We start from the raw sequence: 57671 nt of genomic DNA, 5'->3' as shown, positions 1-57671 counted from the left end.
GCCACCGGCGAGAACTCCTTGCTGGAGGCGGTGGGTTGCGAGGTGTACGAGGTCAAGGGCTCCGGGGTGCAGATCACCGCCCGGGCCACGGCCCACCTCACGGACTGCGATGTGCACCGGACGACCGCGGACGGCGTCACCCTCGACACCGACGCCGTGCTCACCCTCGCCGACTGCCGCATCCACGACATCCCGGAGAACGCGGTCGACCTGCGCTCGCGCTCGGTGCTCACCCTGACCCGCACGAGCGTGCGGCAGTTCGGACGCAACGGCCTGTCGGTCTGGGACCCGGGCACGCGCGTCGACGCCAACCAGTGCGAGATCTTCGACAGCACGGGCGACTACCCCGCGGTGTGGGTGAGCGACGGAGCGACCGCCGTCCTGGACTCGTGCCGGGTGCACGACGTGCCGGACGCGCTGTTCGTCCTCGACCGGGGCTCGCGCGCGGACGTCGTCGACTGCGACATCTCCCAGGTGCGCAACACCGCGGTGTCGGTGAGCGACGGAGCGACCGCGCAACTCGACGACTGCCGCATCCGGGACGCGGCCACCGGAGCCTGGTTCCGCGACCACGGCAGCGGCGGCACGCTGTCCGGCTGCATCATCGACGGCACACAGACCGGCGTGATCGTCACCAAGGGCGCCGATCCGGCCTTCGAGCGCTGCACGGTCACCTCCCCCGCCGAGGCGGGCTTCTATGTCTCGGCGGACGGCCGGGGCAGCTTCACGCACTGCCGGGTGGCGGACAGCGGGGGCTACGGCTTCCACGTGATCGACGGCTGCCGGTCGACCCTGCGAAAGTGCCGTACGGAGCGATGCGCGCGCGGGGGCTACGAATTCGCCGACGCGGGCTCGGCCCCCGGCTCGGGTCCCGTCGTCGAGGACTGCGCGAGCGACGAGAGCGCGTCGCCGCGTACCCCGGCGCACGAGGCGGCGGTCGAGACCTCGGCTTCGTCCGTGAGTCTGCTGGGGACGGTCCCCGGCCAGCGCAGCACCGAGCGGGAACCGGTCGTCACCGGCACGGAGCCCGCTGCTCCGGCCCGCGGATCGACGATCGTCCTCGGTGAACTCGACACACTGGTGGGCCTGGACAACGTCAAACGCGAGGTGCGCGCCCTCACCGACATGATCGAGGTGGGCCGGCGCCGGCAGCAGGCGGGCCTCAAGGCGGCTTCCGCACGGCGCCATCTCGTCTTCACCGGTTCCCCCGGTACCGGCAAGACCACCGTCGCCCGGCTGTACGGCGAGATCCTGGCCTCGCTGGGCGTGCTGGAGCGGGGACATCTGGTCGAGGTGTCCCGGGTGGATCTGGTCGGTGAGCACATCGGATCGACCGCGATCCGCACCCAGGAGGCGTTCGACCGGGCGCGCGGCGGCGTGCTGTTCATCGACGAGGCGTACGCGCTGTCCCCGGAGGACTCGGGCCGCGACTTCGGGCGTGAGGCCATCGACACGCTGGTGAAACTGATGGAGGACCACCGGGAGGCGGTGGTGGTGATCGTCGCCGGGTACACCGCGGAGATGGAGCGGTTCCTGTCGGTCAACCCCGGGGTGGCGTCCCGCTTCTCACGGACGATCACCTTCAACGACTACATCCCCACCGAATTGCTGCGGATCGTCGAGCAACAGGCCGAGGAACACGAGTACCGGCTGGGTCCGGGCGCGCCCGAGGCGGTCCTGAAGTACTTCACCTCCGTCCCGAGAGGGCCCGCCTTCGGCAACGGCCGCACGGCACGGCAGACGTTCGAGGCGATGGTGGAGCGGCACGCGGGCCGGGTCGCCAAGCTGGACGAGCCGAGCACGGACGATCTGACGCTGCTCTACGCGGAGGATCTGCCGGACCTGCCCTGAGCGCATCGGGGCCGGTCCGGCACACCCGTCCGCCAGGCCCCCTAGAGGGGTCGCTGGCCCGGGACCTCGGGCAGCAGCCGCTCCAGCAGGAGTTCCCGCTCGGCGGCGAAGACCGGGTCCGCCTGGTAGTCGGAGTGACCGAGAACCGGCGCGGGCAGCGGCTGCCGGTCGGTGCGCCCGTAGGCGAGCGGGTCCTTCAGGGGCTCGTGGTCGACTTCGGGGCCGCAGTCGCCGGGCAGCCGGACGGGTCCGCCGATCGGGTCGGTGCGCCGGTACAGATTGCGCCAGCTGGCGACGTCACGGTGCAGCGAGGCCAGCGCGGCGGGGCCGAAATGGGCCGGGAACCAGCGTCCGTACAGGCGCTCCAGCGGTGAGCCATAGGTGAGCAGCGCGATCCGCCCCCGTACCGAGGGCTTGAGCTGCCAGGCCGCGGCGGCCGCCAGCACGCTGCCCTGGGAGTGTCCGGAGAGCACCAGGCGTCCGCCGGTCGCCCGGGTCCAGGTGGCCATCCGCCAGGTGAGGTCCGGCACCGCGCGCTCGGCGTAGCAGGGCGGCGCGAAGGGGTGGGCGGCGCGCGGCCAGAAGGTGCCGACGTCCCACAGGATGCCGATGGTGCGGCGGGCGGCCGGGTCCTTGTAGGCGCGCCGACCCCAGGTGACGAAGAGGATGAAACCGAGGCCGATGAGCCAGGAGCCGAGGGCCTGCGCGGTCTCGGCCGCGCCGTGGACGAAGCCGTTCGCCCCCCGGGCCGCCTCGCTCGGGGTGTCACCGGTGGCGAGGGCCCCGGCCAGGGCACAGGCCCCGAGCAGCAGGGTCACGGACGACAGGACCCCGATCATGAGCGGCGCCCGGTCGGTGAGAGCGGCCATCGCGCGGGTGCTCGCGATGCGGCGGGTACGGGCGGAGTCCCTGGGCTCGCCCGCGTACTCGCGCTCGACGGCGCTCATCTCGCGGCGGCGCAGCCGCCAGGTGCGCCGGGCGAGCAGGACGACGAGGCTCAGCAGGACGACGAGCAGCGGCGGGATCGCGGAAGCCTGCCAGGTCAGCAGGACGGGCGGCCCGGGGATCGAGTGGCGGGTTCCGTCGAGCCAGTCGGCGACCCGCTGGGACACGCCTCCGGACATCACACCGCCGAGCGCGCAGCCGAGCATGGCGACGGCGGGTCCGGCGAAGCCGCGCATCGCGGTGCGCGGGCCGGGGGCGCCGTCCGCTGTCCGGCCGGGATCCACGACCTGGGGAGCCGTGCGGTACAGAGCGCGAGCGACCACGCACAGTGCGATCACGAGCAGGCCCTGTACGAGAGTGAGGCCGCCGAACGTGGCGTCGCCCGCCAGCCGCCCCGACGACTGCCAGTGGGGCCGCGACCAGCCGGCGTACACCAGGGTGAGGACGAGCAGGGCGACCGCGCCCAGTGGCAGCCGGCGCACGAGCGCCAGGTCGCGTCCGTGGTCGATCCGGTTCTCGCTGCGGCCGCGACGGCAGACCACCCACAGCACAACGGCCCCGCCCGCCACGAGCGTTGCGTTCAGCAGTCCGCCCAGCGTCTCCAGTACGGCGGACCCGCCCGGGGCGCGGTCGTGGTGGGCGGCCGGGGAGCCGACGGCCGCGGCGACGGTCAGGAACCCCGCGGCGGTGTGCGCGGCACGCAGCCGGGCGACCAGGCGGCGCCCGTACCAGAAGCCGGGGCGGCCGAGTCCCGTGCCGTCGGTCTCATCGTCGGCCTCGGCCGCGCGGGCCAGCGGCCGCTGCGACTCGTACGCGCTCCACGTGCGGTGGGAGAGATACCACAGGAGCGTGGTGAGCGCCGCGGGCACGAGTGCGGCCAGGGCGAGGCGGCGGCCGGGACGGCTCCACCAGCCGGCGTCGGGCCGGTCCGGGGAGAGGAACCCGAGCCAGGAGTGGTTGCGCACACACAGCCGGGTTCCCGCGCACTGCCAGGCGGCCAGATCGAGGGCGACCTCGCAGGCGGCGGCGACCAGCAGCACCGTGAGGGTGAGTCCGGCCAGACGCACGAGCAGCCCGTACAGGCGCACCGTCCTCCCGTGACCGTGCGAGGCGGGACGCATCCAGTGCGCGAGGTTGACCACCATGAAGGGCAGGAGGAGGAGCCACAGGGCACGGGCTCCGTCGCCGGACGTGAGGTTGCACCACACGTACGCCTCACGCACCGGCCCGCCGCGGGGGTCGCCGGGGCGCTCCTCGGCGTCGGTGTCGTCGGCACGCCGGAAGACGGCAGCCGTCGCGTCACCGGTGATCCGCACCGTCCGCGGATCGTTCAGCATCTCCTCCGGCGTGGTGCCACCGACGCCGTGGACCAGGAGTTCCAGGGCTGTACCGGCTGCTTCGGGCCGCTGTGCGGGGCTGCCGGGCTCCCCGTCGACGGCTTGTTCCCGTGCACGTTCCACTGTTCCGCACTTCCCCGTGCCACGCGTGTCTCAGGTGTCATGTGCAGGCACAGGCTCTCGCGCTCCGGTCGTCGTGCGCACCCGAAGGCACCAAATCTCCCCGATACGTGTGAACGCCGCGGCACAGGAGGTGCACAGCGGGCGCCCGGGCAGTGGCGCGACCGAGGGTGCGCCGTGCAAGGATGGGGCGTCCTCCAGACCTCGGGCAAGGAGAATGTCCACGTGGGAGTGGGTTCGGGCGGAGTGTCGGGCAGGCAGCGACGAAAGGAGCGGTCGTGAGTGAGAATCAGAACCTCCTCGCGGAGCAGCGTCGCGCTCTGATCCTCGACGAGGTACGTCGCCGCGGTGGCGTCCGCGTGAACGAGCTGACGCGAAGACTCGGTGTCTCCGACATGACGGTCCGCCGTGACCTCGACGCGCTGGCCCGTCAGGGTGTCGTCGAGAAGGTGCACGGCGGCGCGGTGCCCGTGGTCGAGGCGAGCACGCACGAGCCGGGTTTCGAGGCCAAGTCGGGGCTGGAGCTGACCGCCAAGGAGGACATCGCGCGGACCGCGGCCGAGCTGGTCGCGGCGGGCTCGGCGATCGCGCTCTCCGGTGGTACGACGACGTACGCGCTGGCTCATCATCTGGTGGACGTCCCGGACCTGACCGTGGTCACCAACTCGGTACGTGTGGCTGACGTGTTCCACTCCGCGCAGCGCACCTCCGGCCAGCGTCAGGGGGCCGCGACCGTGGTCCTGACCGGCGGGGTGCGCACGCCGTCCGACTCGCTCGTCGGGCCGGTCGCCGATCAGGCCATCGCGGCCCTGCACTTCGACGTCCTCTTCCTCGGTGTGCACGGCATATCGGCGGAGGCGGGGCTGTCGACGCCGAACCTCGCGGAGGCGGAGACCAACCGGCGGCTCGTGCAGTCCGCGCGACGGGTCGTCGTGGTGGCGGACCACACCAAGTGGGGCACGGTGGGCCTCAGTTCGTTCGCCGCGCTGGACCAGGTCGACACGCTGGTGACCGACGGCGGCATGCCCGCCGAGGCGCGCGCGGAGATCTCGGAGCACCTGCGCCTGGTGGTGGCCGGTGAACCCGAGGACGATACAGACATCTGACGGTCCGCCAGCTAGGGTGACGCTGCCCGCGCCGCCGGTCGCGGCGTGGGTGCCGTCCGTGGCGCGGGCCGTCACGGGCGTTCCGTACCGGTGGGGGCCAAGTTCCGCTTGTTGCAAGGGGGTTCGCGCATGGCACGTCGACTGCGCCCGGTGGGATCCGACTTCGTCCGGACCGCTCCGCTGCGGCTGGTGTTCGCGCGGGAGGTCGCCGCTTCTCCCGTGGCCGTCTTCGCCGCGCTCGCCGAGGACGTGTCCGGCTGGAGCGAGTGGTTCTCGGCGGTGACCCTCGTCCGGCCCGCCGCCGACGGCACGGGGCGCGAGGTGCGGCTGCGCGGCGGAACCCGTTTCGAGGAGACCATACTGGTCAGCGAGGCTCCCGAGGTGTACACGTACCGGGCGGACGCCACGAACGCGCCGGGGCTCCGCGCCCTGGTCGAGGAGTGGCGGCTGACGCCCGCGGGCAAGGGGACGCGCGTGCAGTGGACCTTCGCCGCCGACGGAACCGGCTTGTTCCGGGCGGCACTGACCGTGGGGCGGAGTGGCCTGGGCCGTGCCTTCCGCGACGCGGTGACCACGCTGGACCGTCGGCTCTCGTCGACGCCCGCCTGAAACCGCCGGGGCCCGACTTCAAGGGGGCGTCGACCGCGCTCGGGCCGGCTCCCGTCGAGTGCCATTGTCTGGCCGGCTCCCGTCGAGTGCCTTGCCGGGCCGGGCCCGGTATGAGGGAGCTCGGCCGAAACAACGGAGCCCAACCGAGCCCCGGTCAGCCCCCGTCGAGTGCCTTGTCGAGGGTGAGGGTCGCGTCGATGAGGGCGAGATGTGTGAACGCCTGGGGGAAATTGCCGAGTTGACGGCCCGTCGGGTCGACCTCCTCCGAGTACAGGCCCAGATGGTTGGCGTACCCCATCATCTTCTCGTACACCAGTCGTGCCTGGTCTGTCCGCCCCGCCCGGACGAGGGCGTCGACGTACATGAACGTGCACAGCGAGAAGGTGCCCTCCGAGCCGCGCAGGCCGTCGGGCGACGCCTCGGGGTCGTAGCGGTAGACGAGGCTGTCGCTGACCAGTTTCCGCTCGATGGCGTCCAGGGTCGAGGCCCATATCGGGTCCTCGGGACTGAGGAAACCCACCGTGGACATGCGCAGCAGCGAGGAGTCCAGTACGCCACTGCCGTAGTGCTGGACGAAGGCCTGCTGTTCCCCGCTCCATCCCTTGGCCATGACCTGGTCGTAGACGGCGTCCCGCTCCGTCTGCCACCGTCCGTACGCCGACGGCCAGCCCTTCGACTCGGCGAGGCGCAGGGCGCGGTCGAACGCCACCCATGACATGACCCGGCCGTAGGTGAAGTCCTGGCGCCCTCCGCGGGTCTCCCAGATCCCCTCCTCCGGCTGGTCCCAGTGGTCGGCCAGCCAGTCCAGGTTCTCCCGCATGGAGGTCCATCCCGCGTGCCCGATCTGGAATCCGTGCTGGTGGGCGAAGTACATGCTGTCCAGCGCCTCGCCGTAGATGTCCAGTTGGAGCTGTGTCGCGGCGCCGTTGCCGATCCGTACCGGCGCGGAGCCCGAGTACCCCTCCCAGTGGTCGAGGATCTGCTCGTCCAGATCGGAGGAGCCGTCGACCTTGTACATCACGTTGAGCGGGCCCGTGGTCCCGCTCTCGCCGGCCCGCTCCTTGACCCGGTCGCTCAGCCACGCGATGAACGCCCGGGCCTCTTCGGTGAAACCCAGCCCCAGCAGGGCGTACACGGAGAACGAGGCGTCACGGATCCAGGTGAAGCGGTAGTCCCAGTTGCGTTCGCCGCCCAGTTGCTCCGGGAGAGCCGTCGTCGGGGCGGCCACCAGGGCGCCGCTGGGCGCGAAGGTCATGAGCTTGAGCGTGATCGCGGAACGCTCCACCATCTCGCGCCAGCGCCCGGTGTAGCGGGACTGCGCCAGCCAGGAGCGCCAGAACGCCACGGTCCGGTCGAAGAGCCGCTCGTACGCGTCCAGGCGGATCTCGGCCGGCGGTCCGTCGGCGTCCATCTCCAGGACCAGCCCACGCTGTTGGCCGGCCCGCAGTGTCACCGACAGGCGCAGGTCGCCGTCCTGGTCCGTGAGAACGTCGAGGAGACGCTCGTCCTCCGGTTCACGGATGGGGTGCATGGTGAGTTCGGTGCCGTCCTCCGCGGCGAAGACCGCTCCGTGCTCGGTGATGTGCGTCTCGTGCTTCGCGCGTCCGTAGTCGAACCGCGGGGCGATCTCCACCTGGAACGTCATGGTGCCGCGCACACAACGGACCAGACGCACGAGCCGGTGGCGGGAGGTGACCGTCGTACCGGTCACGGGCATGAAGTCGACCACCTCGCCGGCGCCCGCCTCGGTCATGAACCGTGTCACCAGGATCGCCGTGCCGGGCAGGTACAACTGCTTGGTCGCGTGGGTCGGATGCGCCGGCCGGACCGTGCAGTGCCCGCCCTTCTCCTTGTCCAGCAGCGCCCCGAAGACACTGGGCGAGTCGAACCGTGGGGAGCAGAACCAGTCGACCATGCCCTCGGTGGTCACCAGCGCCGCGGTCTGCAGATCGCCGATGAGACCGTGGTTCTCGATGAGTGGGTAGCCGTCCATCGGAGCGCGCCTTTCGGTTGTCAAAGCAGGTGTGCCAAGGAAGCCGTGTCACAGAAGGTGTTCGTCCTCGTCGGCGGTCTTGCGGTTCCGGTTGGCCATTTCCTCCCAGAAGGCATGCAGTTCCCTGACGGGGACGCTGACCCATGGCGCGGTGTGCCGGCTGACGGCCGGCAGGTGCCAGCGGAAGCGGCTGTGCAGGAGCGCCTGTTGCTGGCGGCAGAACAGCTCCGCCACCTCCGCCTGCGCGTTTCCGGCCTTGGGGGGATAGGGGCACAGGCGGAACTCGCACGGGGACGTACAGGTGGTGCGGGATTCGCCCTTGTCGGCCCGGCCGATACTGCGTTCGGGGTGGAGCAGGCTGCGGTCGTGGGTGAGGCAGTGCGGGAGGCCGGGCTTGTTCGAGAGCTTCAGCCGTTCCTCGATGTCGTCCGGGCTGCCGTCGCCCTGGGTGAGGTTGAGCAGGACCATGATGTCGGCGAGAAGGCGTTGCGCTCGAGGATGCAGGCTGCTCCAGCCGACGGACGGGGAGATCCACAGGTTGTGTTTGCGGTAGCGGTCCGGATCGGCGGGGGTGGAACCGACGCTGTCGCTGACTTCGTTCTCGTCGATCCAGATGAACCGCTCGGGGTGCCCCGTCTCCAGGGCCAGGGTCACCAGGTCGCCGGCTTCGGCGATGAACGGGTGGAGGACCTTCTCGCCGTGGCGTTGGTACGCGGCGCCGATGTGGGACGGGGTCTTCTCGTGCGCGCTGCCGGCCATCGCAAGCCATCGGGTGACCGACCGTATGGGCTCCGTGGGGCCACTGGATGCCGCGTCGTCGTCCTTGGTGAGGCTGGTGGCCGGTGACTCGGAACGGTTCCGCCGGTTCGCCGCGCCGGACCCGGGGGTGCCTCCGATGGTGTCGGGAAGTTCCCACAGGCACAGTGCCTGAAGCAGACTCAGTTGCGCGTACCAGTAGCGACTGCAGGTGAGCATCTTCTCCGCCTGCTTCACCAGGTACGCCCTGGTCTCTTCGTAGGCCTCCGGATGCCGTCTTCTGCGGTTCGCCGCGTTCTTGAAGCCCTGCGCCAGAGCGTTCTCCAAGGAGAGCGGCATGAGCGGGCTCTGTTCCCCGGTCTGGGCGGTCAGGTTGCGCAACCAGATGTTCAGCCGTTCCTTGGCCTCGTCACGGTACTTTTCGGAGACGGAGCCGACGGCCATGGGAACGAGCCAGGCCCGGAGGCTGAAGTGGCGCCACCATGTGGTCCGGGACTGCTCGTACTCCCTCACCATCCAGTCGTGCTCGCGTCGCCTCTTTTCCGCCGCCTCCGGGCCGGCGGCGGGGTCCGGATCCTCTTCGTTGAGCCACGCGGTGTAGTCCCGGTCGAGTTTCTGCTTGGCGTCACGAATCTTTCCCAGGTATTGGGATATGGGATCGGATCCGAGAGGGAATTCCGTGCGCAGTTCCTGGAAGGCCGCATCGCCACCGGCGGCGATCTGATGGGCGATCGCGATCCGGACGGCATGAGAGGGCTCGTGCGTGCCGATCCGGAAGAGGTGCTTGTACGGAAGTGTCGGGCGCGCGGGATCCTGTCCCGAACATTCCGATGGGGGACGACTCGCCTTGTTGCGACGGTCCCGTTCACGCAGAGCGGCTCCAAAGTTCCGTACCAGCCTCAGCTTCGCACCCTCGATGGTCCGCTGATCGCCTCTGATATCGAGGCCCGCCCATTGCTCATCGAGCTCATGGGCCAGCTTGTCCTGTATCGGCACCGGATCCACACAGTCTATTTCCAGGGCCGCGGCGTACAGGTCGAAGAACTTCGCGTCATGCCGGGCCGCGGCGGCACTGCTGAGCAGCTCGGCCAGTTTCGGCGCTGCCGCGTGACGGTTCTTGGCACGAGTGGCGCGCTGTCCGGCGGCCGACCGGGGAGTGAGAGGAGCTGCCCGGTGACGCGAGAGCAGTACCAGAGCGATGAGCAGTTCCCGCGACGGACCCGGGCTGTGGAGCGCCGGTTCGACGACCGCGGCGATCCTGTCGTCCGGCACTTCCCTCAGCAGGCGATAGCCCATGTACGCCTGGAGGATGCTGTGCGGGAAACGAACCTTGTTCTTGCGGCCGTACACCAGTCCCAGCAGTTGTCCGTTGGCGGTGTGTCTCGCCAACTCGGTCCGGCACTCATTGGGGTAGTCCAACGTGTTGAGCCAGTGTGCCGACCCTCCGATCTTTCGGCACATCACACTCCAGATCGCGTCGCGTTGCGCCGCGGAAATGGCGAGGCGGGTTCCATACTGCTGGGCGGCGCCCGGCGATTCCTGGTGATTTTCCTGAGATTGCGCGCGGCGCCGAAGGTCGTTCGCGTGTGCGCTCACGAAATCGTCGAACGTGACCTCGATACTGTCCTGCAGAAGTCCCAGACAGGCCATGGCCGACACGACCCACATGGTCTCCCGGCGTTCCTCCCGGCCCATCACCAGATCGTCGAATATGCGACCGTCTTCAATGGCCTGACGATAGGTGTTGAGGAATCCGAGCCGGAGAGTGGAGCAGTCGTTGCTCCGGGTGTCCAGGCGATCCTTTTCGTCGCGGAGGGTGAGGTGATCCAGCAGCCCGCACTGCTGCAGCAGGCGGGCGATCCGCAGATAGATCGGCGATTCCACGACCTTGGCGGTCTCCACCACCCAGTCGAGGCGGCGCTCGTCCAGCTCACCCGGTTCCCGTACCAGGTATTCCAGGGCCGCTTCCTCGCTCAGCGGTTCCATGTCGGCGATCGCCGCCCGGGTACCCTCCAGCGGTGTGTGCGGGCGCGAGGCGATGACCAGGGGCAGTTTCTTGCGGTCCGCTCGCTCGATCGCCCGCCGGATGATGTTGTCGCGGTCCTCCTGGTACTTCTCGTCGAGAAGAGCCTCTTCCAGGCCGTCGGCGATCACGACGACCTTGCCGTCGAGCCTGAGCTGCCGCCATGTCTTGTCGATGTTGCTGCCGGCGAGCACGCCCTGGTCCGCCTCTTCCGCGAAGCGGCGCCGTGCCATTTCCTCGAAGTCGAGTTCCCCGTCGCCTTTCATGTCGCGCAGACTGATGGGCACGGGAACGGCGGACTGCTGCGCGAGCATCCGAGTGAGTTCCACCAGAACGGCCGTTTTGCCGACGCCCACACCGCCGACGAGCAGATAGGGCTTTCGGGTCTTACGGTTACGAAGAGTCTGGGCAATTACCTGGGACAATTCACGGCGTCCGACGATCCGGTTGCCGAACGTTCCGGCCGTGGAGATCAGCTCATGCGGTCGCGTACGCGCCTTGTCGATGAGCGGCTTCTTGGTCTTGTGGTACCAGTAGAGAAGGAAGAACGTCAATATCAGCGAGCCCGTAAGAACGGGGCCGGCGATGTGGTTCACGGCGTCGAACCACGGGGAGTCCAGCACGTTGCGGAACTGTGATTCGTTATGCTCCTGGAAATCATAAACGGCCACTCCCACCCAAATGAGGAGCAGTATCGTCCCGACGAGAGCGTACGCACGCAGCAGGGGTCCGAGGGAAAACAGCCCCGGGCGCCAACTGCGCGCCGCGGCGATGCTCTTGTGAGCCTCCCGCTTCGTCCTGAACGTGCGCCATTCCTTGCGGGTCGCCCCTGAGAGCCGGGACCACCACCGCCTCGGGTACAGCGTGTACCAGGGGGCGTTGTGCGGCCGTTCCTTGCCGTCCGGACGGCGGATCACCTTGGTGGGCATGAGGGCGTTCCCTCCGCGCTGCACATCATTGACGGGACGTCATACGAGCGCCGGGTGTGGACACATACGGAAACAGGTCAGCTCTGCTCGTGGCACCGCGCATCACCTGCGCGTCCTCCGCCCCACACCGCCGCAGCGCAACATCGCCACCCCACGTCGAGGCCTTTCGCCTCGCGCATATTCCGCTGGCACGCATGCCTTCATTTCCATGAAAGCACTGGTGGGGAAGATCGCAACACGACCGCCGGTGGGCCGCGGGAGACCGCCCTCGCAACCGGGGAACAGGCGGGGACTGTCTCCGGAAAGGGGCACGAGGGACGTGCGAGCCGACAGCGCCCGGCTCGTACCGTCGTCCAGCGCGAGGAGGTCTTTTCCCAGGGCGGGACACGCAGTTGGGTGGCGAGAGCCGGCTGGGCACCGTTGATCGTCTGCCGGCCGGCGGGCGGGGGCGGACCGCCACCAGGCGGGCAGGGCAGGCGTGTTGGGCGTCCCGGACACACAGGCCGCAACCGCGGGCCGCCGCGGCAGTCCGGAAACTGTTTGCAGAAAAGGTTTCCTGAGGCTCCTTCAGGTTTCTCTCACCCGGAGCGCGGCGTGCGGCAGGCGCCCGCGGCACATTCAGCGATCTTGAGGGTTCGCGCGTATCGTTGCTGACGCGACAGTGGCTTGTGCGCCGCGTCAGCAGCAACGACACCAACGCGCAGCTTGACCATCGAAGTTGCCATGAACAATCTGCGCTCTCTTGCGCCGTTCATCGGCTCGCTCGCGCAGAGTCCCCACACCTACCCGTGGCGGCAGCCTATGGCGCACTCGGCTTCCACAGCGGTCCTCGGTCGCCGGGCGACTCTTTCCACGTGTCCGCCACGCACGTTTGGGCCGAGGCCGTGCGACCGCGGCCGACCGACTCGAACCCAGGCCGTCACGCCGGTCCCGGCTGTGCCTGGCCGTGGAGGAGTGACTGTCCCATGTACGCGAAGTTTCCCAAGGGGGCGGCGCATCGCACCGACCCCGGGGCGGCGGCCGAGGTTCTCTACGACGCCGTGATCGTCGGCGGCGGGATCTCCGGCGCTCTCGTCGCCCTTCGGCTGAGCCAAGCCGGCAGGAAGGTGCTGCTGCTCGAGGCGGGCCCGGCCGAGGACCTCACCCTCAGGGGCTACGAGCGCTATCTCGACCGGTTCTACTCAGCCATCAGCAAGGACAACCAGGCTCCCTACCCGGCCGTCGAGAATGCCCCGATGCCCCGCGGCACCGACGCACGGCGCATCACCCCGGGTGCGCCCGACGCCTCGTCCTACATCGTCCAGAGCGGGCCCTTCGCCACCGACACCACCTACACGCGGGTCCTCGGCGGCACCACCATGCACTGGGAGGGCAAGGCGTTGCGGATGCTGCCCGAGGACTTCCGGATGCGGACGCTCTACGGCGAAGGGGCGGACTGGCCGCTCACCTACGAGGACCTCGCCCCGTACTACAGCGAGGCCGAACGCGAGATCGGCGTCTCCGCCGACGTGGAGGACCAGGCCTACCTCGGGATCAGCTTCGACGAGGACTACGTCTTCCCCATGAAAGGACTGCCCCTGTCCTACCTGGACCGGACGGTCGCCAAGGACGTCGACGGGATGCCGGTCGAACTCGACGGGGAGCGGCGGGAGCTGCGCGTCCGGCCGTTCCCGCAGGGCCGGAACGGGATACCGAACCCGGCCTACGACGGCGGGAAGGGCTATGTGCCGCGAGGCGCGGTGAGCGCGTACCAGGTCGAGGTCGGCGAGCGGTGCCAGGGCAACAACAACTGCGTGCCCATCTGCCCGGTGCAGGCCAAGTACAACGCCGGCAAGACCCTGGCTCTGGCCCTCCAGAGCGGCCGGGTCGACCTGGTGGCCCAGGCGGTGGCCCACAAGGTGCACGTCGACGAGCGCACGAACCGGGTGACCGAGATCGAGTACCGCCGCTACGAACGGCCCGACAGCCCCGGCTACACCACGATGAGAGCCCGCGGCCGGCTGTTCGTCCTGGCCGCCAACGCGGTGGAGAACCCCCGGCTGATGCTGGCCTCCGGCCTGCGCGGTTCGAGCGGCCTGATGGGGCGGAACTTCATGGACCACGCCTACCTGCTCGCGTGGGCGCTGCTGCCGGAGGTGGCCGGCACCTTCCGCGGCACGATCTGCACGGGCGGCATCGCCGACCTGCGCGGGGGCCGCTTCCGGAGCCGTCAGGCGGCGTTCACCGTCGACATCCACAACGACGGCTGGGGCTGGGCCCGGGGTGCGCCGATGACCGACCTGATCGGCCTGGTGGACGCCGGCGGCCGCTACGGCGAGTCCCTCCGCCAGGGCCTGGTGGACCGGGTGTCCCGTCAGCTACAGCTCGCGTTCATGGTCGAGGTCCCCGCCGACCCCGGCAACCGGGTCACCGTGAGCCCCGACTTCACGGACAAGCTGGGCAACATGCGGCCCGTTCTCACGTACAACGTCCCGGAGTACACGATGCGGGGCGTGGCGTACGCCCGGCAGTTGTCGAGACGGATCTTCGCCCGACTGGGGGCCGAGGACCATACCGCGTACAACCCGAACTTCTGGGGCTACGCCGTCCACGACGGTGAGGGATACGAGATCCGCGGGGGCAACCATCTCGCCGGCACCCACGTGATGGGCCGTGAGCCGTCGACCTCGGTGGTCGACGCGGATCAGCGGTGCTGGGACCACGAGAACCTCTACATGGTCGGCGGGGGAAGCATGCCCACCGTGGGCACCTCGAACGTGACGCTCACCCTCGCCGCCCTGTGCCTGCGCAGCGTCCGGGCCATGCTGGCCCAACTCGACTCCGAGACCGCACCGATCACCGTGACCTCCGACCGGCCCCAAGCGGCGCCGACCTCAGGGGAGGCGGCCTCATGATCGCCTCGACCATCGAGAACCGTGACGACCTGCTCGCCTACCTGAACGCGGCGATGGCGCTGGAGCACGCAACCATCCCGCCGTACCTGACCGCGTACTACTCCATTCACTCCAGCACCAACTCCGACGCCGCCCACATCATCCGGGTGACCGCGGTGGAGGAGATGCTGCATCTGACCCTCGCCGCCAACGTCCTGAACGCCATCGGCGGGACGCCCGACCTGACCGGCCCCGGCTTCGTGCCGTCCTATCCGGCCCGTCTGCCGGACGGGGAGGAGGACTTCACCGTCGACCTGCGGCCCTTCTCCCCCGAGGCGGTGGAGACGTTCTGCAAGATCGAGCGGCCGGGCAGGGCCCCCAGTGCCGACTCGCGGCTCGTGAGGTCACCGGACCGCAAGACCCACTTCCTGGTCTCCAGCCCCACGGCCGAGCAGATGCGCTTCTACAGCATCGGCGAGTTCTACGAGGAGATCATCGAAGGGCTCGAAAAGGTGGCGGCCAACGATCCCGCGCTCTTCCACGGTGATCCGGCCCGTCAGGTGGGGCCCGAGTACTTCTACTCCGGCGGCGGTGAGGTGGTCGTCGTCTCCGACCTGGAATCGGCGCAGCGGGCGCTCCGCTTCATCGCCGGCCAGGGCGAGGGCCTCGACTCCGGCATCTACGACGCGGACGGGGAACTGGCCCACTACTACCGGTTCCGGCAGCTCCAGCTCGGGCGCTACTACCAGGTGGGCGACCACCCCGGCGCGCCTTCGGGGCCCCCGCTGAGCATCTCCTGGGAGGACGTGTACAAGGTGAAGGCGAGTGTCCGGCTGGCCGACTATCCGGCGGGATCGGAACTCGCCCGTGTCGCCCGGGACTTCAACGCCGACTACGGGGCGTTCCTCGCCCTGCTCACGAAGGCGTTCAACGGACAGCCGGAAGTCCTGCAGGAGAGCGTCTGCGAGATGTTCCGCCTGCGCGACGGCTTCAACCGGCTGGTGTGCACCCCCCTGCCGGGCGGCGGCGGCCTGCACGCCGGTCCCACCTTCGAGATTCCGGCAGCGGTCGGGCCCGATCCGGAGGCCTCACCCGGTACCGACGAGACCACCCGGACGGTGACGCGATGACCGCCCCGTCGTTCGAGAGGTTCCTCTTCCTGTCGGTCGACCTCACCGCCTTCGAGGAGACCGATCTGCTCGGCACCGGCATGGCCCACCAGTATCTGGCGAAGGTCAGGGCCGCCTGCGGCGACGAGATCGTCACCGCCCTCCTGGAGGCGCACAGGGCGGCCAGGGCCGACGCGGCCGGCGCGGCCGGAAGCCACACCCGAGCCCCGCTCGACCGGGATCTGTTCGACCGGGCCCTGCGCCACCGGATCTTCGGCGACGACCGGCTCGGTCCCGTGGCCCGCAACGTGATCAAGCTCTGGTACGCCGGAATGTGGTACGCGCTGCCTGCCGAGTGGACCGACCGCTACGGGGCCCGGACAGCGGCCGAAACCTCCACGGTCACCGCCGCGGCCTACCAGGAGGGACTCCTGTGGCGGGCCATCGGGGCCAATCCCCCAGGTGCCAAAGCACCCGGATACGGCTCCTGGGCCCGGCCGCCCCGCATCGCGGACCGCTACCTGAAAGGGACGACGAGATGACGGACACACTCGAACGTCTCAGCCCGGACAGGGTGAAGCTCGGCGTCTGCTGCACCCTGTGGTGGAACGACGACTTCCCCGCCATCGACGCCGGCATCTCCTTCGGCCAGGCCGTGAGCGACATGGCGCTCGCCGGCTTCCAGGGCTGCAGCATCGGGCACAAGTACCCCTCGGACGCCGCCGAGCTCAAGGCCGCACTCGATCTCCGCGGCCTGAGTGTGTCCGAGCCCTGGACGAGCACGTACTTCACGATCGGCAGGATGCGGGAGAAGACGGTCGCCGCATTCGAGGAGACGCTGACCCACATCAAGACCCTGGGCGGGACCGAGCTGGTCGTGGCCGAGTTCGGCGCCTCGTCGCATCTGCTTCCCGTGGACGTGTTCGCCAACCGCCCGGTCTTCACCGACTCCCAGTGGGACGCCCTGACTTCGGGCCTGAACGAACTCGGCGGGATCGCCGCCTCGGCCGGGCTGAAGCTCAGCTATCACCACCACATGGGCACGGGCGTCATGACGCGGGCCGACATCGACCGGCTGATGGCCTCGACCGACCCGGAGCTGGTCCACCTGCTGCTCGACACCGGGCACATGGCCTTCGCCGGTGACGATCCGCTGGACCTGGCCCGGGACTACGCCGACCGCATCGGCCACGTCCACCTGAAGAGCGTCCGGCCCGAGGTCGTGAGCCGGGTGCGGGAAGAGGGCCTGTCGTTCCAGGAGGCCATCCAGCTCGGCGTCTTCACCGTGCCCGGAGACGGCGGGATCGACTTCCGTCCCATCCTCGAAGCGCTGGCCGCCGCCCACTACCAGGGGTGGCTGGTCGTGGAGGCGGAACAGGATCCGAACAAGGCCGTACCGCTCGAGTACGCCAAGAAGGCCCGTGCCTACCTCGCCGACATCCTGGGCTGGTGACCATGAACGCGAACATCGGACGAGACGTCTTCTTCAGCTTCTTCATGTTCACGGCTGATCTGCGGCCACAGGACGCGCGGTACAGCCGGGTACTGATCGATCACCTGAAGGTCCTGACCGACATGGGCTACGACGGCTTCGACGTGCACATCGCCGCTCAGCCCGCGAGCGTCGATCACAAGGTCGAGGTCGACCGGTACGCCGGCCTCAAGAAGACATTCGAACGGGCGGGGCTGGGGGAGGTGAAGTTCACCACCAACGTCGGGACCACACGCACCTTCGACCCGACGTCGCCCTACGAGGAGCAGCGCGCGCAGGCACTGTCCTACCTCAAGTCACGCGTCGACATCACACACGTCCTGGGCGGCGACTCCATCATGTCCGGGCCGTTCATCTATCCCTACGGGGTCTTCCCGGTCACGGACACCGATGAGCCGATCTGGAGCGACGCCCTGCAGGACTGGATGAAACCGCGCTACGACGCGGCGCGTTCCGTCTTCGAGGAACTGCTGGAGTACGCCGCCGCGCGCGAGGTGAAGCTCGCCGTCGAGCCCGTCAAGAGCTGGGAGACGCCGCCGCCCAACATGGTCTCGGAGGTACTGGACTTCCTCGAAGGTCTGGAGCACCCGCAGGGTGGCGTCACGATCGACACGGCGCAGGTCGTGATGGAGAGCCAGGGTCCGTCGGTCCTCAGGGAGAACGTCGGGCGGGCGACACGGCAGGACCGGCTCTACTACGTCCACATCTCCGCACCCGACCGGGGGGCGGTGAAGGACAGCTGGATTCCGTGGGACGTCCTCTCGCGCGAGATCGAGCCGGTGTACCGCGGGCCGTACCTGATCGAGGTGTTCAACGCGATCCCGCCGTTCGACGGTTCCATGCGCATGGCGCGCCGGCGTTTCTGGCGACCCGGCGAGGACGAGCCGGTGCCCGGCAGGGACAGCGCCTACGACGTGGCCCAGGCCGCGTTGGAGGAGCTGCGAGAGAAGACCGCCTAATCCCGGAAAGGGGACTCCCGTGCTGGCTCAGGTGTCGGATCCCATCATCATGGTCGTGAAACAGACGGGCGACGTCCGTATTCACACGTTCGTCGCGTCCTTCGCGGGCAGCAACATCGCGAACGCCACGCATGTCATCGAAACCAGGAACCAGCTCGTTCTCGTCGACGCACAGTTCCTCGCCCCCTACGCGAGAGCCTTCCGAGACTACGCGGACAGCCTGGGCAAGCCGATCGAAAGGCTGTATCTCTCGCACCGTCACCCCGACCACTGGTTCGGTCTCGGGACCGCGTTCAGCGACATCACGGTCCACGCGCTGCCCGAGACCATGACGTTCATCCACGATCATGGTGAGGACTCGAGAAGCGACCACTGGAAACTCGGTGACCTCGCCCCGGAGCGCGTCGTCGTTCCGGAACAGGTCGCCGGTGCCGGCGAGGACAAGATCGACGGCGTCAGATACGTCTTCGACCGGGTGACGGACACCGAGATCGACTACCACCTCACCATCAGGCTCCCTGATCTGAGCGTGTACTTCACTCAGGACCTGATCTACAGCGGCACCCATCTGTATCTGACGAAACACATGGACCACTGGATCCGGGTGCTGCGCGACATGCTCGTGTCGGACTACGAGGTGTTCCTGCCGGGCCACGGTCTGCCGGCCGACAAGAACGAGGTCGCGCGCAACATCGAGTACCTTTCCGCCGCCCGGCAGGCGATCGGTGACGGGCTGACAGGCGACGCCTTCAAGAGCTTCATGCTGCAGCGCTATCCGGAGCGCAAGTGCCCGGGGATCTTCGACATCTACATGCCCCGACTGTTCGGCGGCGCGAGCGACTACTGACCACGGAGGTGCTTCACCATGAACGAGAGTTGCACTGTAGGGCGGTACCTGGTGGACCGGCTCCGCCAACTGGGTCTGGAGCACCTGTTCGCCATCGCGGGAGACTACTCGATCGAATGGCTGAACCGGTACGTCGCACCGAGCGGCACGAAGATCATCGAGGAAGTCAACGAAGTGAACGCCGGTTACGCGGCGGACGGATACGCGAGGCTGAGGGGAATCGGCGCACTCTGTGTCACCTACTCCGCGGGCGCGCTGTGCGCCGTGAACGCGGTCGCCGGCGCCTATGTCGAGAAGGTGCCACTCGTGCTGATCAACGGCACACCGAGTGTCAAGAAGACCATCACCTTCGAGCAGACCGGCTTCAGCGCGCATCACTTCATCAGCGGACGGGAAACGGATCTCCAGTCGTTCGAGCACCTGACGGTGGCGGCCGTCCGGATCGACAATCCGGACCTCGCACCGACGCTGATCGACTACGCACTGACCCGGTGCATCAGCGAGCGGCGCCCGATCTACATCGAACTGCTCCAGGACATGGTCGACTTGGAGTGCCGGCCGCCGGAGGGCGTTCTGAAGCCGGTCAGGGTCCTGTCGGACGAGACCAGCCTGGAACAGTCGGTCGCCCAGATCTGCGCGAAGCTCGAAAGCGCCGAGAATCCTCTCATCTGGCTCGGTGTGGAGATCGACCGTCTCGGCCTTCAGGACAAGGCCATGCGCCTGATCCAGCAACTGAACGTCCCGTTCGTCACGGAACTCCTCAGCAAGGCCGTCCTGTCCGAGGACGACGCCCTGTTCGCCGGCGTGCTGGACGGCCAGGCGTCGTCGAAGGTCGTGACGGATCTGGCCGACACGTCCGACTTCGTACTGGCCCTCGGCGTATGGCTGACGGACATCAACTCGCTGGGCTGGGACCCGGACTACGACAAGACCGCGTTCGCGTCGTTCGACGCGGTCAAGCTCGGAACCTATTTCGGCGGACAGGTCGCGTTGGAGCACCTGATCGACGGCATCCTGGCGGAGAAGATCGCGCCCAAGGAGCGGAAACTGCCGGAAATCCCGGCTCGCAGCGCTCCGACCATGGAGAAGGCCGACGTCATCACGTACCAGGGTTTCTACGACTGTATCCAGCAGTACGTCGACAGGAACACCATCGTCGGTGCCGACGCGAGCATGAACTACTTCGGAAGCCTGCTGCTCGATGTGCCCAGTCCCGGCGGGTTCGTCGTCCAGTCGTCCTACTCGTCGATCGGCTACAGCGCGCCGGCCGCGACGGGTATCTGCCTGGCGAAGCGTCCCGACCAGAGGGTCCTGGTCTTCTCGGGTGACGGCGGCTTCCAGATGACGGCCCAATGCCTCTCGACCCAGACCCGGTTGGGGCTCGATCCGATCGTCTTCGTCATCGACAACGGCGTTTACGCCGTGGAGCAGTGGCTCGCCGACGCGGCCGTGTTCCACTCCGACGAACCGTTCTACCAGCCCTGCGAGCTGCACCGGTGGAACTACAGCACGCTTGCCGAGGTCTTCGGCTGCCGGGGATGGGACGTCGGCACGTACGGCGAACTGGAGGACGCCGTGACGGGGGCGCTGGAGAACTCGAGCGGCCCTTCCATCATTCAGGTGCGCGTACCTGAGAAGACGATCCCGGACAACGCGAACTGGAAGGCCCGGTAGCGGAACTCCTCGCGCGGACGGCGAGGCGTGACGGGGACGTGTGATGCGGTGGTGGCGGCATGGCATTTGGCTGGGTGCGGTCGCGCTCACGGGGACCGTGCTCTGCGTGGCGTTCTCCAACGGGGATCTCGGCAAGACCTCGGTCCTGACCGCCGTTCTCGGTTTCGGGTTCTCCCTCTTCGGACTCTCGGTCAATCTGTGGAAGAGCGCTCCGCAGGGCGAGGAGGCGAACGAAGGCCCGGCCCCCTCCCGGCAGCGACTGGAGCAGTGGGCCGAGCGGCTGTCGGGGGCGGTGGAGGAGCAGTGGCGGGCCGAGTGGCGGCTGCGCCGGCTCCAGGACCCCTACCCCCTGGAGGTGCGCTGGTCGCCCGCCGAAGCGTGGCTGGTCGACGCTCCGGGCGAGGTCGGTCCCGTCGTGGCGGAAGGTGACCGGCTCGAGGACATCTCCAGCGTCCTGGAAGCCGTCCCCTCCCGACGGCTGGTGGTGCTCGGTGAACCGGGAAGCGGCAAGACCATGCTGGCCGTGGGGTTCATCCTGGACCGGCTCGCCCGATGGCAGCCCGGCGATCGCGTCCCGGTGCTCTTTCCCCTGTCGAGCTGGCAGCCCGAGCACAAGAGCCTGCGGGACTGGATGGCCGCCCATCTGGCCGCGACCCATCCGGGCGCCTCCTGGGCCGACAAGCTGCTGCGAGCCGGGCTGGTGCTGCCTGTTTTCGACGGGCTGGACGAGATGCCGCAGGCATCGTGGGCAACGGCGCTGCGGCGGCTCAACACGGAACTCGACTCGGGTGAGCCGGTCTTGGTGACGTGCCGTACGGAGGCGTACGCGAAGGCGGTGGAGATGAGCGATGTGTTCACCGCCGCGGCGGTCATCGAACTGCGGCCTCTGACGTTCGGGACCGTGGGCTCCTATCTCGCGCGCACCGGCCGGCCCGTACGCGGAGAGGGCGGAGAGCGCGCCACGCGCTGGGATCCGGTTCTGGCGGAGTTTCGCCGGCATCCGGACGATCCCGTCGCCCGTACGGTTCGCTCGGCGCTCAGCACACCGCTGATGGTGGCCATGGCACGGGCCGCCTACGGCGACACCGGCCGGGACCCCGCCGAACTGCTCGACGGCCGGTTCGCCGATCCGGAGGTCCTGGAACGGCATCTGCTGGACAGTTTCGTCCCTGCCGCGTTCGCGGACAGCCCACGCGCCGAGGAGGCCCGTGCCTGGCTGGGCGAACTCGCCGCTCAGCTGCAGCGGCAGACCACCCGGCAGCTCGCCTGGTGGCGGCTGCGCCGCGCGCTGCCGTGGCCGCTGCGCACGCTGGGCCCGATCCTGCTCCTGGGATGCGTGGCGCTCGTGCTCGGCGTGGCCTGGATCCCCGCCGCCGGACTCAAGGCGCCCGCGATGATGTGCGGGTTCATTCTCGGAGTGGGGCTGGGCTACACCGTGCTCGGGGCATGGACCTCGCCCCGTCGACGGGCGGCGGAATGGGCGGCGCGGGTGGTCGTCACAGCCGTGCTGGCGGGGGTTCTGGTCGGGGCGGTCGCCAGCACCAGCCTGGACTGGACCACCTCCCTGCCGAATGCGAACGTCGGCCCGGCGTGGCTCGGGGCGGCCGCGTTCGCCATGGCGTTCGGACTCACCACGGCCATCGCGCTGGGGGTACTGGGGATCATCGGGGAGCCGCTTCCCTCCTACGCGGCGTTCGGCGGGCGGGGGTCGGTCAGAGCCGTTGTAGTCGTGTTCATGTCAGCGATGATCGGCTTCTTCCTCCCGCAACTGTTCCTCGTTCCGCCGTGGGTGCCCCCCACGACGGCGCTAGCGGCCGGTGCCCTGGTGGCCGTGGGACTGCGCAACTGGCAGGGCGGCACAGCCCGCGGGGCGTCGTCCCCCCGTCCCCGGCGTGCTCGCGGACACTTCCGGACAGCTCTGGTCCGCGGGCTCAGAACCGGCCTCCTGACCGGTCTGACGCTGGGCGCGGCGTTCGGTGTCACGACCGCCACCGTGGCCGGCGCCCGGGCCGCCGTGTCGGCGGACTTCCCCGCCGGCGCGGTGCACCGCCTTGAGGACGGCACTCGCTACGTCGTCACGGCGGACGGCTGGGTCCACGGCGTGCGCCCCAACGACGACCGTTATCTGCGAACGCCCGCCCCGGTCGACGGCGTCGTCGAGGCGTACGCCGACGGCACGACGTACGCGTCCCCCGCCGCGACGGCACGCCTGGACTGCACCGGCTCCGTGCGCTGCAACCCCTTCCACGGTCGCATCGAGCTGGAGCTGCGCGCTTCCCGGACCAACCCGCAGGTCAAACTGCCGAGCGGGGCGTACGTGGAGAACTCCGGGTTCCAGACCGAGGTACCCAGCCGTTCGTACGACTGGCTGTTCGCGGCGCCGCCGAGCGTGCTCTTCGGCAGCTATCTGAGTCTGGGTCTGACCGCCGGCCTGGGCCTCGGTCTGGTCAGCGGACTGGCGGCCGGCTTCCACGCGTGGATGGTCTCGCCGATCGACACCGCGCGAGCCGCCGGGCCCCGGGCCACGCTGCGGTTCGACCGGGTCGCCGCCATCACGCGGGGCGTCACACTGCTGGCGTTCGGCGTCGTCGCCGCGGTGCTCGCGTCGGTGACCCTGGCCCGGACGTCCGGGCAATCCGATTCCTTCGGCCTCGTCCTCCTGACCTGGCTGCTCGTCGGCCCCTTCTCCGTGTTCATCAGCGCATGGGGCTGGCTCCTCGTGACCCGTCTGTGGCTGTGCGGCAACGGGCGGCTGCCGTGGCGTCTGATGGCGTTCCTGGAGGAGGCGCACCAGCGTGGTGTGCTGCGTCAGGCGGGCGCGGCCTACGAGTTCCGGCATGCCCGGCTCCAGGAACACCTGGCGTCGTCCGCGGCGCCACCCTCGCCCTCGCGCCCGCCCTCGCCCCCGCCCGCGCCCTCGTCCTCGCCGGACCCACTCCGGCCGAACGGCAGCCGGGCATAAGGGGGTTCGCCGCGCCCGACCCGGGTCAGGCCGGCCAGACGCCCGTCTCCAGCAGGGAGGTGATCGCCGTCATGTACGGCGCGATGTCCAGGCCCTGTTCGGCCAGCCACGAGTCCGAGTAGTACTTGTCGAGATAGCGGTCACCGGGGTCGCAGAGCAGCGTCACCACGCTTCCCGTGCGCCCCTCGGCCACCATCTCGGCGACGATCTTCAAGGAGCTCCACAGGCCGGTGCCGGTCGAGCCGCCCGCCTTGCGGCCGATGGCCTGCTCCAGGGCGCGTACGGCGGCGACGCTCGCGGCGTCCGGCACCTTCATCATGCGGTCGATGGCCCCGGGCACGAAGCTCGGCTCGACGCGCGGTCTGCCGATGCCCTCGATGCGCGACCCCCGGTCGCAGGTGACGTCCGGATCGCCGGTGGTCCAGCCCTCGAAGAAGCAGGAATTGTCCGGGTCGGCGACACAGATGCGGGTGTCCGCCTGCATGTAGTGGACGTAGCGGGCGAGGGTCGCCGAGGTGCCGCCGGTGCCGGCCGTGGCGACGATCCACGTGGGTTCCGGAAATCGCTCGAGTGCCAGTTGGCGGAAAATGGATTCGGCGATGTTGTTGTTCCCGCGCCAGTCCGTGGCCCTTTCGGCGTAGGTGAACTGATCCATGTAGTGGCCGCCGGTCTCGGCCGCGAGAGCGACGGACTCCTCGTAGATCTTGCGCGAGTCGTCCACGAAGTGGCACTGCCCGCCGTGGAATTCGATCAGCCGGCATTTCTCGGCGCTCGTCGTGCGCGGCATGACGGCGATGAAGGGCACCCCGACGAGCCCCGCGAAATAGGCCTCGGACACGGCCGTCGAGCCGCTGGACGCCTCGATCACCGGTCGGCCGGGCCGGATCCAGCCGTTGCACAGGCCGTACAGGAAGAGTGAACGGGCCAGGCGGTGCTTGAGGCTGCCCGTGGGGTGGGTCGACTCGTCCTTCAGGTACAGATCGACACCCCACTCCTCGGGGAGCGGGAAGCGGAGCAGATGGGTGTCCGCCGAGCGATTCGCGTCCGCCTGGACCTTGCGCACGGCTTCTTTGAGCCAGCTCCGGTACTCCGCGTCGCTCCGGTCGACGTCGAGGGTCTCACCGGTCCGGATCGGCTGGGCAGTGCTCACGGGAAGGCTCCTATCGCGTGGCGCCGACACCGCTTCGACTGGTCGGACGCCTCGATCATAAGCACCTTCCACACGCTTCTCACCTGCATAAACACACCTTTGGGCAGCCCAAAGCCGCCCCTGGGGGGAGGCGGGGAATCCGCATCCCGGGATCATCGGATCCCGGTTCCGGGTCCATCGGATCCCCTTCAGGGGGGCGCATCCCGGCCTTTGCTCCCGTCACCACGACCACCTCGCCATACGCACTGGTGCTCGTCGCCACCTGCGGGCAGACTGCACCGCGCGGGGCGGTCGCCCCCGACGCGGATGCACACTGGGTCACGACAGGGCACAGCCGGAGCGCACAAGGGGGCGGGGCATCATGGCGGAGCCGGAGTTCACGGCCACGGGCGTGCGGATCGGGAAGAGGCTGCGTTCGCTCACCCGGGCCGGACAGGTCCGGATCAGCGACGGCAGGCTGGAACTGCTCACCAGCTACGGCAGCGAGATCGACAGCGCGCCGGTGCAGGCGGTGCGCGCCTCGAAACCCTGGTTCGCTCACGAGGACCGGGCGTTGGCCGATGTCAACGGCACGCGGTACTCGCTCACGCTCGGCGAACACGATCCGGCGCCCGGCCGGCCGGGGCCCCCGTCGGCGCGCCGCTTCATCGAGGCGGTCCGCAAGGCGTCGGGACGCAGCGGCTGAGGTGCGCCGACGGCGCCCGCCCCCTACCCCTGGAGCACCGCGAGTTGCGGGACAGTGCCCCCTGGGTCACTCTGATGTCACATCACTCTGGGTTTACCGGCGATAACGCTGCGAACCAGCCGCCGGTCATCACAGCAGGCGGCCGTTCGACTCAGCCACTCTGCTGGATCCGATCTCCGCCTTCTTCCGGACCTCAATTCGGGGAGTCGCAGCCGTGATCAGCCAGCCAAGCAGGCATTGCACGGTGGAGCTCCAAGCCCTGCCGTCGCGGATCGGCCAGGTCCGCAGAATCGTCTCTGCGCAGTTGCGCTACTGGCATCTTGACCCCTTGATAGACCGGGCCGCGCTCGGGGTGACCGAGCTGCTGTCGAATGTCCACCGGCACGCCCAGCCGGACAAACTCTGCACCGTGGAGATCGAGCTGCTGCTCGACCGGCTCACGGTCTCCGTGCACGACCACGACCCCCGGCTTCCCGTGGTGCGCGAGGCCGACCCCGGTTCCACCTGCGGACGCGGCCTCGCCATGGTCGCGGCGGTGAGCGAGAGCTGGGGTGTGCGCCCGAACGGCGAGTCGGGCAAGGTCGTGTGGTTCACGCTTCCCGCGTCCACCCCCGTGGTGACGGCTTCGCTGCGTCCGCCGTACGAGGCCACCAGCGAGGTCCCGCTCCGGCACACCGTCGACGTGCTCAGGCCGGAACACGCTCCCGCCCGGTCGGCCGTTGCCGGCTGACCGGGCGGTGACCGCCCTCCCTTACCCCGCTCGCTCACGGGCGTCGTACGGCACCGGGTGGCTCACTCCGTGGCGATGGCCCGCAGCACGTCGAGGCGGGCCGCCCGCCGCGCCGGACGCAGTCCCGCGAGGGCACCGGCGGCGAGACCCACCAGCGCCACCACCGCGAGGCGCGACGGCGGGATCGCGAAGGCGAAGGAGCTGTCCGACGCCCCGTCGGACGCCTCGACCAGCACCCAGCCGAGGAAGGCACCGAGGGCGAGGCCGCCCGCCGTGCCGAACGCGGCGACGAGGACCGACTCCCAGCGGACCATGGCACGCAGCTGCGCCCGGGTCTGTCCGACGGCCCGCAGCAGACCGAGTTCCCGTGTGCGTTCGTGGATCGCCAGCGTGAGGGTGTTGGCGATGCCGAGCAGCGCGATGAGCACCGCGAGCGCGAGCAGCGCGTAGACCAGGGTCAGCATCATGTCGATGCCGGACGCCGAGGACTGCGCGTACTCCTCCCGGGTCTGCACCTCGGGACTGCCGTACCGCTCGGCCACCTTCCGCACCGCCGCCTTGCCGTCGGCCGTGCTCACACCGTCCTTGAACGAGACGGCGACGAGCGTGTCGGCGTCCTGGGTGCGGTGCGGGGCCCAGGCGGCGCGGCTGATGACGTAGTCACCCGCCAGCTCGGAACGGCCGTAGACGGCACGGACGGTGAAGTTCACCCGCTGCCCGTCGGTGAAGGTCAGGCGGGCGGTGTCGCCGGTCGTCAGGTGCTGTCTGCCGGCCTCCGCGCGGGTGATCGCGATGCCGTCGGTGCCGAGGCCGTTCAGCGAGCCCCGCACCTGTCCGAGGTCGAAGACCTTGCCGAGCGTGACCGGATCGGTGACCGTCAGCGCCCGGCCCTCACCGTTGACCTCGGCGACTCCCTTGCCCAGCCCCACGGCGTACTCGACCGCCGGCCGGCGCGCGAGTGCGGGGGCCAGTTTCGGGCTGAGTCCGCTGCCGCCCGCTCCGAACGACGGTGTGCTGACGGCGACATCACCGGCGAAGGACCGCGAGACCGTCTGGTCCATGGTGGCCTTGAGCGAGGCGCCGAAGACCGTGAACAGCGAGACGACGGCGACGCCGATCATCAGGGCGCCCGCGGTGGCGGCGGTTCGCCTGGGGCTGCGCAGCGCGTTGCGCCGGGCGAGTCCGCCCGTGACGCCGCGCAGCCTGCCGAGCGGCGCGCCGAGGACCCGTACGACCACGGAGGACGCGACCGGTCCGAGGACGACGAAGGCGGCGAGGGCCAGCACGGCGCCGAGCCCGGCGAGCCACAGCGACGGGGTGAGCAGGACACCGGTCAGGGTGACGGCCACCGTCAGGACGGCCAGTGCCCCGCCCGCCGTCGCCCGTGTACGCGAGGCACCCGACTCGTCGACCGCCGTCTCCCGCAGGGCGGCGAGCGGAGCGGTCCGTCCGGCACGGGCGGCGGGCAGCAGGGCGGAGCCGAGACAGACGACGACGCCGACGGCCAACGGCAGCAGCATGGACAGACCGCTGATCACCAGACTGCCGTCGGGGAAGGGAAAGCCGATGGCCGGGAAGAGGGCCTGGAGTCCGGCCGCGATCCCGATGCCGCCGGCGATCCCCGCGGCCGAGGCGGCCACGGCGACGGCGCTCGCCTCGGCCAGGGTCGAGACGGTGACCTGCCGGCGCGAGGCACCGAGGGCGCGCAGCAGCGCGTTCTCACGGGTGCGCTGGGCGACGACGATCGCGAAGGTGTTGTGGATGGAGAAGGTCGCCACCAGGAGCGCGATGCCGGAGAAGACGAGCAGGAGCGCGGTGAAGAGGGTGAGGAACTGGCTGGAGACCATGTCGGTGTTCTCCTGCGCGGACTCCTGTCCCGTGATGGCCTCGACTCCCTCGGGGAGTACGGGAGTCAGAGCGGAGACGAGTTCGTCCTGACCGACTCCGGGGCCGGCGCGCACGCGGATGCCCGCGGCCTCGCCGGGCTTCGCGGTCAGGTACTTCTCCGCGTCGGCCTGCGTCATGCCGGTGAACGTCACCTGGGCCATGCCGTCCTCGCCGCCGAAGGTCGCGAGGCCGACGATGGTCACCCGGACGGGATCGGGTGTGCGCAGGACCGTCGTGTCACCGATCCTCAGGTGGCCCTTCTTCGCGGCTCCGCGGTTGACGACGACCTCGCCGGACCTCGCGGGGGCGCGGCCTTCGGCGAGCCGGTACGCGTTGAGCTTCGGGTCGTCGATCCAGTTGCCCGCGAGGGTGGGCGGGCCCTGTCCGCCGATGGGCTCGCGGTCGGAGCCGATGAGCTGGCCCGCGCCCTGGATGTCGGGCGCCGCGGCCGCGACACCGGGAACGTGCTCGATCGTGCCGACCAGATCGGTGCCGACGGGCGCGCGGACGCCCTGGCTCTCCCCCGGCGTGGTGATGACGTCGGCGCTGCGGACGACGGCGTCGGTTGCCTTGGTCGCGTTGCCGAACATCGTGTCGAACCCGGCGCGCAGGGTGTCCCCCATGACGAGGGTGCCGGCCAGGAAGGCGACGCCGAGGAACACGGCGAAGAACGTCCCGGCGAAGCGGCGCTTGTGGCCGCGCAGTGACGACAGGCTGAGGCGCAGTGCGGCGTTCATACGGGCGCGCCCTTGCCGTCGAAGGCCTTCATGCGGTCGAGGACCCTGTCGGCCGTCGGGTTCTCCATCCGGTCCACGAGGCGTCCGTCGGCGAGGAAGACCACCTCGTCGGCGTGCGCGGCGGCGACCGGGTCGTGGGTGACCATGACGACCGTGCGGTCCATCCGGCGCACCGCCCGGCCGAGGAGGTCGAGGACGTCCCGGCCGGAGCGGGAGTCGAGGTTGCCGGTGGGTTCGTCGGCGAAGACGACGTCGGGCTGTGAGGCGAACGCCCGTGCCACGGCGACGCGTTGCTGCTGTCCGCCGGACAGTTCGCTCGGCCGGTGGTGCAGCCGGTCGCGCAGACCGACGACGTCGACGAGGGCGTCGGTCCACGCGCGGGAGCCCTTGGTCCCGGCGAGGTCCATGGGCAGGGCGATGTTCTCGGCGACGGTGAGCGTCGGGATCAGGTTGAACGCCTGGAAGACGAAGCCGATCCGGTCGCGGCGGAGCAGCGTCAGCCGGCGGTCGTCAAGGGCCCCGAGCTCGGTGTCGCCGATGTACGCGGCTCCCGAGGTGAGGGTGTCGAGCCCGGCCGCGCAGTGCATGAGGGTGGACTTGCCCGAGCCCGAGGGCCCCATGATCGCGGTGAAGCGGCCGGCCGGAAATCCGACGCTCACCCCGTCGAGGGCCCGGACGGCGGTGTCGCCGCCGCCGTAGACCTTCACGGCGTCGACGACGCGGGCCGCGTCCGGGCGGACGGTCTCGGCGGTCATGCCGCACCGCCCTTGCCCGTGCGTCCGAACTGCTCGTCGAGGACGGACAGCCGGCGCCAGTACTCGTCCTCGTCGATCTCTCCGGAGGCGAAGCGGCGGCCGAGCACGGCGATCGGCGCGTCACCGGCCGGCAGGGACCCGCCGGGACCGAAGCCGCCCGTCGCCCGCCAGGGGCCACGGCCAGATCGCCAGGCGGTGCGCCGCAGCACGGTCACGACGCCGATCACGACGGCCGCCCAGATCAGCGGGAAGAACAGGATCCACGGGCCGGGACCCCCGTCCCAGTGCGCCAGGGTCTGCATCTCGAGTCATCTCCTCGGTGGAACCACGCGTCTGCGCGGGATCTCTTGGTGATGTTTCGAGACTCGCTCCGCGAGGGGGTCCACGTCGTCGTACGGCCAGCGGCCGTGCGCGTACCTCCCCGGGAGTACGCCGGGCTCCCCGGGCTGCTTCGCGCGTCGGCTCCCCCGGCCGACCGGGCACGCTCACCGGCCCCCCGGCGCTCCCGAGGGTCAGACGGGCAGCGCCGTGAGCGGGTCGTCCAGCACCGGCTGCCAGGCCAACTCGGCCGCTCCGACCAGGCTGTTGTGGTCCAGCGTGCAGGCGAGGATCGGTACCCCGCCGCTCCGTCCCCACAGGCTGCGGTCGGCGACGACGGCGCGCAGCCGGTCGGGGTCGGCGTCCAGCAGGGCGCGGTGCAGTCCGCCGAGGATGATGCGGTCCGGATTGAGAATGTTGACGAGACCCGCGAGGCCGAGGCCCAGACGGTCGATCATTGCCTCGATCGCCGTACGGACCGCCGGATCGGCGCTCTCGTCGCGGATCAGTTCATTGGACTGCTGGAGCAGCGACACCTCCGGGCCCGGAGTCCGCCCGGCCGCGGTGAGGAAGGCCAGCGGGTCGGCCTCGACATCGAGACAGCCGCGGCTTCCGCAGTGGCAGGGCCGGCCCTCGGGGTTGACCGTGAGATGGCCGACTTCGAGGGCGAGTCCCGAACTGCCGGTGTGCAGACGCCCGTCGAGCACCAGGGCGCCGCCGACACCCCGGTGTCCGGTGGCCACGCACAGCAGATCGCGGGCGCCCCGGCCCGCTCCGTGCCGGTGCTCCGCGAGTGCGGCGAGGTTGACGTCGTTGGCGGCGAACGCCGGCCCCTCGATCCCGGCCGCGCGCACCCGCTCGGCGAAGATCTCCCGTACGGCGGCGCCCGCGGGCCAGGCCAGGTGCAGGGGATTGAGCGCGAGCCCTTCGGGTTCGGTGACGGCCGACGGCACGGCGAGCCCGGCGCCCACACAGCGGCGCCCGGTCTCACGCAGCAGTTCGGCGCCAGCGTCGACGACCGAGCCGAGCACCTTCGCCGGATCGGCGTCCACGGTCTCGCAGCCGGGGGCGGTCGCGACGATCCGGCCGCCGAGGCCGACCAGCGCGGCGCGGAACCCGTCGGCGTGCACCTGCGCGGCCAGCGCGACGGGCCCGTCGTCGGCGAGCTCCAGCCGGTGCGAGGGCCGCCCCTGCGAACCGGCGGCGGCACCGGGCCGCGCGTCGACCCGGATCAGTCCCAGCGCCTCCAGCTCCGCGGCCACCGCGCCCGCGGTCGCCCGGGTGACGCCCAGCTCGGCGGTGAGCACGGCACGCGTCGGCGCGCGCCCGGTGTGCACAAGTTCCAGCGCCGGTCCGAGTGCTCCGCGCCCCCGGTCGAGCCGTGTCCGTGTACTGCCATCCCCCGCCGTCCGGGGGGCCGCCTTGCCGTTCATGAGGGCGAGTCTCCCATGATCCGCTCCCGCGGGGCCCGCCCGGTCGCGGCGGCCGCCGCACGACCGCGACGGCGTCCGCGGCTATCGGGCGGGCTCCGGTGGGAAGCCGCTCGCCCGGAGCGTGAGGTTCAGCCGCCCGGTCAGACCCAGCTCGGGAGGAGCCGTGCCCGCGTACACCTTCGGCACTCCGTGGTACGCGAGCCGTGACGGGCCGCCGAACACGAAGAGGTCGCCGCTGCGCAGCTCGACGTCGGTGTACGGCCGTGTCCGGGCCTCCGTGTTGCCGAAACGGAAGACACAGGTGTCGCCCAGGCTCAGCGACACGACCGGGGCGTCGCACGATTCGTCGCTGTCGCGGTGCATGCCCATCCGGGCCTCGGCGTCATAGAAGTTGATCAGCGCGATGTCGTACTCGGCGGACGGATCCGCGCCGCAGGTGCCGGGGCCGAGGGTGTCCGTGACCGCCTCGCGGGCCAGCTCGCCGAGCGGGCCGGGGAAGGGCTTCACGGGCGAACCGTCGCCGTCGACCACCGTCCGCGCGTAGCCGTACGGGTACCAGTGCCAGCCCAGACAGACCTGCCGCGCGGTCATCGTGCCGCCGCCGGGGGTGCGGACGGTACGCAGGCCCGCCGGCGGACGGGCCCAGCCGCGGCAGGCCTCCAGGAGATGCCGCTGACGTGCGGCGTCCAGCCAGTCCGGGAGGTGCACGGCGCCGGGCCCGATTTCCGTCCTGCCACGCGGGAACAGCTCCGCGTCCATCGACATGCCCCCATCCTCGCGCACGTCACACGGTCCCGGTCCCTTAGCCTGGACCCACGATGAACGACCGGATGACGACACCCTGGGGCGAGTACGAACTCGCCCGCTTCCCCGAGGACCCGCGCGACCGGCTGCGTGCCTGGGACGCCGCCGACACCTATCTGCTGCGGCATCTCGCGGAGAGCGGCACCCCGCTGACGGGTTCGGTCGTCGTCCTCGGCGACCGGTGGGGCGCCCTGACCACGGCGTTGTCCGCGCGGCGGCCGACGCTGATCACCGACTCCCACCTGGCCCGGGAGTCGACCCGCGCCAACCTCGCGCGGGCCGGCGCCGAGGAGTCCGCGGTCCGTCTCCTCACGACCCAGGACCCGCCTCCCGAGCGGATCGACGTACTGCTCGTGCGGGTGCCGAAGAGCCTCGCCCTGCTGGAGGACCAGCTTCACCGGCTGGCGCCCGGGGTGCACGAGGAGACGGTCGTCATCGGCACCGGGATGGTCAAGGAGATCCACACCTCGACGCTGCACCTCTTCGAGCGGATCCTCGGTCCGACCCGGACGTCGCTGGCCGAGAAGAAGGCCCGCCTGATCTTCTGCACACCGCTCCAGGGGATCGCCCGGAAGGCCAACCCCTGGCCGTACCGCTACGAGCTGCCCGACGACGTCGGCCCGGTCTCCGGCCGCACGGTCGTCAACCACGCGGGTGTCTTCTGTGCCGACCGCCTCGACGTCGGCACCCGCTTCTTCCTCGGGCACCTGCCGCGCAGCCGGGGCGCCGAGCGGGTCGTGGACCTGGGCTGCGGCAACGGCGTGCTCGGTACGGCCGTGGCGCTCGCCAACCCCGAGGCCGAGGTGCTGTTCGCCGACGAGTCGTACCAGGCGGTGGCCTCGGCGGAGGAGACCTACCGGGCGAACGCCGGCGGGAAGGCCGCGTTCCGTGTCGCCGACGGGCTGGAGGGCGTGCCGTCCGGGAGTGTCGACCTCGTCCTGAACAATCCCCCGTTCCACTCCCACCAGGCGATGACGGACACGACCGCCTGGCGGATGTTCGCCGACGCCCGGCGCGCGCTGCGGCCGGGCGGCGAGCTGTGGGTGATCGGCAATCGCCATCTCGGCTACCACCTGAAGCTGCGCCGGCTCTTCGGCAACAGTGAACTGGTCGCGGGCGACGCCAAATTCGTGATTCTCCGGGCCGTGAAGAAGGATGCCGGGCAGTAGGCCGACCAGCGCCGACCGACCCCGGAGAGAGGCCCGCGCTCCTCACCAAGGGCACATTCCGCTCACTTTTTGATCACCCCTGGACAGCCGCGCGTACGACCGTAGAGTGATGCCGATCACCAAGGACAACTGGGGGAACCATGTCGCGCCGTGCTGTCGTCATCGGCGGGAGCCTGGCCGGCATGCTCGCCGCCGCTGCCCTGTTCCGCTCCATGGACGAGGTGATCGTCCTGGAGCGGGACGAGTTGCCCGACAGACCGTCCCCGCGCAAGCGGATCCCCCAGGCACGGCACGCCCACATCCTGCTGCCGAGCGGACGCGACGCGATCCGGGAACTCCTTCCGGTGGCGAACGTGCACGGCCGCCTGCTCGCTTCGGGAGCGCGCGAGCAGTCCATGACCGACATGCTGGGTTTCGGCCCGCAGGGCTGGTACGGGCGCTGGCCGACCGTGACCGAGGACCTGCTGCTCACCTGCTGCAGCCGTGACCTGCTCGACTGGACCCTGCGTGACGCGGTCCTCGGCACCACTCCCGTCCGGGTCCGCCGGGCCGAGGCGCTGTCCCTGCTGGGAACCGCGGAACGCGTCACCGGTGTACGCGTCCTCTCCGAAGGCCTCGAGGAGGACCTGCGCGCCGACCTCGTCGTCGACGCGAGCGGCCGGGGTTCCCGTGCCGAGCACTGGCTCGAAGCGCTCGGCGTGACGGACATACCGACCGACGAAGTCGACTCGGGGCTCGTCTGCGCCAGCCGGGTCTTCCGCGTCCCGAGGGGCGCCGAGGACTTCCCGCTGACCCAGATCGAGGCCGACCCGGCCACTTCCCGACCGGGGCGTTCCGGGACGCTGGTGCCGATCGAGGACGGCCGCTGGCTGGTCACGCTCGCGGGCACCCGCGGCGGCGAACCCGGCCCCCGTCCCGAGGCGTTCACCGACTTCGCCCTCGGCCTGCGCCACCCGCTGATCGGTCGGCTCATCTCGGCCGCCGAGCCGCTCGGCGAGGTGTTCCTCAGCCGCAGCACCCGCAACAGGCGCCGCGATTTCGAGAAGGCGGCGATGCCCGAGGGCCTGGTGGTGCTCGGTGACGCCGTCGCCACCTTCAATCCCGTCCACGGCCAGGGCATGTCGGTCGCGGCCCTGGGCGCCCAGGCGCTGAGCCGGCAGTTGCGGCAGACGGATGTCACCGCTCCGGGCTTCGCCCGCGACGTGCAGCGGGCGGCCGCCAGGTCCGTCTCGGCCGCCTACACGGTGAGCACGTCGCAGGACCAGTGGTTCCCGGAGGTCGTCGGCAGGGCCCCGACGCTCTCGGACCGGCTGATCAGCCAGTACATGGGCCGGATGGCCCGGGTGGCGACCACCTCGTACGCCGTGTCCGCGGCCCGGTGCAAGGTCCTCGCGCTCCAGGCCGACCCGAGCCGTCTCCTGCACAGCGAGCTGCTCATGGCCACCTTGAAGGGCCCCGTCATGGAGCCGTCGGCCGGGCCTCCGCTGACCTTCGAGGAGAGCGCCTTCGTCGACTCCGTGGGCCCGCTCGCCGTGTGACGGCGGCGGGCGCGGTACGGGCGTGGGTCCCGGGCGTGGGTCCCGGCCGTTCACGCTCCGGGCTTTCGTCCCGCCGTCGCACGAGCGCACGGGGGCGGCCTACGGGCGGGTCACCGCGCGGGGCGCGTTCAGGACGGCTGTCGCACCGCGGTTCTGCGGGACTGGATCGCGGCGTCGACGATCGGTGTGCGCACCGCCTTGGACAGGCTCAGCAGGGACGGCTGCCCCGTGTCCAACGACCGTGAACCGCCGGCCGGCCGTCGCACGCGCGCGCTGACCGAGACCACCACGTCGACGTCACCCACCGAGATGCCGATGGTGCCGGTCTCCGCCATGGGAGTCGGCGCCTCGGCGAGAGCGGCCACGGCGACCATCGCGGCCATCCCGATCATCTCGGCCTCCGCGGCCGAGGATCCGGCGGCCAGCGCGTCCCGGTAGGCATGGCTGCGCACCTGGTCGTCGAGCTGTCCGGCGAGCCGTTTGAGGCCGTCGCGAATGGCGGTTTCCCTTGTCGTGAGCCGCAGTTCGACGTCGCCGATCATCCGCCACGAGAGCGCGGTGACGCAGCGCCGGCGGCCGGTGGGCCCCGCCAGCAGCCGGAACAGCGGACGCAGCCGTATGAACGTGACGGCCGAATCGATGCGCGGGCCGATAAGGGGAAGGATGTAGCCGGCCGAGGCCAGACAGGAGCCGACTGCCACCAGCGGTGCGACGCTGGTGCTGAGGCTGTCCCAGCGGTGTCCGAGCCAATGAGCGGTCAGCGCGACGGACTTGACGACGCCGTAGGCGCTGGTGAACAGCCAGCCCAGTACGAGCAGGACCAACGAGCCCCGGGTCCAGCGTTTCACCTTCCGTATCCAGCTCCAGCACAACAGGGTCGTCGTCACCGCGGCCACCATGTGCGCCACCAGATACAGCACGATCATCTCCCGGATGAACGGCGTCGAGGCGTAGTAGGTGTCGAAGTCGGCCCGGCGCTCGACCGGAGCGTCGCCCAGCGAGAACAGCACGCCCTCGGCGGCGATCACCCCCAGGTAGCTGAACAGCCATGCCCGCGACGTGCGCCGCACCTGGACGGGGTCGTTGCCCCGCCAGTGCACGATGAGGATGAGCGAGGCCGCGCCGAAGGCGGTCACCGCGCCGTAGGTCAGCGGCGCCGCGATGTTCGGAACGCCCGTAAGGCTGTTGACGAGAATGACGGTGGGTGGCGCGCCGAGCACGAAGCAGAGTCCCGACAGCAGGATGACGGCGCAGAACGACCGCTTGAGCGGGTCCTTGCGGTGCCGTCGCAGATCGGGGAGCTGGGCGGCGAGTCCCATCCAGAGAACGGCGGCGGCCACGTAGTAGATCAGTCCGTTCACAGCGGGCCCAGAAGCACGCGCGGGCGGAGTCCCCGATGGGCGCCGCGGCGAGGGCGCACGCCCCGATGCGCGCCGCGGTGCGGGCCGGTTTCCGAGATCGCCCTGTTCACCGGGGCGTACACCCGGTTCTCACGCGCCAACCTACCGATACCGGCCAGAAGTTGACCGCTCAAGGCCTTCTCCGTCCTGCGCCCGGCCCGGTGCCGGCCCTGCCCCGAAAACACCGCAAACCCCTGCTCCCCGCGTTCATGGGGGCATCCGGACGCGTGCCCGAGCGGCCTCCGGGGCGAAGGTTCACCCGCGAGCCTGCCGTGCCCTTTCGGCCTCCTCATAGTCGTTCACCCTAGCCACCTTGTCACCCGCTCGAACTGCCGTCGGTGCAAAAGCACATGCGTGGAAAACGGCTTCCGCCCGCCTCGGTGCGCGGCGGGCAGTCGCTTTTGGGGCGCATATCCGGCCGTAGCGGTATCTGGAGGGCGCTCCCACCCGTGGCACAGCGGCGCTCACCCCCGCGGCGGCTCACCTCCTCCGCGGCACAAGGACACTCACCCCCGCAGTACGGCGATGAGCCCCGCCACCGTCCGCGCCATCGCCTCGCGCCCCACACCCAGGTACTTCCGTGAGTCCACGGCGTCGGGGCTGGCGGTGAGGAACTCCCGTATGGCGCCCGTCATCGCGATGTTCAGCGCGGTGCCGATGTTGACCTTGGCGATACCGCCTTCGACGGCCGCCCGGAGCTCTCCGTCGGGCACCCCGGAGGAACCGTGCAGGACGAGGGGGACATCGAGCGCGGCGGCGAGGCGCTTGAGGAGGCCGTGGTCGAGGGCCGCGGTCCGGCTGGTCATGGCGTGCGAGCTGCCGATCGCCACCGCCAGGGCGTCCACGCCGGAGTCGGCCACGAAGGCGCGGGCCTCCAGGGGGTCGGTACGGGCACCCGGCGCGTGCGCGTCCCGCGGGGGTTCGCCGTGCTTGCCGCCGATCTCCCCCAATTCCGCCTCGATCCACAGGCCTTGGGCGTGCACCCAGTCGGCGGCGGCACGGGTCGCCGCGAGGTTCTCCTCGTACGGCAGGCGCGAGGCGTCGTACATGACGGAGCTGAACCCGGCACCGGGCGCCTGGCGCAGCAGATCGTCGCTCTGAACGTGATCGAGGTGCAGGGCGACGGGCACGGAGGCCCGTTCGGCGGCGGCGGTCGCGGCACGGGCCAGCGGCAGCAGCCTCCCGTGGCGGAACTTGACCGCGTTCTCGCTGACTTGGAGGACGACGGGCGCGCCTGCCGACTCCGCCCCCGCTATGACGGCCTCGATGTGTTCCAGGGTGATGACGTTGAAGGCGGCGACGGCGGTCCGGTCCTCGGCGGTCCGGGCGACCAGTTCTCCGGTTGCTGCGAGGGGCACAACTCCTCCTGTTCCATGGGGGATCGAGCCGGGGCGGCGGCTTCGGCGGCCCGGCGGCCTCAAGGGCTCGGCGGCTACGGCGGCTCCGCGAGTCCGGCGGCTCAGCGGCTTGAGCGGCTTGAGCGGCTTGAGCGGCTTGAGCGGCTTGAGCGGCTTGAGAGAGTGCAGAGAACGCAGCCGGTTCAGCCGTCGAGAATCACCGAGCGGGTGAGGTGGCGGGGCCGGTCGGGATCGAGGCCGCGCGCCGCGGCGACGGCGACGGCGAGGCGCTGGGCGCGGACCAGTTCGGCGAGCGGGTCGAGGCCCCCGTCGACCCACAGCCCACCGGTCCCGCGGACCTGTTCGGCGAGCCCCTCGGGCGCTTCGCCGAGCATCCAGGTGGCGGTGCCCCGGGTCGTGATGCTGATGGGGCCGTGACGGTACTCCATCGCGGGGTAGGCCTCGGTCCAGGCGAGGGACGCCTCCCGCATCTTGAGTCCGGCCTCGTTGGCGAGCCCGACGGTCCATCCGCGGCCGAGGAAGGTGAACTGCGAGCAGTCGACGAGCCCTTCGGGCAGCGGGCTGTCGAGTGCGGTGCGCGCGTCCGCGACGACGGCCTCGCCGTGCAGGCCGAGGTGGGCGCGGAGCAGGGTGAGCGCGGTCGTCGCGAACCGGGTCTGCACGACGGACCGTTCGTCGGCGAAGCCGAGCACGACGACGTCGTCCGCGGACTTCATCACGGGCGTGTCCGGATCGGCGGTGACGGCGGTCGTACGGGTCTGTCCGCGCAGCCGGCCGAGCAGTTCGAGCACTTCGGTGGTCGTCCCGGAGCGCGTCAGGGCGACCACGCGATCGTACGAACGGCCCGCGGGGAACTCCGAGGCGGCGAAGGCGTCCGTCTCCCCCTGCCCGGACTGTTCACGGAGCACGGCCGCGGCCTGCGCCATGAAGAACGAGGTGCCGCATCCCACGATCGCGACACGCTCCCCCGGCGCCGGCAGCGCGGCCGTGTGCGCCGGCGCCTCGTCGGCCGCGCGGATCCAGCACTCGGGCTGGCTGTTCAGTTCGTCTTCGACATACGTCATGGCTTACCCCTCCCACTGATGCTCGTTTCTGCAAGATATAGCGAGGTTTCGAGCACAATCAAGCATCTGAGCGCGGATGGGGTGCGTTAAGGTCGCGGAGGAGCGAGGAATGGAGAGCCCTGATGTCGCGGGACGCCCGATGGAAGGCGCTGCTGGAACTGCTCGTGGAGCGGGGCCGTCTGGACGTCGAGGAGGCCGCGGCACGGCTGGAGGTCTCGGCGGCGACGATCCGGCGCGACTTCGACCAGCTCGCCGAGCAGCAGATGCTCGTACGCACCCGGGGCGGCGCGGTCGTGCACGGCGTCTCGTACGAACTGCCCCTGCGCTACAAGACCGCCCGTCACGCCTCGGAGAAGCAGCGCATCGCCAAGGCGGTCGCCGGCCTGATCACCCCCGGCGAGGCGGTGGGCCTCACCGGCGGCACCACGACGACCGAGGTGGCCCGCGCTCTCGCCGTACGCCCGGACCTGGCGTCGGGCTCCCCCGCGCTGACCGTGGTCACGAACGCGCTCAACATCGCGAACGAGCTCGCCGTACGCCCCCAGTTCAAGATCGTGACGACCGGCGGGGTCGCCCGGCCGCAGTCGTACGAGCTGATCGGACCGCTCGCGGATGCCGTCCTGAAGCAGATCACCCTGGACGTCGCGGTGCTCGGCGTGGTCGCGTTCGACGCCACGCACGGCGCCGCCGCCCACGACGAGGCGGAGGCGGCGATCAACCGCCTTCTGTGCGAGCGGGCCGAGCGCGTGATCGTCGCCGCCGACTCCAGCAAGCTGGGGCAGCGCGCGTTCGCCCGCATCTGCGCGGCCGAGTCGGTGAACACCCTCGTCACGGACGCGGCTGCGGAACCCGAGACGATCGGGCGGTTCGAGGAAGCCGGCATCGAGGTCATGGCCGTATAACCGTCCGGCGCTTCAATCGGACGACCGCCGCCGCCTGAAGGACCCGGCTCGCAGGGTGGGACCCGGTTTGCGGGGCGTGGCCCGGCTCGCGGGGTGGGACCTGGTTCGCGGGACGTGGCCCGGCTCGCAGGGTGGGACCTGGTTCGCGGGACGTGGCCCGGCTGGGCGGGGCGGGACCTGGTTCGCGGGGCGTGGCCCGGTTTGCGGGGCGTGGCCCGGCTGGGCGGGGCGGGGCGGGACCCGAGCGCCACCCGACCGCCCCCAATTCCCACGCCCCGGACGCCCCGGCGGACGTCGACCTTCCCATGAGTGGACACCGCATGAACGTCAGAAACAGGGGCCGGTTACCATATGAGCGCCACCTAGCTCGAAAGATGATTCCTGTGACTGTCAACGACGACGCGTTCACCAACTGGAAGACCCGCGAAGAGATCGCGGAGTCGATGATCCCCATCATCGGGAGGCTGCACCGGGAGCAGGACGTCACCGTTCTCCTGCACAGCCGCTCCCTGGTGAACAAGTCGGTGGTGAGCATCCTCAAGACCCACCGCTTCGCCCGGCAGATCGCCGGCGAGGAGCTCTCGGTCACCGACACGCTTCCGTTCCTCCAGACGCTCACCACGCTCGATCTCGGCCCGTCCCAGATCGACATCGGCATGCTCGCCGCGACGTACGCCGCCGACGACCGCGGGCTGTCCGTCGAGGAGTTCACCGCCGAGGCGGTCTCCGGGGCCACCGGCGAGAACAAGATCGAGCGCCGCGAGGGCCGTGACGTCGTCCTCTACGGCTTCGGCCGCATCGGCCGTCTGCTCGCCCGGCTGCTCATCGAGAAGACCGGCTCCGGCAACGGCCTTCGCCTGCGCGCCATCGTCGTGCGCCAGGGCGGCGACCAGGACATCGTCAAGCGCGCCTCGCTGCTGCGCCGCGACTCCATCCACGGCCAGTTCCAGGGCACGATCACCGTCGACGAGGCGAACAGCACGATCATCGCCAACGGCAACGAGATCAAGGTCATCTACGCCAACGACCCGTCCGAGATCGACTACACGACGTACGGCATCAAGGACGCCATCCTCGTCGACAACACCGGCAAGTGGCGTGACCGCGCGGGTCTCTCGAACCACCTGCGCCCCGGTATCGACAAGGTCGTCCTGACGGCTCCGGGCAAGGGCGACGTCCCGAACATCGTGCACGGCGTCAACCACGACACGATCAAGCCGGACGAGCAGATCCTGTCCTGCGCCTCCTGCACCACCAACGCGATCGTGCCGCCGCTCAAGGCGATGGCCGAGGAGTACGGCGTTCTGCGCGGCCACGTGGAGACCGTCCACTCGTTCACCAACGACCAGAACCTGCTGGACAATTACCACAGCTCCGACCGCCGCGGCCGCTCCGCGCCGCTCAACATGGTCATCACCGAGACGGGTGCCGCCTCCGCGGTCGCCAAGGCGCTGCCCGACCTCAAGGCGCCCATCACCGGCAGCTCGATCCGTGTTCCGGTGCCGGACGTCTCGATCGCGATCCTCAGCCTGCGCCTGGGCCGCGCGACCACCCGCGAGGAGGTCCTCGACTACCTCCGCAACGTCTCGCTGACCTCACCGCTCAAGCGCCAGATCGACTTCATCAGCGCCCCCGACGCGGTGTCCAGCGACTTCATCGGCTCGCGCCACGCCTCGATCGTCGACGCCGGCGCCACCAAGGTCGAGGACGACAACGCGATCCTCTACCTCTGGTACGACAACGAGTTCGGCTACTCCTGCCAGGTCATCCGCGTCGTCCAGCACGTCTCGGGCGTGGAGTACCCGACCTTCCCGGCTCCGGCGGTCTGAGCACGGATCCACCCCGGGCTCCTCTCTGGTCGGAGAGCGGACACCCGGACGGCCGCGGCAGGCGCCTGACCAGCGCAGTCGCCAGGACCGCGACCCACGGAAAGGGCCGCTACCCGAACTTCGGGTGGCGGCCCTCTGTGTTCTCTGTAGCAGCGAGGGGGTTCTCAGGGGGTTTTGCTCACATCCGCGGCGCCCAGCCACGCCTCCACCGCGGTCCTGCCACGCATCCCGTTGTCAGGCATGAAGTGTGCGTACGTCTCCAGCGTGATCGTCACCGACGCATGGCCGAGCCTGTGCGACACCGACACGACATCCTCGCCGACGCCGAGCTGCACGCCGACGTAGGTGTGCCTCCAGCAGTGGTGCGTCATCTCTCGCGATGGCTCCCACCCCCAGGACTCCCTCTCCTTGCGGGCCGGGATCAGACCGGCCGCCGCCAGCGCTGGCTTCATCGTCCTTTCGTTGAAGCGACCGGGGCGGTTTCGCCGCTGCGTTGTGACCAACAGCCGGACCGCGGCTGTCTCACGGCCGGCGTTCCCCGGCCCCCAGCCACGGAAGAGTCACCGTGACCGGAGGGAACTCCTCGGTGTATTCGTTGATGACCTTGAGGAAGAACGGCGACAAGGGCACTTGGCGCTCCTTGCGGTTCTTGGGCAGCTTGAAGTAAGCAGTCCGCCCGTCCTTACTCCACTGAAGCTGGCGACGGATGTTGACGACCATCTGATCTTCGTCACATCGTCCAGGCTGAAGGCGATCGCCTCCCCCTGGCGCAAGCCTGTGTGCATGCCCAGATCTCCCACCATCCGGTATCGCCGAGGCATCGCCTCCCGGACGGCATGGGCCTCCCGACTGATCCATGCCCGCGCCTTCGTCTCCCCCGAAGCCTGCGGACGCGCTCCCCGACTCGCCGCCCGGCAGGGATTCTTGCTGAGGCACTTCCCAACCGCCGACTTGAAGATGGTCGAGAGGTGGTTCCACAGCACCGAGCAGGCCCGCAGGCTCGCCTCCCGGTGGGCCGTCCTACGCACCTACGGCGGCGCTGCGACCGAACTCCGCGCTGCTCTTGACACCCCGTCAAAGAGCCAGCCGAGGCAACGGACGCCACAGCAGGGGAGTCCGACGAGCCGACCGGCCGGGGCCGCGTCGCTGCTCTCTTCGTCGTGGCCCTGGTGGCCGACTGGTGCATCGTCGCCGCGTTCCCGGAAGTGGCCTACGTGGTCGTAGGCAATGGTCGGCCGGCAGACGTTCATGGCCTGGCGCGAGAGACGGCACGGCGCCGAGGAAGCGGAGGCGGCCGGACGTCGGCGACGCGCTCCGGCGCCTGATCAACCCGGCTGCTGCCACGGGGAGATGAACGACGGATGATCCGACGCCCCCCGCCCTGTATGAGTACTGCCCCACCTGCGGGTGGTGGTCAAAAGCTGCGGCCACTGACCCCTCACCAGCGGAACCACCTCAACTCTTCCATGAGGCTCTGAGGGTTGAGCGAACCCCCCACCAGTTGACTACAGCCACACAAGACCTTTACAAATCAACCACGTTACATTCAACAAAGATCGTCCCAGGGGGGACCATGACCGACCCGACGCTGCCGCCCATGCCCAGCGATCCGCCGCCCCCACCGGCACCGAAGAAGTCCCCAGCCAACGCCGTCGTCATCGGCTCAGCCGCCGCCGTGATCGCCACCATCATCGCGACCGGATTTGTGGTCGTGCACTCTGTGTCCAACGCCAACAAGGCAGCAGCCGCCACTACCAAGTCGAGCGCTCCAAAGGCCGCACCCGCGGTCGACGCCACGGAGGACGCGGAGCCGACGTATGCCGCCCTCGACGCCGACAGCTTCACGATCGAGCTGAAGACCAAGTCGCGCCAGTGCTTCGGGTCGGCAGGCTGCAACGTCACGGTCGAGCCAAACCTGACCCTCATGGTCGACAGCGGAGATGTCGACCCGGAGGCCACGTACGAGATCACCTACGAAATCCGCGGCGACGAGTCCGGACCGGTCATCGAGACGGCTGAACTGACGGAACAGACAAGCCTGAATTACACCCCCTCCTCGATCAGCACCACTTCTGCCGGCACGAAGCTGTCTGTGAAGATCACCGACGTCCAGGAGCAGTGAGGTAGGGCGAACTGCCGCACTCGCCGATGCGAACGCTTGGGCCCTGCTGCGAACATCTCCCGCAGCGGGGCCCGCTGCGTCATCCTGAGCCCATGCCAACCTCGATCCGGGCCACCGGCGAAGACAAAGACATGACCTTCGACGAGCTCGCGCAGTTCGTCGAGGACGCGCGGAGGGCTGGCGTACCTGGTGACCAGAACGTCCGGGAGGAGCTGTCATACAGCGGGAAATCAAACAGGTTGAGATCTCCCTGACTGAGGGCCCTGACTGACACCATTGGTGGGCGCGATCACGCTCCCTGCGCGGCCGGACTCCCTTCCCCGGGCCTGGGAAATCGAGACGCTTCCATACCCGGAAGCTTGGCCGCCCTCGCGTTCCAGCCCACCTGGAAGAGATCAGCCCGCAAGGCGGCGATCTCCTCTACCAAGGCGTGCATCGCTGCGATCGTGATTGGGGTGGACTTGTAACCCAGGCTCCTCCGCAGCGGCTTCGAGGCCCTGGCCTGACTCGGCCTGCATAAACAACGAGTGGACCGGCGTGGAAACGCGCAGGCAGGCCATCCAGACCGCCGTCCAGCGGCTCACCGACCGCGGAATCACCAGCTTCGTGGACCGGTCCGGCCGGGCCTGGTCCATGCCGAGCTACGCGGAGATGGCGACCCGGACCGCAGTCGGCCGGGCGCAGGCCCTGCGCCGGCACCACTTCCTTGACCGCGCGGAACATGCTGTCGTCCGGCAGCGATGTTCCCCGGCCTCGACCGGGACTCGACGAGCGCCCGCCCGAGCTGTGCTCGACGAGCACCCCAGCCGGGTTCCACCCGGCCTCCACCAGCGCATTCGTACAATCGCGGCCCCTCCCATCCCGGCCCGCCGCTCCCCTTGCCCCGAGCGTGGCAGCCGTCTAACGTGAGTTTGTGCCGCTAATAAACAAAACCGTTCCGCACAGTGCCGTGCCGGATCGTTCCCTCACCCGACTCCGTGTCACCCTCACCGCCTTCTTCGCCCTGGACGGCTTCGTCTTCGCCGGGTGGGTCGTCCGTATCCCCGCCATCAAGCACCAGACCGGCGCCTCAGCCGGCGCTCTCGGCCTCGCCCTTCTCGGCGTCTCCGCCGGAGCCGTGATCACCATGATGCTGACGGGACGCCTGTGCCGGCGGTTCGGCAGTCACCCGGTGACCGTCGCCTGCGCGGTGCTGCTGTCCTTGAGCATCGTCCTGCCCCCGCTCGCCCACTCGGTACCGCTTCTCGGACTGTTCCTGCTGATCTTCGGCGTGGGCTACGGCGGCATCAACGTCGCCATGAACAGCGCGGCCGTCGATCTCGTGGCCGCGCTACGACGCCCCGTGATGCCCAGTTTCCACGCGGCCTACAGTCTGGGCGGCATGCTCGGAGCTGCTCTCGGCGGGCTGGTCGCCGGGTATCTGTCACCGACCCGCCATCTGCTCGGCATCGCCGTCATCGGCCTGCTCGTGACCGGCGTCGCGGGACGCGCGCTGCTCCGCGAGGACGTCCCGGTGTCACCGGACCGGCCACGGGGTGACGCGCCCGAGCGGCGACGCCGTCTCGACTCCCGCACCCGCGGCCTGGTGGTGGTCTTCGGGCTGATCGCCCTGTGCACCTCGTACGGTGAGGGCGCCCTCGCGGACTGGGGTGCCCTCCATCTCCAGCAGGACCTCGACACCCGCCCGGGGACCGCCGCCGTCGGTTACTCCTGCTTCGCCCTCGCCATGACGGTCGGCCGGCTGAGCGGGACGGCACTCCTCGAACGGCTGGGCCGGACCCGCACGTTGGTCATGGGCGGCACGACGGCCTCGCTCGGCATGCTGCTCGGCTCCCTCGCGCCTTCCGTCTGGGCCGCGTTCCTCGGCTTCGCCGTCACCGGGCTCGGCCTCGCCAACGTCTTCCCCGTGGCGGTCGACCGGGCCGGCGCGCTCGCCGGAGCCAACGGCGTCGCGGTCGCCTCCACACTCGGGTACGGGGGTCTGCTGATCGGGCCGCCCGTGATCGGGTTCATGGCCGACGGGTACTCCCTGCCGACGGCGCTCACCAGCGTGGCGGCACTGGCGGCCGTGGCCGCCCTGATCGGATTCGCGACACGCCGCGCCGCCGTGGGCTGACGGGGACGGCTGGAGGGCGCCGGGCCGACGGGGGCGGGGACGCGCCGCGCCCTCGTGGGCCGGCGGGGCGGGCAGGCACCGCATCGCCATAGGCCACACGGAGGCGGGCAGGCACCGCACCGCCATGGGCCCACGGAGGCAGGCAGGCACCGCATCGCCATAGGCCACACGGAGGCGGGCAGGCACCGCACCGCCATGGGCCCACGGAGGCGGGCAGGCACCGCATCGCCATAGGCCACACGGAGGCGGGCAGGCACCGCACCGCCATGGGCCCACGGAGGCGGGCAGGCACCGTCAGGGTCGAGATCCCGTTCCGGCACGCTGAAGTCGCCTCCCCTCCCCCGCACTTCGGCCCCGCCCTCCGCGCGAGGCGCCCACGTCCGGCACACTTCTCGGCATGGAGATTCGGGAGTTCGTGGAAACCCTGGACCGGGAGGGCCGGTCGCTGGCCACCGCCGCGGAGAAGGCGGGCGTCGACGCCGAGGTCGCGACCTGCCCCGGCTGGCAGGTCAGGGATCTGGTGCGGCACACGGGCATGGTCCACCGCTGGGCCACCGGGTTCGTCGCCGAGGGGCACACCTCGTACCACCCCGACGGCGGTCTGCCGGAGCTGGACCACGACGAGTTGCTGACCTGGTTCCGCGACGGGCACCGCCGGCTCGTTGACACCCTGGCCGACGCCTCGCCGGACGTGCGGTGCTGGAGCTTCCTGCCGGCACCCTCACCCCTGGCCTTCTGGGCACGCCGTCAGGCGCACGAGACCACCGTGCACCGGGTCGACGCCGAGTCGGCGCTCGGCGGAGAACCCACCGCCGTCCAGCCGGACTTCGCGCTCGACGGGATCGACGAGTTGCTGCGCGGATTCCACGGCCGGGACAGGAGCAGGGTCCGCACCGAGGAACCCCGTGTGCTGCGCGTGTGTGCCACGGACCGCACGGACGCCGTGTGGACCGTACGCCTTTCGCCCGAACCGCCGTTCGCCGAGCGTGGCGGTCACCCGCACCCCGGCACCGACCAGAACGCGGACGTGGACTGCGAGTTGGCGGGACCGGCCGCGGGTCTCTACCTGGCCCTGTGGAACCGCGCCCCGTTCCCGACCGTGACGGGCGACGCCTCACTCGCCACGCTGTGGCGGGAGAGGTCCGCCGTCAGCTGGAGCTGAGGGCCACTTCCGCCGACCCGGGCCTCCGGGTCCGGGCGGCGGACCGCGAACCGGGCAGCCCGGTCACTCCCCGCACACCGCCGGGTCGCCCGCCAGCATCCGGGCCAGGACCGCACGCTGCAACGGCAGTACCTCACCGTGCAGTTCGCGCCCCTTGGGAGTGACGCACACACGCACGCCCCGGCGGTCCTCGGCGCACATTCCCCGCGTCACGAGGCCGTCCTTCTCCAGGCGTCCGATCAGCCGGGACAGGGCGCTCTGACTGAGGTGGACGCGCTCGGAGATCTCCTGCACGCGGAAGCTGGGGCCGCCGTCCGCCGCGGTGCCCGTCGTCAGCAGGTCGAGGACCTCGAAGTCGCTGGCTCCCAGACCGTGCGGATGCAGCTCCCGGTCGAGTTCGCAAAGGGTGCGGGCGTGCACCGTCAGGATGCCGCGCCACTGGTCCACGAGCCCTTGCTCGGCATTCTCGGCAGCCATGCACGCACCGTAGCAAAAAATCAACTTTGTTGCGCCGTAATTAAATGCGCTTGCATTGAATGCATGTGCATGTACTGTCGGCGGTATGACCTCTCCGCTCACCCACCCCGTGCCGGGACGCTGGACTCCCCGGCTGTGGGGCACCCTGCTCGTGCTCTGCGCCGCGATGTTCCTGGACGCGCTGGACGTGTCGATGGTCGGCGTGGCGCTGCCGTCCATCGGCTCCGAACTCGACCTCTCCACCTCGACGCTCCAATGGGTCGTCAGCGGCTACATCCTGGGTTACGGCGGACTGCTGCTCCTCGGCGGACGCACCGCCGACCTGCTGGGCCGCCGCCAGGTCTTCCTCGTGGCCCTCGCCGTCTTCGCGCTCGCCTCGCTGCTCGGCGGTCTCGTCGACTCGGGCCCGCTGCTGATCGCCAGCCGTTTCATCAAGGGTCTGAGCGCCGCGTTCACCGCGCCCGCGGGCCTGTCGATCATCACCACGACGTTCGCCGAGGGTCCGCTGCGCAATCGCGCGCTCTCGATCTACACCACCTGCGCGGCCACCGGATTCTCCATGGGCCTGGTCCTGTCGGGGCTGCTCACCGAGGCGAGCTGGCGGCTGACCATGCTGCTTCCCGCCCCCATCGCCGTCGCCGCCCTGTTCGCGGGCCTGAAGCTCATCCCGCGCAGCGGACGCGAGAAGGGCCACGGGGGTTACGACATCCCGGGCGCCGTCATCGGCACCGCCTCGATGCTGCTGCTCGTCTTCTCCGTCGTCCAGGCGCCCGAAGCCGGCTGGGGATCGGCCCGGACCTTGCTGTCCTTCCTCGCCGTCGCCGTGCTGCTCACCGTCTTCGTCGGCGTCGAGCGGCGCAGCCCGAGCCCGCTGATCCGGCTCGGCGTGCTGCGCTCCGGCAGCCAAGTCCGTGCCCAGCTCGGCGCGATGGCGTTCTTCGGCTCGTACGTCGGCTTCCAGTTCCTCGTCACGCTGTACATGCAGTCGCTGCTCGGCTGGTCGGCCCTGCACACCGCGCTCGCCTTCCTGCCGGCCGGCGCGCTGGTCGCCCTGTCCTCCACGAAGGTGGGGGCCGTCGTCGACCGGTTCGGCACACCCCGGCTCATCGCGGCGGGCTTCGCCCTGATGGTCGCCGGGTACGCGCTCTTCCTTCGCGTCGACCTCGACCCCGTCTACGCGACGCTCATCCTGCCCACCATGCTGCTGATCGGCGCCGCCTGCGCCCTCGTCTTCCCGTCCCTCAACATCCAGGCGACCAACGGCGTCGACGACCACGAGCAGGGCATGGTCTCGGGCCTGCTCAACACCTCCGTGCAGGTAGGCGGCGCGATCTTCCTCGCGATCGTCACGGCCGTCGTCACCGCGAGCTCCTCCGCGGGGTCCTCGCCCCAGGACGTCCTCGACAGCTACCGCACCGGCCTGATGGTGGTGACCGGCATCGCCCTGGCAGGCCTGCTGATCACCCTGCCCGGCCTGCGCGCAAGGCGACAGCCCGAGTCCCTCGTCGTCACCCGGTCCGACCAGCCCGACCAGCCCGACCAGCCCGACCAGTCCGGCCGGACGGTGGCGGAGCCGGAGCCGGAACGGGTCACCGTCCACGACCGGTGAACACGCCCGACACGCGCGCCCGCCGGGGCTCTTGCTCCGCCGGGCGCGCGGCTGTTGACTCGGCCCATGAACAACAACGGGGACATCGCGGGCAGTTGCCGCAGCGATACGGACATGACGCGGGTGCCGCGCACCCATGCGCGGCATCAGGCACGGCGCGACGCCGTGACCGTCGAGATCGGATACGCCCTGGCCAGCGCGGCGTTCGTCGCGGCGGTCGCCTTCGGGGTCGTGACCGGTCCCGCTCTCTTCCTGGACCTGTCGTCCGCCACGGTGCACGCGCTCATCACCGTGGGCGGCACCCTGGCCGCCGCCCTCTTCGTGCTACGGGTGGCCACCGTGCTGTTCCGCTTCCACCGGGAAGCCGCCGTTCCTCAGCCCAGCCACCCCGGTCGTACCAGCCCCGACTCGTAGGCGAGTACGACCAGTTGGGCGCGGTCGCGGGCGCCGAGTTTCACCATCGTCCGGCTGACGTGGGTCTTGGCCGTGAGCGGGCTGACGACCAGACGGCGGGCGATCTCCTCGTTCGAGAGGCCGATGCCGACCAGCGCCATCACCTCCCGTTCCCGCTCGGTGAGTCCGGCCAGCGTCGCGACCGACTCGGGCTCCTTCGAGCGCGCCGCGAACTCGGAGATCAGCCGGCGCGTCACCCCGGGCGAGAGCAGGGCGTCGCCCTCGACCACCGCCCGTACCGCGCGCAGCAGTTCATCGGGTTCGGTGTCCTTGACCAGGAAGCCGGAAGCACCGGAGCGGATGGCCTCGAAGACGTACTCGTCCAGCTCGAACGTGGTGAGCATGACCACCTTCACGTCGCCGAGCGCCCCGTCGCCGGTGATACGGCGCGTGGCGGCGAGGCCGTCCAGCACCGGCATCCGGATGTCCATCAGGACGACGTCCGGAACCAGTTCACGGACCGCGCGCACCGCCTGCTCGCCGTCGGCGGCCTCCCCGGCCACCTCGATGTCCGGCTGGGCGTCGAGCAGCGCCTTGAAGCCGGCCCTGACCAATGACTGGTCGTCGGCGAGCAGTACGCGGATCACCGGTTCTCCTCCTTGACCTTCCACGGCAGTACGGCCAGCACCCGGAACCCTCCGTCGTCGCGCGGACCGGCCTCGATCGTGCCACCCAGCGCGGCCGCCCGCTCCCGCATGCCCGCGAGCCCGTTGCCGCTTCCCCCCGCGTCCGCACCGGTAGCCGGACCGTCGTCGTCGATCCGCAGCCGCAGCACGCCCCGCTCGTGATCGAACCGCACCCGGGCCCGGCGCGACCCCGAATGCCGTACGACATTGGTGAGCGCTTCCTGGACGATGCGGAACGCGGCGAGGTCGGTGCCGGGCGCGGGCGCCGGTACCTCACCCTCGACCTCGACGGTGAGACCGGCGCGCGCCGCCTGCTCGACCAGTTCGGGCAGCCGGTCGAGCCCGGGAGCGGGCGCGCGCGGCGCCTCCCCAGGCGCTCGCAGGGTGTCGAGCACCTGCCGGACCTCGCCGAGCGCCTCCTTGCTGGCCGCCTTGATGGTGGTGAGCGCCGTACGCGCCTGTTCGGGATCGGAGTCGAGGAGCGCGAGGCCCACGCCCGCCTGGACGTTGATCACCGAGATGCTGTGCGCCAGCACGTCGTGCAGTTCGCGGGCGATCCGCAGCCGTTCCTCGTCGGCGCGACGCCGGGCCGACTGCGAGCGCTCGGCCCGTTCGCGGCTCCACTGCTCGCGGCGCACCCGCACCAGCTCCGCCAGGGCCACCACCGCCACGACCCAGGTGGCGATGCCGATCTCCTGCATCCAGGACGGAGAGTGGTCGCCCGTCGGGGGCAGCCGGCGATACAGCCAGTGGGCGACCAGAAGATGCCCCGCCCAGAGCAGGCCGACCGCCGTCCAGGCCGCTCTGCGGTGCCCTGCGACCACGGCGCTGAAGCAGGCCACCGCCACGGGGAGGAAGACCGGCCCGTAGGGATATCCGGCGGCCACGTAGACCAGGGCCACCGCGGCCGTGCCGAACACGACGACAACGGGATGGCGCTGGCGCCAGAGCAACAAGCCCGAACCCACCAGAAGAAGCGCCCGGGAGAAGGGGTCCAGAGCGAGCCGGTCACCGTGCTGGGCATGGGCGGCGAAGTGGGAACCGATCAACACGAAAGCGGTCAGCAGCAGCGTGGAACGCCACGGCCATCGCGCGCGGCGCCCCTCGTCGTCCCGTCGGTCCCACCCGGGCGGCCCGTGCCACCAGCGTGACGAACCGCCCCACGTCGGCGCCGCGGGTGTGTGCTGCTCTTCCATGGCCGTCACGCTAGACGGCCGACCGCGACGCAGGCGTCCGCCGGGCGAGGTGATCACCCGTACTCCCCACGGAGTACGAGACGGTCGAGGCCCGGCCTGCGCCAAAGGAAGCCCGGCTACGCCGGTGGCGGCCCGGCGGCGGTCTCGCCCGCCTCCGGATACACCAGCCCCACGTCATGCGCGAGCCGCCCCACCGCATGCCGGAAGAACGGCTCCCGGTCCTCCACGACGCGGTTGAACTGGCCGAACAGCTCGAACCCGATCAGCCCGTAGAGCTGCGCCCACGAGGCGACCAGCGCCACCACCACCTCGGGCGGCAGATCGGGCGCGAGATCGGCGGCCATCCGCCGCGCCTCTGTCTTCAGTCCGTCGGACAGCGGCGTACGGGCCACGCCCTTGCCCCGGTACGCGTCCCTGACGACTCCGATCAGGAGCAGGCCGACGCGGGAGGCGGACGGAACGGTCTCCTGCGGCGCGACGTACCCGGGGACCGGCGAGCCGTAGATGAGCGCGTACTCGTGCGGATGCTCCTGCGCCCAGCGCCGCGCCGCCGTGCACACGGTGATCCAGCGTTCGCGGGGGCCGGCGGCGGCCACCTCGGCATGGGCCGACTCGGCCGCCTCGCCGAGGGAGTCGTAGGCGTCGATGATGAGCGCGGTCAACAGGTCGTCCCGGCTGGGGAAATACCGGTAGAGGGCGGAGGAGACCATCCCCAGTTCGCGGGCGACGGCCCGCAACGAGAGCTTCGAGGCGCCCTCGGCGGCGAGCTGTCTGCGCGCCTCGTCCTTGATGGCCGCCGTGACCTCGATCCTGGCTCGGGCACGTGCCCCTCGCGCGGTACTCATACGGTGCAGTGTCCCACGTTTTCAGAGCAGTGCACACAAACGAGAGCGGCGATCCGAAAATGGATCGATGCTCTGTCTAGCGATCACCTGTCACAAAAGAGATCGGCGCACAAAAACGAGAGCACCGCTCTTGCATTGGATCACCGATCCGATGCAGACTCTTCTCAAGCGAGAGCGGTGCTCACAAAACAGATCGGCGCTCTCATCAACCCGCCCCTCCCCGAGAGGTCACCGTGTCCACTCACGTCCAGAAGCCCGGCTGGTTCACCGTCAACGTCCTCAACCGTGCCGTGGCCTGGATCACCAAGCGCGGCCTCAGCCTCCGCGGCTCGCGCGTCCTGGCCGTCCGGGGCCGCAAGAGCGGTGAGTGGCGGACGACCCCGGTCAATCCGCTCACCCTGGGCGGTGAGCAGTACCTCGTCGCGCCCCGCGGTCATGTCCAGTGGACGCACAACATGCGGGCGGCCGGCGGGGGCGAGCTGCGCCTCGGCAAGAAGGTGGAGACCTTCACCGCGGTGGAGGTGTCCGACGACGACAAGGCGTCGATCCTGCGCGCGTACCTCAAGCGCTGGAAGGCCGAGGTCGGCGTGTTCTTCGGCGGCGTGGGCCCCGACTCGTCCGACGAGGAGCTGCGGCGCATCGCTCCCGACCACCCGGTCTTCCGGATCACCGTCAACAACTGACGCCGGTTGCGTCGTCTCCTGAACCCCGGGCGTGTCCGACGATTCCGCACGTCGCCTCCTGCCCCCTGAACCTGTCCGACTGAACCTGTCCGGCGATTCCCGTCCGCCCCCGGCAGTCTTCCGGTGACGACGGGAACCGTCGGCATTTCTGGTTCCGGTCTCCCGCGTCCAGTCCCCTGCTTCTGGTCCCTCGTGCCTCTGATCCCTCGTGCCTCTGGTCCCTGCTTCCAGTCCCCCGCTTCTAGTCCTCCGCGCCTTCCGCCACCTGGGGCCGGCGGTCGAGGGTAGTCAGTGCGCGCCCGACCATCGGGTGGGTCCGGATGATCTCCCCGAGCGTCGTGGAGCCGCGGGTGATTCCGGTGAAGGCCTTCCACACCGGGCGCAGACCGGTGAGCCCCGCGTGGAACATGCCGGGGCGACGCTCGAAGGCGCCGAGCAGGCGCTTGCCGACGCTCATCTCGACACCGAGCCCGGCCTTGATCGCGAAGGCGTAGTTCAGTGCCTGCCGTCGGGCGTCCACCGCGTCGTGCGCCTCGGCGATCCGTACGGCCCACTCGCCCGCGAGGCGCCCGGAGCGCAGGGCGAACGAGATGCCCTCACGGGTCCAGGGTTCGAGCACTCCCGCCGCGTCACCGCAGACGAGCACCCGGCCGCGCGACAGCGGCGAGTCTTCGGCCCGGCAGCGCGTCAAGTGGCCCGAGGAGATCGACGGTTCGAAGCCGGCGAGGCCGAGCCGGGCGATGAAGTCCTCCAAGTACCGCTTGGTGGCGGCGCCTTCGCCGCGCGCGGAGATCACGCCGACGGTGAGCGTGTCGCCCTTGGGGAAGACCCATCCGTAACTGCCGGGCATGGGGCCCCAGTCGATCAGGACGCGACCCCGCCAGTCCTCGGCGACCGTCTCCGGCACCGGGATCTCGGCCTCCAGGCCGAGATCGACCTGGTCGAGCTTCACACCGACGTGGGCTCCTATCCGGCTGGCACTGCCGTCGGCACCGACGACCGCACGCGCCAGAACCGTCTCTCCGCCCTGGAGAACCACGGCCACGGTGCGCCGGTCCGGCACCGCCGAACCGTGCTGCTCGACGCGCGAGACCGTGGCACCCGTGCGCAGTTCGGCGCCGGCCTTCTGCGCGAACTCGACGAGCTGCTGGTCGAACTCCGGACGGTTGATGAGCCCGAACAGCATGTGCCGGGACCGCCGCGTGCGGGCGAACTTGCCGTCCATCGAGAAGGTGACCGCGTGCACCCGGTCCCTGAACGGCAGTTCGAAGCCCGGTGGCAGCGCGTCGCGCGAGGGGCCGATGATGCCGCCCCCGCATGTCTTGTAGCGGGGCAGTTCGGCCTTCTCCAACAGCAGGACGCTACGTCCCGCGACCGCTGCCGCGTAGGCGGCCGAGGCACCCGCCGGCCCTCCACCGACGACCACGACGTCCCATACCTGCTGTTCGTCGTCCGCCGCACGCCGCTCGTCGTCCGCCGAAGAGTTCTCGCTGCTCACGTTGGTCTACTGCTCCCAGTCCAGCCGTCTGCCGCACCTGTCCCCCGCATCCTACGGCGGGCGTCACCGCGGGCCGCTGTGGGAGGATCTGCCACGGATGCGTCCTGTACACCAGTCCGCATCATTCGATCATCTGTACACAGAAGTACAACGTCGCACCTACAAGGAGCGTGCCCATGTCGTCGAATCCGGTCGCCGAGACCGTCGCCTCGCTCATGCCCCGGGCCAAGGCGGAACTCACCGAGCTGGTGGCTTTCAAGTCGGTGGCGGACTTCGACCAGTATCCGAGGAGCGAGAGCGAGGGCGCCGCCAACTGGATCGCGGACGCGCTGCGCTCCGAGGGTTTCCAGGACGTGGCACTGCTCGACACCCCGGACGGCACGCAGTCGGTGTACGGCTACCTGCCGGGCCCCGAGGGCGCGAAGACGGTCCTGCTGTACGCGCACTACGACGTGCAGCCGCCGCTGGACGAAGCGGCCTGGACGACGCCTCCGTTCGAGCTGGTGGAGCGCGACGGCCGCTGGTACGGACGGGGCAGCGCCGACTGCAAGGGCGGTGTCGTCATGCATCTGCTGGCGCTGCGTGCCCTGAAGGCGAACGGCGGCGTGCCGGTGCACGTCAAGGTCATCGTCGAGGGTTCCGAGGAGCAGGGCACCGGCGGTCTCGAACGGTACGCCGAGGCGCACCCGGAGCTGCTGACCGCCGACACCATCGTCATCGGCGACGCCGGCAACTTCCGTGCGGGCCTGCCGACGGTCACCGCGACCCTGCGCGGCATGACCCTCGTACGGGTGCAGGTGGACACCCTCGAAGGGAACCTGCACTCCGGTCAGTTCGGCGGTGCGGCGCCCGACGCGCTGGCGGCGCTGATCCGCGTCCTCGACTCGCTGCGGGCGAAGGACGGCTCGACGACCGTGGACGGCCTGGCGGGCGAGTCCGCGTGGGACGGGCTGCAGTACGAGGAGCAGGCGTTCCGTGAGGACGCGAAGGTGCTCGACGGGGTGGAACTCATCGGCTCCGGCACGGTCGCGGACCGGGTCTGGGCGCGTCCGGCCGTCACGGTGCTCGGGATCGACTGCCCGCCGGTCGTCGGCGCGACGCCGTCGGTGCAGGCGGGTGCCCGTGCGCTGATCAGCCTGCGGGTGCCGCCGGGCGTCGACGCGGTCGAGGCGACGAAGCTGCTGGAGGCGCACATCGAGGCGCACACGCCGTGGGGGGCGCGGGTGAGCACCGAGCGCATCGGTCAGGGCCAGGCGTTCCGCGCCGACACCTCCAGCCCCGCGTACGCATCGATGGCCGAGGCCATGGCGGTCGCCTACCCGGGCCAGGAGATGCAGTCGGCGGGCATGGGCGGCTCGATCCCGCTGTGCAACACGCTGGCCTCGCTGTACCCCGACACCGAGATCCTGCTCATCGGCCTGAGCGAGCCGGAGGCGCAGATCCACGCGGTGAACGAGAGCGTCTCGCCGGACGAGCTGGAGCGGCTGTCGGTCGCGGAGGCGCTGTTCCTGCGGAACTACGCGGCGAACTGATTGTCCCCGGACGCGGCGAACTGGTCGTCCCCGGACGCGGCAAGGGCCCTCGCCGACAGGCGCGGGCCCTTGCCATGCCCGGCCGTTCGCCCCTTGGGAAACCCTGGCGTCGTCAGGCCCCTGCGCCCGGCGGCGGCCCCTCCGGCGGCGGCAAGAGCGCCGAACCACGGGGATCCTTACGGAGCGACCGACGGAACGACCGCCGGAGTGGGCGCCGGAGTGGGCGCCGGAGTGGGCGCCGGAGTGGGCGATATCAGCCCAGTGGCACTCCGGCCTCCAGGTACAGCGCCGCGCCGCGCTCGCGGGCTCGCAGGGCCCAGCGGAGTCGCTCGTAGCGCACGGACGGCAGCAGGTCGGCCGCCTCCTGCTCGGTGACGAAGCGCCAGCCGCGCAGTTCCGGTCCCGGCAGCAGAAGCCCTCCTACGGCCTGTTCGTCGAGGCGGCCGCCGTCGAAGAGGAGCCGCAGACCGCCGTAGCCGGGCGGTGCGGGGGACTCCCAGTCGACGACGAGCAGCGAGGGCACCTCGTCGAGGGTGATCCCGGTCTCCTCGGTGACCTCACGCATACCGGCGCGGGCGGGGGCCTCACCGGCCTCGACGACCCCGCCGGGGAACTCCCATCCCGCCTTGTACGTCGGGTCGACGAGCAGGACCCGGTCGTTCTCGTCGAAGAGGAGCACTCCGGCGGCGACCGTCTCCGCGGTGGGTTCGGGAGTCTGCACGATGTCGCACACGGGTGCCTCGCCGGTGCGTACGGCTTCGGCGACGCGCAGGGCGGAGTCGTACGGGGTGAGCGCGCTGGTGTCGACGGGGTGGGCGTCGGCCGTGAGCCAGGGGAGCGCGGCGCGGTAGGGCTCGATGTGGTCGTAGGACCACTGACGGACGCGCATCTCGCCGTCGGGGAGGTCCGGTGGTACCTCCCGCCCGGCTATTCGCTCGCGCAGGATCGTTTCCGCCGGAGCGAGGAGCACATGGTGCACGGGAATCCGGCGCGCGGCGAGCCCGCCGAAGATCTCGTCGCGGTACTCCTGCCGCAGCAGGGTCATGGGGACGACGAGGACGCCGCCGAGCTCGGCGAGCAGGGCGGCCGCGGTGTCGACCACGAGCCGGCGCCAGATCGGCAGGTCCTGGAAGTCGCCGACCTCGGCGAGGTGCTTGGCCGGGAGCAACTGCGTGAGTGTGGCCCCGACGAGCTCGGGGTCGAAGAGCGTGCTGTTCGGGATCAGCTCGATCAGTTCCCGTGCGGTGCTGGTCTTTCCCGCACCGAACGCACCGTTGATCCAGACGATCACGATTCCCCCTCTTCTGTGGCCCCCTGAGGCTTGCCCGCTCCACCCTGCCACGGAAACCAGCCGCTGATGAGGGCGTCGACAAGGCGACGCCGGTGCCCCCGTGGCGGGGACACCGGCGCGGCGCGGGGGCCTTCAGCCGTTCTGGCCGCCCAGGGCGCCCTCGTCGACCGCCAGGCTGTCGGCGCCGACGGTGTGGTCCAGCGAGCTGAGCGTGTCGTTGGCGTTCAGGTCGCTCAGGTTGTCCCCGCTCAGGGCGTGGGACGGGGTGAGCGCCGCGACGACGAACCCGGTGGCGAGGGAGGCGATGGCGAGCATGCTGCGCTTCTTCATGCCCGGTTCAACTACACAGGCCGGACGGAGTCACGGGTGGCGGCACCTTCATTCGGACACCCCGATCCGGCCGGGTGGATGAGGCGTGCCACCTGGTGCCCTGACGCCCTGCGCCGACACCCCGCCCGGTCCCTGGTGTCCGGCGCCCGACACCTCTGCACCCGCGCCCGAGGGAGCCGGAGTAAGCCCCCCGGGGGTTCCGCCCAGAACTCGCTCCCCGAACGCCGGAAGGGCTGAATCTTGCCTCGCGCCGAGAGGCGGTCCGGAGGAGCTGAAACCTCCACCCGCAGCCGGAATCCGGCGCAAGGGGACGTGCCGGTACATCGATGCCCGTCGCCACCGACGCCCACCCCGCACCCCACCGCGACGGGCTGATTCACCGGCACG

The 57671-nt window shown here is 70.3% G+C and carries 47 protein-coding genes (1 of these 47 running past the window's edge); 26 read left to right on the top strand and 21 right to left on the bottom strand.

What is annotated here, in order from left to right:
- A protein-coding gene (locus tag ACFXGX_RS00930; RefSeq protein WP_384783264.1) for a right-handed parallel beta-helix repeat-containing protein crosses the window boundary here: on the top strand, window positions 1–1851 show its 3' portion. 579 nt of this gene lie to the left of the window's left edge; only the last 1851 of its 2430 coding nucleotides appear in the window; its start codon lies beyond the left edge, outside the window; the stop codon is at window positions 1849–1851.
- A gap of 41 nt (window positions 1852–1892) precedes the next feature.
- Here ACFXGX_RS00930 and ACFXGX_RS00925 read toward each other — a convergent pair whose 3' ends face one another.
- Window positions 1893–4256: a hypothetical protein gene (locus ACFXGX_RS00925; RefSeq protein WP_384783262.1), complete on the bottom strand. Its 2364-nt coding sequence runs from the start codon at window positions 4254–4256 to the stop codon at window positions 1893–1895.
- 275 nt (window positions 4257–4531) lie between these two features.
- On the opposite strand from ACFXGX_RS00925, the gene ACFXGX_RS00920 reads away from it, so the two are divergent.
- Together ACFXGX_RS00920 and ACFXGX_RS00915 are read left to right on the top strand one after the other, a co-directional pair.
- Entirely contained in the window at window positions 4532–5359 is an 828-nt protein-coding gene (locus ACFXGX_RS00920) for a DeoR/GlpR family DNA-binding transcription regulator (protein ID WP_384783260.1), read from the top strand.
- Between the two features lie 129 nt (window positions 5360–5488).
- On the top strand, window positions 5489–5968 hold the full coding sequence (locus ACFXGX_RS00915; RefSeq protein ID WP_384783258.1) for an SRPBCC family protein: 480 nt from the start codon (window positions 5489–5491) through the stop codon (window positions 5966–5968).
- A 154-nt stretch (window positions 5969–6122) separates the two neighbouring features.
- Here ACFXGX_RS00915 and ACFXGX_RS00910 read toward each other — a convergent pair whose 3' ends face one another.
- Together ACFXGX_RS00910 and ACFXGX_RS00905 are read right to left on the bottom strand one after the other, a co-directional pair.
- Window positions 6123–7961 (bottom strand): glycoside hydrolase family 15 protein, encoded by a 1839-nt coding sequence (locus tag ACFXGX_RS00910; RefSeq protein ID WP_384783256.1) that lies wholly within the window; start codon window positions 7959–7961, stop codon window positions 6123–6125.
- A 48-nt stretch (window positions 7962–8009) separates the two neighbouring features.
- Window positions 8010–11669 carry an ATP-binding protein gene (locus ACFXGX_RS00905; RefSeq protein WP_384783254.1) on the bottom strand — a complete coding sequence of 1220 codons (3660 nt, stop codon included), beginning with the start codon at window positions 11667–11669 and terminating at the stop codon, window positions 8010–8012.
- A 965-nt stretch (window positions 11670–12634) separates the two neighbouring features.
- Between ACFXGX_RS00905 and ACFXGX_RS00900 the strand changes: the two genes are divergently transcribed.
- The 8 genes from ACFXGX_RS00900 to ACFXGX_RS00865 all read left to right on the top strand — a co-directional run bounded on the left by ACFXGX_RS00900 (window position 12635) and on the right by ACFXGX_RS00865 (window position 23585).
- A complete protein-coding gene (locus tag ACFXGX_RS00900) occupies window positions 12635–14563 on the top strand; it encodes a GMC family oxidoreductase (protein ID WP_384783252.1) in 1929 nt (642 codons plus the stop codon).
- Window positions 14560–15672, top strand: a complete 1113-nt coding sequence (locus tag ACFXGX_RS00895) for a ferritin-like protein (protein WP_384783250.1) — start codon at window positions 14560–14562, stop codon at window positions 15670–15672. The genes ACFXGX_RS00900 and ACFXGX_RS00895 overlap by 4 nt, the downstream gene beginning before the upstream one ends.
- Window positions 15669–16193 (top strand): hypothetical protein, encoded by a 525-nt coding sequence (locus ACFXGX_RS00890; protein WP_384783248.1) that lies wholly within the window; start codon window positions 15669–15671, stop codon window positions 16191–16193. The genes ACFXGX_RS00895 and ACFXGX_RS00890 overlap by 4 nt, the downstream gene beginning before the upstream one ends.
- Window positions 16190–17104, top strand: coding sequence for a myo-inosose-2 dehydratase (gene iolE, locus ACFXGX_RS00885; protein ID WP_384783247.1), 915 nt, complete (start codon window positions 16190–16192; stop codon window positions 17102–17104). The genes ACFXGX_RS00890 and iolE overlap by 4 nt, the downstream gene beginning before the upstream one ends.
- A 2-nt stretch (window positions 17105–17106) precedes the next feature.
- Window positions 17107–18102 carry a sugar phosphate isomerase/epimerase family protein gene (locus ACFXGX_RS00880; RefSeq protein WP_384783354.1) on the top strand — a complete coding sequence of 332 codons (996 nt, stop codon included), beginning with the start codon at window positions 17107–17109 and terminating at the stop codon, window positions 18100–18102.
- Between the two features lie 19 nt (window positions 18103–18121).
- Window positions 18122–18949, top strand: a complete 828-nt coding sequence (locus tag ACFXGX_RS00875) for an MBL fold metallo-hydrolase (RefSeq protein ID WP_384783245.1) — start codon at window positions 18122–18124, stop codon at window positions 18947–18949.
- Between the two features lie 18 nt (window positions 18950–18967).
- Window positions 18968–20623, top strand: a complete 1656-nt coding sequence (locus ACFXGX_RS00870) for an alpha-keto acid decarboxylase family protein (RefSeq protein WP_384783243.1) — start codon at window positions 18968–18970, stop codon at window positions 20621–20623.
- 106 nt (window positions 20624–20729) lie between these two features.
- Window positions 20730–23585 carry an NACHT domain-containing protein gene (locus ACFXGX_RS00865; protein ID WP_384783241.1) on the top strand — a complete coding sequence of 952 codons (2856 nt, stop codon included), beginning with the start codon at window positions 20730–20732 and terminating at the stop codon, window positions 23583–23585.
- Between the two features lie 25 nt (window positions 23586–23610).
- Here ACFXGX_RS00865 and ACFXGX_RS00860 read toward each other — a convergent pair whose 3' ends face one another.
- A complete protein-coding gene (locus ACFXGX_RS00860) occupies window positions 23611–24735 on the bottom strand; it encodes a PLP-dependent cysteine synthase family protein (RefSeq protein WP_384783239.1) in 1125 nt (374 codons plus the stop codon).
- 361 nt (window positions 24736–25096) lie between these two features.
- Here ACFXGX_RS00860 and ACFXGX_RS00855 point away from each other — a divergent pair, with 361 nt between their 5' ends.
- On the top strand, window positions 25097–25420 hold the full coding sequence (locus ACFXGX_RS00855; protein ID WP_361680792.1) for a hypothetical protein: 324 nt from the start codon (window positions 25097–25099) through the stop codon (window positions 25418–25420).
- 214 nt (window positions 25421–25634) lie between these two features.
- The gene (locus ACFXGX_RS00850) at window positions 25635–26150 is read left to right on the top strand and encodes an ATP-binding protein (RefSeq protein ID WP_384783237.1); all 516 of its coding nucleotides are present in this window, start codon (window positions 25635–25637) and stop codon (window positions 26148–26150) included.
- Window positions 26151–26212: 62 nt separating this feature from the next.
- Here ACFXGX_RS00850 and ACFXGX_RS00845 read toward each other — a convergent pair whose 3' ends face one another.
- The 5 genes from ACFXGX_RS00845 to ACFXGX_RS00825 form a co-directional block, all read right to left on the bottom strand.
- On the bottom strand, window positions 26213–28774 hold the full coding sequence (locus ACFXGX_RS00845) for an ABC transporter permease (RefSeq protein ID WP_384783236.1): 2562 nt from the start codon (window positions 28772–28774) through the stop codon (window positions 26213–26215).
- Entirely contained in the window at window positions 28771–29529 is a 759-nt protein-coding gene (locus ACFXGX_RS00840; RefSeq protein ID WP_384783234.1) for an ABC transporter ATP-binding protein, read from the bottom strand. The genes ACFXGX_RS00845 and ACFXGX_RS00840 overlap by 4 nt, the downstream gene beginning before the upstream one ends.
- Window positions 29526–29831 (bottom strand): SHOCT domain-containing protein, encoded by a 306-nt coding sequence (locus tag ACFXGX_RS00835; protein WP_384783232.1) that lies wholly within the window; start codon window positions 29829–29831, stop codon window positions 29526–29528. Before ACFXGX_RS00835 ends, ACFXGX_RS00840 begins: the two co-directional genes overlap by 4 nt.
- Window positions 29832–30041: 210 nt before the next feature.
- Complete coding sequence (locus tag ACFXGX_RS00830) at window positions 30042–31280, bottom strand: ROK family protein (RefSeq protein WP_384783230.1); 1239 nt, start codon at window positions 31278–31280, stop codon at window positions 30042–30044.
- An 81-nt stretch (window positions 31281–31361) separates the two neighbouring features.
- Window positions 31362–32039, bottom strand: coding sequence for an alpha-ketoglutarate-dependent dioxygenase AlkB family protein (locus ACFXGX_RS00825; protein WP_384783353.1), 678 nt, complete (start codon window positions 32037–32039; stop codon window positions 31362–31364).
- Window positions 32040–32110: 71 nt separating this feature from the next.
- Here ACFXGX_RS00825 and ACFXGX_RS00820 point away from each other — a divergent pair, with 71 nt between their 5' ends.
- Window positions 32111–33253, top strand: a complete 1143-nt coding sequence (locus ACFXGX_RS00820) for a methyltransferase (protein ID WP_384783228.1) — start codon at window positions 32111–32113, stop codon at window positions 33251–33253.
- A 140-nt stretch (window positions 33254–33393) separates the two neighbouring features.
- Complete coding sequence (locus tag ACFXGX_RS00815) at window positions 33394–34791, top strand: NAD(P)/FAD-dependent oxidoreductase (protein ID WP_384783226.1); 1398 nt, start codon at window positions 33394–33396, stop codon at window positions 34789–34791.
- Window positions 34792–34919: 128 nt separating this feature from the next.
- On the opposite strand, the gene ACFXGX_RS00810 is transcribed toward ACFXGX_RS00815, so the two are convergent.
- From ACFXGX_RS00810 to ACFXGX_RS00800, 3 genes are all read right to left on the bottom strand, one after another.
- Window positions 34920–36152 (bottom strand): MAB_1171c family putative transporter, encoded by a 1233-nt coding sequence (locus tag ACFXGX_RS00810; protein ID WP_384783224.1) that lies wholly within the window; start codon window positions 36150–36152, stop codon window positions 34920–34922.
- A 545-nt stretch (window positions 36153–36697) separates the two neighbouring features.
- Window positions 36698–37549 carry a ketose-bisphosphate aldolase gene (locus tag ACFXGX_RS00805; protein ID WP_384783222.1) on the bottom strand — a complete coding sequence of 284 codons (852 nt, stop codon included), beginning with the start codon at window positions 37547–37549 and terminating at the stop codon, window positions 36698–36700.
- 182 nt (window positions 37550–37731) lie between these two features.
- On the bottom strand, window positions 37732–38613 hold the full coding sequence (locus ACFXGX_RS00800; protein ID WP_384783220.1) for an SIS domain-containing protein: 882 nt from the start codon (window positions 38611–38613) through the stop codon (window positions 37732–37734).
- 122 nt (window positions 38614–38735) lie between these two features.
- On the opposite strand from ACFXGX_RS00800, the gene ACFXGX_RS00795 reads away from it, so the two are divergent.
- Window positions 38736–39515: a DeoR/GlpR family DNA-binding transcription regulator gene (locus tag ACFXGX_RS00795; RefSeq protein WP_384783218.1), complete on the top strand. Its 780-nt coding sequence runs from the start codon at window positions 38736–38738 to the stop codon at window positions 39513–39515.
- Between the two features lie 383 nt (window positions 39516–39898).
- A complete protein-coding gene (locus tag ACFXGX_RS00790; protein ID WP_384783216.1) occupies window positions 39899–41344 on the top strand; it encodes a glyceraldehyde-3-phosphate dehydrogenase in 1446 nt (481 codons plus the stop codon).
- Window positions 41345–41508: 164 nt separating this feature from the next.
- Here the strand turns inward: ACFXGX_RS00790 and ACFXGX_RS00785 are convergent, their stop codons facing one another.
- The gene (locus ACFXGX_RS00785) at window positions 41509–41796 is read right to left on the bottom strand and encodes a hypothetical protein (protein ID WP_384783215.1); all 288 of its coding nucleotides are present in this window, start codon (window positions 41794–41796) and stop codon (window positions 41509–41511) included.
- A gap of 70 nt (window positions 41797–41866) precedes the next feature.
- Window positions 41867–42064, bottom strand: coding sequence for a hypothetical protein (locus ACFXGX_RS00780; RefSeq protein WP_384783213.1), 198 nt, complete (start codon window positions 42062–42064; stop codon window positions 41867–41869).
- Window positions 42065–42917: 853 nt separating this feature from the next.
- On the opposite strand from ACFXGX_RS00780, the gene ACFXGX_RS00775 reads away from it, so the two are divergent.
- From ACFXGX_RS00775 to ACFXGX_RS00755, 5 genes are all read left to right on the top strand, one after another.
- Window positions 42918–43466, top strand: a complete 549-nt coding sequence (locus ACFXGX_RS00775) for a hypothetical protein (protein ID WP_384783211.1) — start codon at window positions 42918–42920, stop codon at window positions 43464–43466.
- Window positions 43467–43558: 92 nt separating this feature from the next.
- Window positions 43559–43720 (top strand): hypothetical protein, encoded by a 162-nt coding sequence (locus ACFXGX_RS00770; protein ID WP_384783208.1) that lies wholly within the window; start codon window positions 43559–43561, stop codon window positions 43718–43720.
- Window positions 43721–44003: 283 nt separating this feature from the next.
- Window positions 44004–44375, top strand: a complete 372-nt coding sequence (locus tag ACFXGX_RS00765) for a phage minor capsid protein (RefSeq protein WP_384783205.1) — start codon at window positions 44004–44006, stop codon at window positions 44373–44375.
- Window positions 44376–44415: 40 nt separating this feature from the next.
- Window positions 44416–45582, top strand: a complete 1167-nt coding sequence (locus ACFXGX_RS00760; protein WP_384783202.1) for an MFS transporter — start codon at window positions 44416–44418, stop codon at window positions 45580–45582.
- Window positions 45583–45979: 397 nt separating this feature from the next.
- Complete coding sequence (locus ACFXGX_RS00755; protein ID WP_384783199.1) at window positions 45980–46744, top strand: maleylpyruvate isomerase family mycothiol-dependent enzyme; 765 nt, start codon at window positions 45980–45982, stop codon at window positions 46742–46744.
- Between the two features lie 63 nt (window positions 46745–46807).
- Here ACFXGX_RS00755 and ACFXGX_RS00750 read toward each other — a convergent pair whose 3' ends face one another.
- Window positions 46808–47221, bottom strand: a complete 414-nt coding sequence (locus ACFXGX_RS00750) for a MarR family winged helix-turn-helix transcriptional regulator (protein ID WP_384783196.1) — start codon at window positions 47219–47221, stop codon at window positions 46808–46810.
- 85 nt (window positions 47222–47306) lie between these two features.
- On the opposite strand from ACFXGX_RS00750, the gene ACFXGX_RS00745 reads away from it, so the two are divergent.
- Window positions 47307–48830 carry an MFS transporter gene (locus tag ACFXGX_RS00745; protein ID WP_384783192.1) on the top strand — a complete coding sequence of 508 codons (1524 nt, stop codon included), beginning with the start codon at window positions 47307–47309 and terminating at the stop codon, window positions 48828–48830.
- A 66-nt stretch (window positions 48831–48896) separates the two neighbouring features.
- Window positions 48897–49244 (top strand): DUF6332 family protein, encoded by a 348-nt coding sequence (locus tag ACFXGX_RS00740; RefSeq protein ID WP_384783189.1) that lies wholly within the window; start codon window positions 48897–48899, stop codon window positions 49242–49244.
- Here the strand turns inward: ACFXGX_RS00740 and ACFXGX_RS00735 are convergent.
- The 3 genes from ACFXGX_RS00735 to ACFXGX_RS00725 all read right to left on the bottom strand — a co-directional run bounded on the left by ACFXGX_RS00735 (window position 49205) and on the right by ACFXGX_RS00725 (window position 51950).
- Complete coding sequence (locus ACFXGX_RS00735; RefSeq protein ID WP_384783186.1) at window positions 49205–49870, bottom strand: response regulator; 666 nt, start codon at window positions 49868–49870, stop codon at window positions 49205–49207. The genes ACFXGX_RS00740 and ACFXGX_RS00735 overlap by 40 nt on opposite strands.
- Window positions 49867–51105, bottom strand: a complete 1239-nt coding sequence (locus ACFXGX_RS00730) for a sensor histidine kinase (protein WP_384783183.1) — start codon at window positions 51103–51105, stop codon at window positions 49867–49869. Before ACFXGX_RS00730 ends, ACFXGX_RS00735 begins: the two co-directional genes overlap by 4 nt.
- 116 nt (window positions 51106–51221) lie before the next feature.
- On the bottom strand, window positions 51222–51950 hold the full coding sequence (locus tag ACFXGX_RS00725; protein WP_384783180.1) for a TetR/AcrR family transcriptional regulator: 729 nt from the start codon (window positions 51948–51950) through the stop codon (window positions 51222–51224).
- A 233-nt stretch (window positions 51951–52183) separates the two neighbouring features.
- Between ACFXGX_RS00725 and ACFXGX_RS00720 the strand changes: the two genes are divergently transcribed.
- Window positions 52184–52633, top strand: a complete 450-nt coding sequence (locus ACFXGX_RS00720; protein ID WP_384783177.1) for a nitroreductase family deazaflavin-dependent oxidoreductase — start codon at window positions 52184–52186, stop codon at window positions 52631–52633.
- Window positions 52634–52874: 241 nt separating this feature from the next.
- On the opposite strand, the gene ACFXGX_RS00715 is transcribed toward ACFXGX_RS00720, so the two are convergent.
- A complete protein-coding gene (locus tag ACFXGX_RS00715; RefSeq protein WP_384783174.1) occupies window positions 52875–54131 on the bottom strand; it encodes a geranylgeranyl reductase family protein in 1257 nt (418 codons plus the stop codon).
- Window positions 54132–54307: 176 nt separating this feature from the next.
- Here ACFXGX_RS00715 and ACFXGX_RS00710 point away from each other — a divergent pair, with 176 nt between their 5' ends.
- Window positions 54308–55663, top strand: coding sequence for a dipeptidase (locus ACFXGX_RS00710; RefSeq protein WP_384783171.1), 1356 nt, complete (start codon window positions 54308–54310; stop codon window positions 55661–55663).
- Between the two features lie 253 nt (window positions 55664–55916).
- Here the strand turns inward: ACFXGX_RS00710 and ACFXGX_RS00705 are convergent, their stop codons facing one another.
- The gene (locus ACFXGX_RS00705; protein WP_384783352.1) at window positions 55917–56957 is read right to left on the bottom strand and encodes an NUDIX domain-containing protein; all 1041 of its coding nucleotides are present in this window, start codon (window positions 56955–56957) and stop codon (window positions 55917–55919) included.
- 129 nt (window positions 56958–57086) lie between these two features.
- On the bottom strand, window positions 57087–57284 hold the full coding sequence (locus tag ACFXGX_RS00700; protein WP_384783168.1) for a hypothetical protein: 198 nt from the start codon (window positions 57282–57284) through the stop codon (window positions 57087–57089).
- Between the last annotated feature and the right edge of the window lie 387 nt (window positions 57285–57671).

Origin of the sequence: Streptomyces sp. NPDC059371, from assembly GCF_042751995.1 — a bacterium.
In the GTDB taxonomy this organism is placed as follows: Bacteria; Actinomycetota; Actinomycetes; order Streptomycetales; family Streptomycetaceae; genus Streptomyces.
This window is presented reverse-complemented; position numbering and strand designations above follow the sequence as displayed.

Bases quoted from the DNA above. Each gene is read 5' to 3' on its own strand.
- ACFXGX_RS00915 (WP_384783258.1), top strand. From the start codon at position 5,489: ATGGCACGTCGACTGCGCCCGGTGGGATCCGACTTCGTCCGGACCGCT.
- ACFXGX_RS00910 (WP_384783256.1), bottom strand. From the start codon at position 7,961: ATGGACGGCTACCCACTCATCGAGAACCACGGTCTCATCGGCGATCTG.
- ACFXGX_RS00905 (WP_384783254.1), bottom strand. From the start codon at position 11,669: ATGCCCACCAAGGTGATCCGCCGTCCGGACGGCAAGGAACGGCCGCAC.
- ACFXGX_RS00900 (WP_384783252.1), top strand. From the start codon at position 12,635: ATGTACGCGAAGTTTCCCAAGGGGGCGGCGCATCGCACCGACCCCGGG.
- ACFXGX_RS00895 (WP_384783250.1), top strand. From the start codon at position 14,560: ATGATCGCCTCGACCATCGAGAACCGTGACGACCTGCTCGCCTACCTG.
- ACFXGX_RS00890 (WP_384783248.1), top strand. From the start codon at position 15,669: ATGACCGCCCCGTCGTTCGAGAGGTTCCTCTTCCTGTCGGTCGACCTC.
- iolE (WP_384783247.1), top strand. From the start codon at position 16,190: ATGACGGACACACTCGAACGTCTCAGCCCGGACAGGGTGAAGCTCGGC.
- ACFXGX_RS00880 (WP_384783354.1), top strand. From the start codon at position 17,107: ATGAACGCGAACATCGGACGAGACGTCTTCTTCAGCTTCTTCATGTTC.
- ACFXGX_RS00870 (WP_384783243.1), top strand. From the start codon at position 18,968: ATGAACGAGAGTTGCACTGTAGGGCGGTACCTGGTGGACCGGCTCCGC.
- ACFXGX_RS00855 (WP_361680792.1), top strand. From the start codon at position 25,097: ATGGCGGAGCCGGAGTTCACGGCCACGGGCGTGCGGATCGGGAAGAGG.
- ACFXGX_RS00845 (WP_384783236.1), bottom strand. From the start codon at position 28,774: ATGAACGCCGCACTGCGCCTCAGCCTGTCGTCACTGCGCGGCCACAAG.
- ACFXGX_RS00840 (WP_384783234.1), bottom strand. From the start codon at position 29,529: ATGACCGCCGAGACCGTCCGCCCGGACGCGGCCCGCGTCGTCGACGCC.
- ACFXGX_RS00835 (WP_384783232.1), bottom strand. From the start codon at position 29,831: ATGCAGACCCTGGCGCACTGGGACGGGGGTCCCGGCCCGTGGATCCTG.
- ACFXGX_RS00830 (WP_384783230.1), bottom strand. From the start codon at position 31,280: ATGAACGGCAAGGCGGCCCCCCGGACGGCGGGGGATGGCAGTACACGG.
- ACFXGX_RS00825 (WP_384783353.1), bottom strand. From the start codon at position 32,039: ATGGACGCGGAGCTGTTCCCGCGTGGCAGGACGGAAATCGGGCCCGGC.
- ACFXGX_RS00820 (WP_384783228.1), top strand. From the start codon at position 32,111: ATGACGACACCCTGGGGCGAGTACGAACTCGCCCGCTTCCCCGAGGAC.
- ACFXGX_RS00815 (WP_384783226.1), top strand. From the start codon at position 33,394: ATGTCGCGCCGTGCTGTCGTCATCGGCGGGAGCCTGGCCGGCATGCTC.
- ACFXGX_RS00800 (WP_384783220.1), bottom strand. From the start codon at position 38,613: ATGACGTATGTCGAAGACGAACTGAACAGCCAGCCCGAGTGCTGGATC.
- ACFXGX_RS00795 (WP_384783218.1), top strand. From the start codon at position 38,736: ATGTCGCGGGACGCCCGATGGAAGGCGCTGCTGGAACTGCTCGTGGAG.
- ACFXGX_RS00785 (WP_384783215.1), bottom strand. From the start codon at position 41,796: ATGAAGCCAGCGCTGGCGGCGGCCGGTCTGATCCCGGCCCGCAAGGAG.
- ACFXGX_RS00780 (WP_384783213.1), bottom strand. From the start codon at position 42,064: ATGGTCGTCAACATCCGTCGCCAGCTTCAGTGGAGTAAGGACGGGCGG.
- ACFXGX_RS00775 (WP_384783211.1), top strand. From the start codon at position 42,918: ATGACCGACCCGACGCTGCCGCCCATGCCCAGCGATCCGCCGCCCCCA.
- ACFXGX_RS00770 (WP_384783208.1), top strand. From the start codon at position 43,559: ATGCCAACCTCGATCCGGGCCACCGGCGAAGACAAAGACATGACCTTC.
- ACFXGX_RS00755 (WP_384783199.1), top strand. From the start codon at position 45,980: ATGGAGATTCGGGAGTTCGTGGAAACCCTGGACCGGGAGGGCCGGTCG.
- ACFXGX_RS00750 (WP_384783196.1), bottom strand. From the start codon at position 47,221: ATGGCTGCCGAGAATGCCGAGCAAGGGCTCGTGGACCAGTGGCGCGGC.
- ACFXGX_RS00745 (WP_384783192.1), top strand. From the start codon at position 47,307: ATGACCTCTCCGCTCACCCACCCCGTGCCGGGACGCTGGACTCCCCGG.
- ACFXGX_RS00740 (WP_384783189.1), top strand. From the start codon at position 48,897: ATGAACAACAACGGGGACATCGCGGGCAGTTGCCGCAGCGATACGGAC.
- ACFXGX_RS00730 (WP_384783183.1), bottom strand. From the start codon at position 51,105: ATGGAAGAGCAGCACACACCCGCGGCGCCGACGTGGGGCGGTTCGTCA.
- ACFXGX_RS00725 (WP_384783180.1), bottom strand. From the start codon at position 51,950: ATGAGTACCGCGCGAGGGGCACGTGCCCGAGCCAGGATCGAGGTCACG.
- ACFXGX_RS00710 (WP_384783171.1), top strand. From the start codon at position 54,308: ATGTCGTCGAATCCGGTCGCCGAGACCGTCGCCTCGCTCATGCCCCGG.
- ACFXGX_RS00700 (WP_384783168.1), bottom strand. From the start codon at position 57,284: ATGAAGAAGCGCAGCATGCTCGCCATCGCCTCCCTCGCCACCGGGTTC.